The 57524-nt window shown below is 52.0% G+C and carries 56 protein-coding genes, 2 tRNA genes and 2 pseudogenes (2 of these 60 running past the window's edge); 24 read left to right on the forward strand and 36 right to left on the reverse strand.

Annotation, left to right across the window (positions count from 1 at the left end; all coding sequences use genetic code 11):
* Window positions 1–250: pseudogene (locus tag OGW44_RS03225) on the reverse strand (IS3 family transposase) (it extends 862 nt beyond the left edge of the window).
* A 38-nt stretch (window positions 251–288) separates the two neighbouring features.
* Here OGW44_RS03225 and OGW44_RS03230 point away from each other — a divergent pair.
* From OGW44_RS03230 to OGW44_RS03240, 3 genes and pseudogenes are all read left to right on the forward strand, one after another.
* Window positions 289–747: a branched-chain amino acid transport system II carrier protein gene (locus OGW44_RS03230; protein WP_286454030.1), complete on the forward strand. Its 459-nt coding sequence runs from the start codon at window positions 289–291 to the stop codon at window positions 745–747.
* Window positions 748–1005: 258 nt separating this feature from the next.
* Complete coding sequence (locus OGW44_RS03235) at window positions 1006–1518, forward strand: GNAT family N-acetyltransferase (RefSeq protein ID WP_075849154.1); 513 nt, start codon at window positions 1006–1008, stop codon at window positions 1516–1518.
* Window positions 1519–1598: 80 nt separating this feature from the next.
* Window positions 1599–2035, forward strand: a pseudogene (locus OGW44_RS03240) (site-specific integrase).
* A 99-nt stretch (window positions 2036–2134) separates the two neighbouring features.
* Here OGW44_RS03240 and OGW44_RS03245 read toward each other — a convergent pair.
* Together OGW44_RS03245 and OGW44_RS03250 are read right to left on the reverse strand one after the other, a co-directional pair.
* The gene (locus OGW44_RS03245; protein ID WP_153646506.1) at window positions 2135–2446 is read right to left on the reverse strand and encodes a hypothetical protein; all 312 of its coding nucleotides are present in this window, start codon (window positions 2444–2446) and stop codon (window positions 2135–2137) included.
* 554 nt (window positions 2447–3000) lie between these two features.
* Window positions 3001–3471 carry a GNAT family N-acetyltransferase gene (locus OGW44_RS03250; RefSeq protein ID WP_046274913.1) on the reverse strand — a complete coding sequence of 157 codons (471 nt, stop codon included), beginning with the start codon at window positions 3469–3471 and terminating at the stop codon, window positions 3001–3003.
* Between the two features lie 248 nt (window positions 3472–3719).
* Here OGW44_RS03250 and OGW44_RS03255 point away from each other — a divergent pair, with 248 nt between their 5' ends.
* The 6 genes from OGW44_RS03255 to OGW44_RS03280 all read left to right on the forward strand — a co-directional run bounded on the left by OGW44_RS03255 (window position 3720) and on the right by OGW44_RS03280 (window position 7838).
* Window positions 3720–4700, forward strand: coding sequence for a GlxA family transcriptional regulator (locus tag OGW44_RS03255; protein ID WP_185654582.1), 981 nt, complete (start codon window positions 3720–3722; stop codon window positions 4698–4700).
* 78 nt (window positions 4701–4778) lie between these two features.
* Window positions 4779–5789: a type I glyceraldehyde-3-phosphate dehydrogenase gene (gene gap / locus OGW44_RS03260; RefSeq protein ID WP_185654581.1), complete on the forward strand. Its 1011-nt coding sequence runs from the start codon at window positions 4779–4781 to the stop codon at window positions 5787–5789.
* Between the two features lie 267 nt (window positions 5790–6056).
* The gene (locus OGW44_RS03265) at window positions 6057–6539 is read left to right on the forward strand and encodes a glutathione peroxidase (RefSeq protein ID WP_016152944.1); all 483 of its coding nucleotides are present in this window, start codon (window positions 6057–6059) and stop codon (window positions 6537–6539) included.
* A gap of 199 nt (window positions 6540–6738) precedes the next feature.
* Window positions 6739–6815 (forward strand) — tRNA-Val (locus OGW44_RS03270).
* Window positions 6816–6819: 4 nt separating this feature from the next.
* Window positions 6820–6896, forward strand: a tRNA-Val gene (locus tag OGW44_RS03275).
* Window positions 6897–7097: 201 nt separating this feature from the next.
* A complete protein-coding gene (locus OGW44_RS03280) occupies window positions 7098–7838 on the forward strand; it encodes a substrate-binding domain-containing protein (RefSeq protein ID WP_181635474.1) in 741 nt (246 codons plus the stop codon).
* On the opposite strand, the gene OGW44_RS03285 is transcribed toward OGW44_RS03280, so the two are convergent.
* The 4 genes from OGW44_RS03285 to puuE all read right to left on the reverse strand — a co-directional run bounded on the left by OGW44_RS03285 (window position 7807) and on the right by puuE (window position 12039).
* On the reverse strand, window positions 7807–8559 hold the full coding sequence (locus tag OGW44_RS03285) for an ABC transporter ATP-binding protein (RefSeq protein ID WP_185654580.1): 753 nt from the start codon (window positions 8557–8559) through the stop codon (window positions 7807–7809). The two genes, OGW44_RS03280 and OGW44_RS03285, sit on opposite strands and share 32 nt — an antisense overlap.
* On the reverse strand, window positions 8556–9560 hold the full coding sequence (locus OGW44_RS03290) for a FecCD family ABC transporter permease (protein WP_185654579.1): 1005 nt from the start codon (window positions 9558–9560) through the stop codon (window positions 8556–8558). The genes OGW44_RS03285 and OGW44_RS03290 overlap by 4 nt, the downstream gene beginning before the upstream one ends.
* Complete coding sequence (locus tag OGW44_RS03295) at window positions 9547–10602, reverse strand: ABC transporter substrate-binding protein (RefSeq protein ID WP_141895101.1); 1056 nt, start codon at window positions 10600–10602, stop codon at window positions 9547–9549. Before OGW44_RS03295 ends, OGW44_RS03290 begins: the two co-directional genes overlap by 14 nt.
* A 174-nt stretch (window positions 10603–10776) precedes the next feature.
* Window positions 10777–12039 carry a 4-aminobutyrate transaminase gene (gene puuE, locus OGW44_RS03300; protein WP_185654578.1) on the reverse strand — a complete coding sequence of 421 codons (1263 nt, stop codon included), beginning with the start codon at window positions 12037–12039 and terminating at the stop codon, window positions 10777–10779.
* Between the two features lie 106 nt (window positions 12040–12145).
* Between puuE and pdxR the strand changes: the two genes are divergently transcribed.
* Window positions 12146–13621, forward strand: a complete 1476-nt coding sequence (gene pdxR, locus OGW44_RS03305; protein WP_185654577.1) for a MocR-like pyridoxine biosynthesis transcription factor PdxR — start codon at window positions 12146–12148, stop codon at window positions 13619–13621.
* 47 nt (window positions 13622–13668) lie between these two features.
* Here pdxR and OGW44_RS03310 read toward each other — a convergent pair whose 3' ends face one another.
* The 4 genes from OGW44_RS03310 to OGW44_RS03325 all read right to left on the reverse strand — a co-directional run bounded on the left by OGW44_RS03310 (window position 13669) and on the right by OGW44_RS03325 (window position 18774).
* Window positions 13669–14877, reverse strand: coding sequence for a cytochrome c (locus tag OGW44_RS03310; RefSeq protein ID WP_019076697.1), 1209 nt, complete (start codon window positions 14875–14877; stop codon window positions 13669–13671).
* 3 nt (window positions 14878–14880) lie between these two features.
* Window positions 14881–16773 (reverse strand): flavin monoamine oxidase family protein, encoded by a 1893-nt coding sequence (locus tag OGW44_RS03315; protein ID WP_185654576.1) that lies wholly within the window; start codon window positions 16771–16773, stop codon window positions 14881–14883.
* An 88-nt stretch (window positions 16774–16861) separates the two neighbouring features.
* Window positions 16862–17335, reverse strand: a complete 474-nt coding sequence (locus OGW44_RS03320; RefSeq protein WP_052733163.1) for an ester cyclase — start codon at window positions 17333–17335, stop codon at window positions 16862–16864.
* An 11-nt stretch (window positions 17336–17346) separates the two neighbouring features.
* Window positions 17347–18774, reverse strand: coding sequence for a gamma-aminobutyraldehyde dehydrogenase (locus OGW44_RS03325; protein WP_185654575.1), 1428 nt, complete (start codon window positions 18772–18774; stop codon window positions 17347–17349).
* Window positions 18775–19088: 314 nt separating this feature from the next.
* Here OGW44_RS03325 and OGW44_RS03330 point away from each other — a divergent pair, with 314 nt between their 5' ends.
* Window positions 19089–19814: a FadR/GntR family transcriptional regulator gene (locus OGW44_RS03330; RefSeq protein WP_016152933.1), complete on the forward strand. Its 726-nt coding sequence runs from the start codon at window positions 19089–19091 to the stop codon at window positions 19812–19814.
* A 24-nt stretch (window positions 19815–19838) separates the two neighbouring features.
* Window positions 19839–20537, forward strand: coding sequence for a cache domain-containing protein (locus OGW44_RS03335; protein WP_016152932.1), 699 nt, complete (start codon window positions 19839–19841; stop codon window positions 20535–20537).
* Between the two features lie 21 nt (window positions 20538–20558).
* Here the strand turns inward: OGW44_RS03335 and OGW44_RS03340 are convergent, their stop codons facing one another.
* A complete protein-coding gene (locus tag OGW44_RS03340; RefSeq protein ID WP_103928160.1) occupies window positions 20559–22040 on the reverse strand; it encodes an APC family permease in 1482 nt (493 codons plus the stop codon).
* Window positions 22041–22371: 331 nt separating this feature from the next.
* On the opposite strand from OGW44_RS03340, the gene OGW44_RS03345 reads away from it, so the two are divergent.
* From OGW44_RS03345 to OGW44_RS03365, 5 genes are all read left to right on the forward strand, one after another.
* Window positions 22372–22512, forward strand: coding sequence for a hypothetical protein (locus OGW44_RS03345; protein ID WP_016152930.1), 141 nt, complete (start codon window positions 22372–22374; stop codon window positions 22510–22512).
* A gap of 204 nt (window positions 22513–22716) precedes the next feature.
* Window positions 22717–23550: an ABC transporter substrate-binding protein gene (locus OGW44_RS03350; protein WP_047417771.1), complete on the forward strand. Its 834-nt coding sequence runs from the start codon at window positions 22717–22719 to the stop codon at window positions 23548–23550.
* A 1-nt stretch (window position 23551) separates the two neighbouring features.
* Window positions 23552–24370: an amino acid ABC transporter ATP-binding protein gene (locus tag OGW44_RS03355; protein WP_016156382.1), complete on the forward strand. Its 819-nt coding sequence runs from the start codon at window positions 23552–23554 to the stop codon at window positions 24368–24370.
* Window positions 24370–25155, forward strand: a complete 786-nt coding sequence (locus OGW44_RS03360) for an amino acid ABC transporter permease (protein WP_016152927.1) — start codon at window positions 24370–24372, stop codon at window positions 25153–25155. The genes OGW44_RS03355 and OGW44_RS03360 overlap by 1 nt, the downstream gene beginning before the upstream one ends.
* The gene (locus OGW44_RS03365; protein ID WP_016156380.1) at window positions 25145–25822 is read left to right on the forward strand and encodes an amino acid ABC transporter permease; all 678 of its coding nucleotides are present in this window, start codon (window positions 25145–25147) and stop codon (window positions 25820–25822) included. The genes OGW44_RS03360 and OGW44_RS03365 overlap by 11 nt, the downstream gene beginning before the upstream one ends.
* A gap of 9 nt (window positions 25823–25831) precedes the next feature.
* Here the strand turns inward: OGW44_RS03365 and ydhT are convergent, their stop codons facing one another.
* From ydhT to ttrS, 9 genes are all read right to left on the reverse strand, one after another.
* Window positions 25832–26644 carry a protein YdhT gene (gene ydhT / locus OGW44_RS03370; RefSeq protein WP_016152925.1) on the reverse strand — a complete coding sequence of 271 codons (813 nt, stop codon included), beginning with the start codon at window positions 26642–26644 and terminating at the stop codon, window positions 25832–25834.
* 3 nt (window positions 26645–26647) lie between these two features.
* A complete protein-coding gene (gene phsC / locus OGW44_RS03375) occupies window positions 26648–27433 on the reverse strand; it encodes a thiosulfate reductase cytochrome B subunit (protein ID WP_094761235.1) in 786 nt (261 codons plus the stop codon).
* Window positions 27430–28098: a 4Fe-4S dicluster domain-containing protein gene (locus OGW44_RS03380; protein WP_016152923.1), complete on the reverse strand. Its 669-nt coding sequence runs from the start codon at window positions 28096–28098 to the stop codon at window positions 27430–27432. Before OGW44_RS03380 ends, phsC begins: the two co-directional genes overlap by 4 nt.
* A gap of 64 nt (window positions 28099–28162) precedes the next feature.
* Window positions 28163–28828, reverse strand: coding sequence for a YdhW family putative oxidoreductase system protein (locus OGW44_RS03385; RefSeq protein WP_046274687.1), 666 nt, complete (start codon window positions 28826–28828; stop codon window positions 28163–28165).
* Window positions 28829–28838: 10 nt separating this feature from the next.
* Complete coding sequence (locus tag OGW44_RS03390; RefSeq protein ID WP_016156377.1) at window positions 28839–30941, reverse strand: aldehyde ferredoxin oxidoreductase; 2103 nt, start codon at window positions 30939–30941, stop codon at window positions 28839–28841.
* A gap of 118 nt (window positions 30942–31059) precedes the next feature.
* The gene (locus OGW44_RS03395) at window positions 31060–31686 is read right to left on the reverse strand and encodes a ferredoxin-like protein (RefSeq protein WP_016152920.1); all 627 of its coding nucleotides are present in this window, start codon (window positions 31684–31686) and stop codon (window positions 31060–31062) included.
* Window positions 31687–32167: 481 nt separating this feature from the next.
* The gene (gene fumD, locus OGW44_RS03400) at window positions 32168–32377 is read right to left on the reverse strand and encodes a fumarate hydratase FumD (protein ID WP_003029345.1); all 210 of its coding nucleotides are present in this window, start codon (window positions 32375–32377) and stop codon (window positions 32168–32170) included.
* Between the two features lie 92 nt (window positions 32378–32469).
* Window positions 32470–33054 carry a tetrathionate respiration response regulator TtrR gene (gene ttrR / locus OGW44_RS03405; protein WP_016156376.1) on the reverse strand — a complete coding sequence of 195 codons (585 nt, stop codon included), beginning with the start codon at window positions 33052–33054 and terminating at the stop codon, window positions 32470–32472.
* Window positions 33029–34762, reverse strand: a complete 1734-nt coding sequence (ttrS, locus tag OGW44_RS03410) for a tetrathionate respiration histidine kinase TtrS (protein WP_221774848.1) — start codon at window positions 34760–34762, stop codon at window positions 33029–33031. Before ttrS ends, ttrR begins: the two co-directional genes overlap by 26 nt.
* A 227-nt stretch (window positions 34763–34989) precedes the next feature.
* Between ttrS and ttrB the strand changes: the two genes are divergently transcribed.
* From ttrB to ttrA, 3 genes are read left to right on the forward strand one after another with little or no spacing between them, the layout of a single operon-like run.
* Complete coding sequence (gene ttrB, locus OGW44_RS03415; protein WP_019076686.1) at window positions 34990–35724, forward strand: tetrathionate reductase subunit TtrB; 735 nt, start codon at window positions 34990–34992, stop codon at window positions 35722–35724.
* Window positions 35725–36747 (forward strand): tetrathionate reductase subunit TtrC, encoded by a 1023-nt coding sequence (gene ttrC, locus OGW44_RS03420; RefSeq protein ID WP_153690415.1) that lies wholly within the window; start codon window positions 35725–35727, stop codon window positions 36745–36747. It abuts the gene before it with no gap.
* Window positions 36740–39811: a tetrathionate reductase subunit TtrA gene (gene ttrA, locus OGW44_RS03425; RefSeq protein ID WP_185654573.1), complete on the forward strand. Its 3072-nt coding sequence runs from the start codon at window positions 36740–36742 to the stop codon at window positions 39809–39811. Before ttrC ends, ttrA begins: the two co-directional genes overlap by 8 nt.
* Window positions 39812–39885: 74 nt before the next feature.
* Here ttrA and OGW44_RS03430 read toward each other — a convergent pair whose 3' ends face one another.
* The 3 genes from OGW44_RS03430 to OGW44_RS03440 are packed head-to-tail and all read right to left on the reverse strand — an operon-like array spanning window position 39886 to window position 42403.
* Window positions 39886–40698 carry a MetQ/NlpA family ABC transporter substrate-binding protein gene (locus tag OGW44_RS03430; RefSeq protein WP_003029358.1) on the reverse strand — a complete coding sequence of 271 codons (813 nt, stop codon included), beginning with the start codon at window positions 40696–40698 and terminating at the stop codon, window positions 39886–39888.
* A 21-nt stretch (window positions 40699–40719) separates the two neighbouring features.
* Window positions 40720–41388, reverse strand: coding sequence for a methionine ABC transporter permease (locus OGW44_RS03435; RefSeq protein ID WP_185654572.1), 669 nt, complete (start codon window positions 41386–41388; stop codon window positions 40720–40722).
* Window positions 41381–42403, reverse strand: coding sequence for a methionine ABC transporter ATP-binding protein (locus OGW44_RS03440; protein ID WP_016156371.1), 1023 nt, complete (start codon window positions 42401–42403; stop codon window positions 41381–41383). The genes OGW44_RS03435 and OGW44_RS03440 overlap by 8 nt, the downstream gene beginning before the upstream one ends.
* A 374-nt stretch (window positions 42404–42777) precedes the next feature.
* Between OGW44_RS03440 and ynhH the strand changes: the two genes are divergently transcribed.
* The 3 genes from ynhH to lpp all read left to right on the forward strand — a co-directional run bounded on the left by ynhH (window position 42778) and on the right by lpp (window position 44938).
* On the forward strand, window positions 42778–42972 hold the full coding sequence (ynhH, locus tag OGW44_RS03445) for a protein YnhH (RefSeq protein WP_242637968.1): 195 nt from the start codon (window positions 42778–42780) through the stop codon (window positions 42970–42972).
* Window positions 42973–42979: 7 nt separating this feature from the next.
* Complete coding sequence (gene pykF, locus OGW44_RS03450; protein ID WP_016152912.1) at window positions 42980–44392, forward strand: pyruvate kinase PykF; 1413 nt, start codon at window positions 42980–42982, stop codon at window positions 44390–44392.
* Window positions 44393–44701: 309 nt separating this feature from the next.
* The gene (lpp, locus tag OGW44_RS03455) at window positions 44702–44938 is read left to right on the forward strand and encodes a murein lipoprotein Lpp (RefSeq protein ID WP_003029373.1); all 237 of its coding nucleotides are present in this window, start codon (window positions 44702–44704) and stop codon (window positions 44936–44938) included.
* A 68-nt stretch (window positions 44939–45006) separates the two neighbouring features.
* Here the strand turns inward: lpp and ldtE are convergent, their stop codons facing one another.
* The 9 genes from ldtE to OGW44_RS03500 all read right to left on the reverse strand — a co-directional run bounded on the left by ldtE (window position 45007) and on the right by OGW44_RS03500 (window position 54031).
* A complete protein-coding gene (gene ldtE / locus OGW44_RS03460) occupies window positions 45007–46011 on the reverse strand; it encodes a L,D-transpeptidase LdtE (RefSeq protein WP_016152911.1) in 1005 nt (334 codons plus the stop codon).
* Between the two features lie 117 nt (window positions 46012–46128).
* Entirely contained in the window at window positions 46129–46545 is a 417-nt protein-coding gene (gene sufE, locus OGW44_RS03465; protein WP_016152910.1) for a cysteine desulfuration protein SufE, read from the reverse strand.
* A 12-nt stretch (window positions 46546–46557) separates the two neighbouring features.
* Entirely contained in the window at window positions 46558–47778 is a 1221-nt protein-coding gene (gene sufS, locus OGW44_RS03470) for a cysteine desulfurase SufS (protein ID WP_016156370.1), read from the reverse strand.
* The gene (sufD, locus tag OGW44_RS03475) at window positions 47775–49046 is read right to left on the reverse strand and encodes a Fe-S cluster assembly protein SufD (RefSeq protein ID WP_095715562.1); all 1272 of its coding nucleotides are present in this window, start codon (window positions 49044–49046) and stop codon (window positions 47775–47777) included. The genes sufS and sufD overlap by 4 nt, the downstream gene beginning before the upstream one ends.
* On the reverse strand, window positions 49021–49767 hold the full coding sequence (gene sufC, locus OGW44_RS03480; RefSeq protein ID WP_016152907.1) for a Fe-S cluster assembly ATPase SufC: 747 nt from the start codon (window positions 49765–49767) through the stop codon (window positions 49021–49023). Before sufC ends, sufD begins: the two co-directional genes overlap by 26 nt.
* A 16-nt stretch (window positions 49768–49783) precedes the next feature.
* On the reverse strand, window positions 49784–51271 hold the full coding sequence (sufB, locus tag OGW44_RS03485) for a Fe-S cluster assembly protein SufB (protein ID WP_016152906.1): 1488 nt from the start codon (window positions 51269–51271) through the stop codon (window positions 49784–49786).
* Between the two features lie 8 nt (window positions 51272–51279).
* A complete protein-coding gene (gene sufA / locus OGW44_RS03490) occupies window positions 51280–51648 on the reverse strand; it encodes a Fe-S cluster assembly scaffold SufA (protein WP_016152905.1) in 369 nt (122 codons plus the stop codon).
* Window positions 51649–51990: 342 nt separating this feature from the next.
* Entirely contained in the window at window positions 51991–52767 is a 777-nt protein-coding gene (locus OGW44_RS03495) for a hypothetical protein (RefSeq protein ID WP_185654571.1), read from the reverse strand.
* Window positions 52768–53143: 376 nt separating this feature from the next.
* Window positions 53144–54031, reverse strand: coding sequence for a LysR family transcriptional regulator (locus OGW44_RS03500; protein ID WP_103283867.1), 888 nt, complete (start codon window positions 54029–54031; stop codon window positions 53144–53146).
* Window positions 54032–54153: 122 nt separating this feature from the next.
* Between OGW44_RS03500 and OGW44_RS03505 the strand changes: the two genes are divergently transcribed.
* Window positions 54154–55005 carry a Vmh family MBL fold metallo-hydrolase gene (locus OGW44_RS03505; protein ID WP_049268703.1) on the forward strand — a complete coding sequence of 284 codons (852 nt, stop codon included), beginning with the start codon at window positions 54154–54156 and terminating at the stop codon, window positions 55003–55005.
* A 67-nt stretch (window positions 55006–55072) separates the two neighbouring features.
* Here OGW44_RS03505 and OGW44_RS03510 read toward each other — a convergent pair whose 3' ends face one another.
* From OGW44_RS03510 to ydiJ, 3 genes are all read right to left on the reverse strand, one after another.
* Complete coding sequence (locus OGW44_RS03510) at window positions 55073–55261, reverse strand: YdiH family protein (protein WP_029139522.1); 189 nt, start codon at window positions 55259–55261, stop codon at window positions 55073–55075.
* Between the two features lie 77 nt (window positions 55262–55338).
* Window positions 55339–55749 carry a 1,4-dihydroxy-2-naphthoyl-CoA hydrolase gene (menI, locus tag OGW44_RS03515; protein ID WP_016152900.1) on the reverse strand — a complete coding sequence of 137 codons (411 nt, stop codon included), beginning with the start codon at window positions 55747–55749 and terminating at the stop codon, window positions 55339–55341.
* Window positions 55746–57524: the 3' portion of a D-2-hydroxyglutarate dehydrogenase YdiJ gene (gene ydiJ, locus OGW44_RS03520; protein WP_047358869.1), read on the reverse strand. Its footprint extends 1278 nt past the window's final position; 1779 of the gene's 3057 nt are visible here — the last part of the coding sequence; the start codon falls outside the window, past its right edge — the gene reads right to left on this strand; it ends in the stop codon at window positions 55746–55748. Before ydiJ ends, menI begins: the two co-directional genes overlap by 4 nt.

Below are 57524 nucleotides of genomic sequence, written 5' to 3' on the forward strand. Positions count from 1 at the left end.
TAACGTCTTTCAGCGCCCGGTTCTCAAGGCTCAGGTCGGCAAACATCTGTTTGAGACGTCGGTTCTCGTCCTCAAGATCCTTGATCTTTTTAATATCAGAAGCCTCCATGCCGCCGTATCTGGACTTCCAGTTGTAGTAGGTGGCTTCAGAGATACCGGCCTCCCGGCAGACATCTTTAACAGTTCGTCCGGCTTCAACCGACTTAATCACAGCGATGATCTGATGCTCAGTAAAACGGGCTTTACGCATAGCGATCTCCTTCGTTGGCAGATTGATTATGCCGGATAATCTCTAAATGTGAATGGCACGATTATGCGGGATGTTTACAGTCCCACAGCCCGGTGCGGGGCGCAACGAACGGTATGCAGGTGATGAGCGCCTATGTCGAGACTGTTTTTGGCGTTTATGGCCGGGTGTTGTTGGCGGCGATCATTACCCTCGCCTGTCTGGTCACGGCCATTGGTCTGACGACCGGAACGGCGCGCTATTTCAACCAGACGACCGGTGCCTCTTATGGGCTGCTGGTGACGCTCTCCCTGATGGTGTCAGCAGCACTTGCCGTGCTGGGACTGAATTCCCTCACCGCAATGGCGGTTCCCGTGCTGTGCGCCATTTACCCGGCTGCGCTGATCGTGGTCGCGCTGGGCATCGTTAGAAAATGGACAGACGTGCCGACGAATCTATATCAGTTGCTTTTCTATAGCGCCCTGGCAGTGGGAATAATGAGCTTGTTTGTAAAATCCTAAATGAACAGCCGCAAGTTCGGAAGATGTCTTTTCATTTTCGCTCAAAGCAGACCAGGCAATCAGTTGGCCTGTCTGCTTCGAGCCAGAAGCTAACATCGATAAAAAATAACTTAATGGTCGAGCTCCACCAACTTCAGACCTTAGATTGCGTATTCAACGTTTGAGGGTAAGACTGTCACAACGGACATGTAGACTTAACAGGCCGTATATATTACAAATTTAATATCACTTTTCTCTCATAAAGTAAGGGCCTATCCCATGTCTTTAATCATACGACAAGCAACATTAGCCGATTCGGCATTACTAAATGAGCTTGGCTACCGCTTCTATACTGCGCACTTTAAGCATATGTGGAAGTCAGAATCAGAATTTGATAATTATTTGGAGGGTGAATATTCACTTCCTGTTATTGAGCAGAGTATTAATGATAAAAACATTAGCTGGTATATAGTTGAAATCGAGCAGCCGATTGGTTTTGTGAAGCTGACATGGCAAGCAACTATCCCGAATACAGACATCAGCGGTGTTTTACTTAATAAACTCTACCTTGCCCCAACCAAAACGAATCAGCATTACGGTCAACTAATGTTTAATAAAGTCATAGATCTTGCCCGAAGTCAGGGGAAAAAATATTTATGGCTGGAGGTTCTTGAACAAAATGAACGTGCTCAAAAATTCTATAAAAAGCAGGGAATGAAACACATCAGCGACATCATTTTCGAAACAAATTCACAGAGGAGCATACTCAAGTTAATGGGGATGTGTATATAAGTACTGCCCTCGCTCATAAGGCGCAACCATACTCAAATCTCCCACATTGCAGGCGATTTGAGTATGAAAAGTCACCGTGGATCAAAGACAGTATCATCGGCCAAAAAAGACCACTTCAGATATCTCATATCTGGGGATATCCGAATCTGGCTTGAACTGGAAGGTAAAACACGTGATTTAGCTCTGTTCAATATGGCCTTTGACAGTAAACTACGAGGCTGTGATCTGGTCAAACTCAAAATATCTGATGTTGCATATGGTAGGATCTTGCCAACATATCTCAACCCGACAATACAGCCATATTTTTCATGGATGGATAGTGAAGCTTGGCCTCAACGATTCGCTGTACAGCACACATTCCATGAGAAGAACAAAACCTTACCTTATCTACAAGAAAACCAAGAATATCCGGGTGCTCCAACTTCTGTTGGGCTATAAGAAACTGGAAAGCTCAGTCCGTTATCTGGGAATTGAAGTCGATGATGCGTTAGATATCACTGAATCGATTGAAGTCTAGGGTTGTCAGGGCTGCAACAGCAGCCCTGTGCCAGGAGCGGACATATTATCACTACTGTAAATCAACTAATCGGAGGCAGAAGACCTGGCTTTACTATTCTTACAAAGCGCTATGAATAGCTTTAACAAGCTCCTCAACAGAAACATTTTGCAAGCTTAGTGATACTGTATTTTTACTCTGCAAAATTAATGAATTATCTAGAGGAATTGATGTGCCAAAAATTTCCACAAGGTCTGTTGCGAGTATATCACTCATCTGTATTGAGTAGTTTTGGGTTGAATCAAGGTCAAGGGTTGCACCGTTGGCGCACATGGTGCGGCAAGGACCATTCGGTTCATAATAGACAGCAATACACCCGTTTGGACAAGATATAGAGCAAGATGGATGACCAGGAGCAGTACAAGTCGTCATTGTTGTTTCCTCATCAAGTGATAGCTCTTCTTTCAAGGTTAAGTTGAGAGAGCCGGAAGCTCAGCCAAAATAACTAGCTGAATAGTCATGATTCAAGAATGGAAAGCTTTTTCATCAAAATAGGGGTAATAAAATGTAATTATCACCCATTACTCAATAAGATTCAGAGAAATCCTATGAATCAATTACGCAAGACGAAAAGCAAACTTAAAAATGAATAATTCTTCATTTAAATAACCTATAGAAATTGATAATCTTCATACAGCACTTGCGACCAACTCATATATTTTAATATAACTCTCCGCGATGTTTTTTCATCACACCTAATAATGAATAATTATTTTCACGATAATACTATAAGACGATTGAACGTGGCGGCAAATAACGATCTGCCTTATTATTTATTTCGGCACCTGTCTGAGCGTTACTCTTTAACATGGTTGAATTTACACAAATTTATTAATGGTGCATCCAGGATTGTGGCTTAAAAGCACAGCCAATTTAGAAGTCAATGTCCGCCCTCGCTGATCGCGGGCTTTTAACCCAATTATCTTCTATTTTTTCACCAAATATTTCCGCATCAGTGCATTTTGTAATGTCACTCCGCGACAGGCAGGAAACCCACGTTCCACAACATGAAAGCCGTGTCGTAGAAAGAACGCCTCCGCAGCCTTACTGACATTTGAAGTCAGTTCGCCAATTCCACGTTGTCTGGCTTCTTCATGAATGCGATTCATCAGTAGTGTCCCTACTCCCTGTCTCGGGTAGGTTCCCGAGACAAAGAAATGGTCAATGTACCCATTTGGCTGAAGATCTGCATATCCAGCTATTTCACCATCCACTTCAACAACAAAGGGGCGTAATTCTTTCATATGATTGGCCCATTGTTCCGGGTCGATATCCGTTGGGGCCCACGCATCTATTTGTTCCTGTGTGTAGTAATGTGATGCGAGGGTATGTACAGAAGATAAAAAGACGCTGAATAACGAAATTTCATCTCCATTACTAAACCTTCTGATTTTCATAAGACCTCGTCAGGAGAGTGACTTGTAGAACAATACCATTTTTGGTACAGCGGAGCGTCAGCTCCTCGCGGTGAGTTTAATGGGTCAATGCAACGCCATTCTTAATCAAGGGAGATGCTCAGGCAACGCCGTTGAGTCAACATCAAACCATCGGCCTGTGGCGGTAATGTCGCTGCGCCACGGGTAAGACTTTTTCCAGTTGAGTATGTAATATTGACTTATTGTGTAAAAAGATTACTTTTCAGGACATGAAGAAGATACTCATTATTGTTCCCGATGGCGGTATGCTGTTTGAGTCCGCCGGTATTGCCGACATTCTGATGCAGGCCAATCGCCTGCATCCCAAAGGCGCTACGGAGACGTGTTACCAGATTCAGTTAGCGACAACGCAACCGCATCAGGTGATCCATGGTCAGTCCGGCCTAAATTTACTGGCAGATCACCGCCTGCATGAGATAGATCCTCGCGAACCTCTCGATACCGTCATCATCACTGGCAGAGGTCAAAACCCGCAGGAAGGGATTGCGGTGGTTGACTGGCTAAGCCTTGCCGCTCCCCATGCCCGCCGCATTGCATCCATTTGCGGCGGCGCGATGCTGCTGGCAGAAACCGGGCTGCTGGACGACAGACGAGCCACCACCCACTGGAAGCTACTGGAAACTATGCAGGCAGAATTCCCTAAGGTGCGCGTCGAAAGCGGTCCGCTCTATATCCAGGACGAACACATCTGGACATCAGGTGGCGTCAGTTCCGGCTTTGACCTGACGTTAGCGTTAGTTGAAGAGGATTACGGCTTCAGTCTGGCGCGCGACGTCGCTCAGGATTTCGTCATGTACCTGCGCCGTCCCGGGGGACAACTCCAGTTTAGCCGCTACAACCTTCAGCAGACCAGCACCCTGGGCCCGATTAACGATCTGCTCGCCTGGCTGCTTGAGAACCTCACCGCCGATCTCAGTGTGGATAAACTGGCGGAAAAAGTCGCCATGAGCCCACGTAATTTCACCCGCGTGTTTACCCGAGAAACGGGCGTATCACCGGCACGCTATGTGGCCGAAGCCCGTCTGGCCGCTGCACGACAGCGTCTGGAGCAGACCAACGAGACGCTGGAGCGTATCGCCGAACAAACAGGATTTGGCAGCAGCATTAACCTGCGACGGCTGTTTGAAAAACAGCTTCACCTGACGCCTGGTGAATATCGTCAGCGCTTTCACTGTCGTAAAATGGCGTAAAATGATCCTTTTTTGTCATTTACGCCAACCCGTGACCGGCCTAAATTTACTCCAGAGACAACAGATAAGGAGTTCATCATGGTAAAGGTCGGTATTAACGGTTTTGGCCGTATCGGACGTAACGTATTGCGTGCTGCACTGGGTAACCCGGAGATTCAGATCGTGGCAATCAACGATCTGACAGACAGTAAAACGCTGGCGCATCTGCTGAAATACGACTCGCTGCTCGGTAAACTCGACGCCGACGTCACCGCCGGTGAGGGGCAGTTGGTGGTTAACGGTAAATCAATCACCGTGTTCAGCGAACGCGACCCAGCCAACATCCCATGGCGTCAGCGTGAAGTCGATATTGTCATTGAAGCAACCGGCTTCTTCACTGAACGTGACAAGGCGGCGGTGCATATCCACAGCGGTGGCGCAAAACGAGTGATTATCTCCGCCCCTGGTAAGAACGATGATTTAACCATCGTGATGGGCGTTAACGATCAACTCTACTCCGCGGATAAACACTTTGTCGTTAGCAACGGTAGCTGCACCACTAACGGTCTGGCACCTGCCGCACAGGTTTTGCACCAACATTTCGGCATTAGGCATGGTTTGATGAACACTACCCACGCCTATACCAACAGCCAGGCGCTGCACGACCAGCCGGAAAAAGATCTTCGTGGTGCCCGCGCCGCTGCATTGTCGATTGTCCCCTACTCCAGCGGTGCCGCGAAGGCGCTTGGCAAAGTCATCCCGGAGCTGGATGGTCGCTTAACCGGTTACTCGCTGCGCGTACCGGTTCCGGTGGTGTCCATTGTTGACCTGACCGTAACGCTTGAGCGGGATGTTACAGCAGAGGAGGTCAATAATGCGTTTCGTGACGCCGCCGCGGCAGGGCCACTGAAAGGGATCCTCGGCTATAGCGATGAACCGCTTGTCTCAAGCGATTACCAGGGTGACCCGCGCTCATCCATCATCGACGGCCTGTCAACGCTGGTGATTGGCGGGAATATGGTCAAAATTCTGGCGTGGTACGACAACGAATGGGGATTCTCTAATCGCCTCGTCGACCTGGCACTGCTAATGGCAAGGCACGAACGTTAATCCCCTGCTCTCACACTCTCTCTAAATCCACGCCAGGCGTGGATTTTTTTATATCTGTTACCTGTTTGTCGCAGTGACAATCGCCCACAACGTCACGTCCCCCATTTTTAGTCGTCACCTAACGATGCTGCTGGGGTGACGCGTTTAAAAAAATTAGCGATAACCCGACAAAATAATAAATCGGCATCACTTTAACGGTCAGTTTATTAATCAGACAGTTGCGACCATAATAAAATGAGTAATGCGATCTTATTTGAGGATTCCGGCATGATCACCTTTTATCAACTTACAGCCACCCGTCTGCATGGTGAGCCCGTCTCTATGGCCGACTACGCTGGCAAACTGGTTCTGGTGGTCAATACTGCCAGCCATTGTGGCTTCACGCCGCAATATGCAGGCCTCGAAGCGCTTTACAAGAAGTACGCCGCGCAGGGTCTGGTGGTGCTTGGTTTCCCCTGCAACCAGTTCGGTAATCAGGAGCCCGGCGGGGCCGACGAAATCTCGCAAACCTGTCACATCAACTACGGTGTGAGCTTCCCGATATTTGAGAAAGTGGAAGTCAACGGTGCAGCTACACATCCGGTGTTTCGTTACCTGAAAAACGAATTACCCGGCGTGCTGGGTGGGCGTATCAAGTGGAATTTCACTAAGTTCCTGATCGGGCGTGACGGCAAACCGCTCAAGCGTTTTGCGCCGTTCACTACCCCTGAGAAAATAGAAACCGCGATCCTTGCTGCGCTTAAAGTCTGAGCGCACCTGTCATTCAAACCGTCCCCATTATGCCCCAGCTCACTGCCTGAATAAAAAACACGCTGCAAAATCAACAAAATATAATCAACTTGCTTAATTACTCTGCAATCGCGTGAGTTCAGGAAGAAAAATGCTATTTCCCTCTTGCCTCATTCGGTCTGTGCCGCTAATATTCGTCCCCGTTGTCACCTACAACGTTGCGTTCATAGCTCAGTTGGTTAGAGCACCACCTTGACATGGTGGGGGTCGTTGGTTCGAGTCCAATTGAACGCACCATCTTGCGTCCGTAGCTCAGTTGGTTAGAGCACCACCTTGACATGGTGGGGGTCGGTGGTTCGAGTCCACTCGGACGCACCAAATTATTTCTATGATTTGGTGCTATTTCCCTTCGTTACACCTCATAATTTCTTTTTATTGCCTCCTGTTCGTAACCTTAAGTTTAATCATTACTCCGTATGATGCTGGCACAAAGCGATGCGCCAAAGCCTTCTAAACTCTATGCTCAGCGCGTATCATTTATCCTCTTCGCAAACCCTTTTTCGCCAGAGATCGGATACCATGCCCTCTTCCATTATTCTGTTTGCCGCGGGCAGTTTACGCCTGGCATTTGCCCCTTTAATAAGCCAGTTCTCGCGCCATAGTGGAATAGACGTGAAAGTGGAATATGGTCCGGCCGGTTTATTACGCGAGCGTATTGAAGCCGGTGAACCGTGTGCGCTCTTTGCCTCAGCCAATCGGGAGCACCCGCAACGCCTGCTGGCTTTGCAAAAAGCTGTCCTCACGCAAACCTTTAGCTGGAATCAACTGAGTCTGGTCAGCAACCGAAACGGCGCCTGGCTGGATTTGCTCCGCGACCCAACGCTACGAATAGGTACATCCACGCCCGGCTGCGACCCTTCCGGAGACTATACCTGGGCATTTTTCGACAATATGGATGTACTGGAGCCAGGACTCGGACAACAGCTTAGGGCGCGCGCCATCCCGCTGGTTGGTGGGCGTGATACGGTGAAAATCCCGTCTGGTGAACTGGCGAGCGCTTGGATCCTTCGCCAGGGACTGGCCGATCTGTTTATCGGCTACGCGCATTACGCGAAAACGCTGCGCGCCCAACCCGACGTGCATTATGTAGCTATCCCTGATGAGCACAATATTCGCTGCGAATACCAACTGGCGGTGCTCGAGGCATCCAACGAGGTGATGGCGCTGGTTAAATTCATGCTCTCCAACGGCGGTCAGGCGTTTCTTACCGCCGCCGGGTTTTTACCTCTTAACGACGAACAGAAAACAGCGGTGCGATAAACGGCGTCGGGTGGTTCTCCACACGGAGTTTTCGCAGCGGTAAGCCATAGGCCAGGAACAGATTCTCTTCCGTCACAATGCTATCCGTTGGCCCTGCCCGCCATTTTCCTTCGGGGAGCAGCAGCAAAGTATGGGTGGCTATTTGTAACGCATGCAGCGGATCGTGGGTCGAAAAAAGAATGCTGCATCCCTGTAGATGGGCCAGATCGCTGATGAGCTGAAGCACCACCTGCTGATTGGCGAGATCCAGCGCGGAGCACGGTTCATCAAGCAGCAGCGTTTGACACTCCGTCACCAGCGCCCGGGCTATCATCACCAGTTGCTGTTGCCCCCCGGAAAGTGAGCTAAACGAGTGGGAAGCAAGCTGGGCAATATTTAACTGCTCCAGCGCCTGGGTCGCTCTTAGTTGATCCTGCTGGCTGGGTTGCGCAAAAAGCTTCACGTGCTGTGCCCGCCCCATCAGCACCACGTCGCTCACCGTATAAGGAAATGGCAGGTGGCAATGCTGCGCCACAATTCCTATCCCGCCGTCATTTTCAATGCTGCCGTCCAAAGCTGGCAGCGTGCCGGTTAGCGTATCGAGCAGCGTACTTTTCCCCAGGCCGTTACGTCCCAGCACAGCCCAGATCTCACCTTTCTGACAACTGAATGTAAGCGGCTCAAATAGCGGCACGCGATACCCATAAGTAAGCGTATTTACACGCAATGCGGCAGGTTTCATGATGTCCCCCGGCGGCTGGAGCGGATGAGTAAAAAAGCAAACAGCGGCGCGCCGAATATTGCGGTGATGATCCCAAGCGGTATCTCCGCGTGCATCAGGGTACGCGCAATATCATCCACCACAATCATAAAACCGCCTCCCATCCAGAAGGCGCACGGCAGTAGACGACGATGATCAACCCCCACCAGCAAACGCGCCAAATGCGGAATAACCAGCCCAACCCAGGCGATACTGCCGCTGACCGCTACCTGAGCGGCGACTAAAAAAGCGCAGCACAGCAAAACGCTGCGTCGCAGAGGAACTACCGCGACGCCTAGCGAACGGGCATCTTTATCATTGAGCGATAACAGGTTTATCCGCCAGCGTAGCTGGTACAAAACTGTCGCAGCGATACCGACTGGAATCGCCAACAGCAGAACTTTATGCCAGTTAGCCGTTGCAAAGCTGCCGAGCAGCCAGAACACGATATTGGGTAACGTTTCTTCGGTATCAGCCTGATACTGAATCAGGCTCACCAGCGCGGCAAAAAAACCACTCAAAATGATACCCGACAGGATCAGCACCAGCGTATTCTCCAGCCCCTGCAGCGCAGCAATGGCATACACCAGGATCAGCGCCGTCAGACCGAAGAAAAACGTTGAACCCATCATCAACCACGGCGACAGGCCGAGCAGAATAGCCAGCGTTCCGCCAAAAGCAGCCCCGGACGTCACGCCAATAATATGCGGGTCGACCAGCGGATTATGAAATACCCCTTGCAGCGTCGCGCCACATAACCCCAACGCCCCACCCGCCAGCAGCGCCATCAGAATTCGCGGTAGCCTGACCGTCCAGATAACCTGACCGGCAATCCCTTCAGCGTCGCTATAGTGCATCAGGTGATAAAAGACTTCGCTTAACGACAGCGGATATTGTCCGAGGCACAACGAACCAAGGCCCAGCAACAGGACCGTTGCGATTAAGAGTGGTTGCTGGAGTAAAATGCGCTTACTTAACTGCATCAGGCTGCCAGTTCACACCATAAAAACGCTGATAGTAGTCTTGCGCCTGCGCATCAACATCCACGTCTTTATAGGCGTCCGGGTACAGTTTTTTGGCCATCCACAGCTCACCAATCGCTAACGCTTCAGGCATCGGATAGCCCCAGGCTTTGGCGTACTCAGGCATCAACCAGACGCGATGATTTTTTACCGCATCAATCCCCTGCCAGTTAGGATCGTTTTGGATCTCCGTTACCACCTGCGGGTAGCGATCCTGAACAAAAATTACCTGCGGGTTCCACGCCAATACCTGTTCCAGCGCAACCTGACGGGCGCCTTTTACACTGGCAGCCGCCACGTTTAGCCCACCCGCGTGCTGCATCATGAGTCCCGTGTACTTCCCGGAGCCGTAAGTCATCAGGTCGGGGTTAGCCATATAAATACGGACTTTTTGCGCATCCGGGATTTTTGCGACCGGCGCATTGAATTTTGCCCGCGCCGCAAAAACGTAGTCGATTAACGTCTCAGCTTGCGGTTTGCGCCCCACGACGTCCGCAATCAGGCGAATCCCCTGCTTTAACCCTTCGTTGTAGACCTGCTCTTCATCGGCCATGGTCGGGTTCATTTTATTCTGTTGCCCGGCTGCATCCTTGCGCAATGAGATTGCCACGACCGGAATACCGGCGTTCTGAATCTGCTGGATCATCTCCGCAGGCGCATAGTTGGCGACAAAAACCACCTGTGGATGAATCGCCAGTAGGCTTTCGATATTCACGCTGGTGAGATCGCCCGGCGTCGGCAATGTGGCAATTGCCGGCATAAAGCGCGCAAACTCAGGCCCGAGCTGTTTTTTCCAGCTCGACATCACGCCAATAATGTCCTGCTGAGCATTAAGCTGGACCAGAATATTCAGCGTCTGGTGTTGCAGCACGACCACTTTGTCGACGTGGTCCGGAATCGTGACCTGACGACCAAGCTGGTCGGTGATCGTACGGTCGGCCTGGGCAGAAAACGCAAACAACATGCTGGCGCATACCAGCACAAAAGAGCGGAAAGTTAACATGGGATACCATCTGGTAGCGGAGTAAAAACGATGTGTATTTAATTATATAACGATATGACAGGCAACCCATTCGCGATAAATACCGCACGACACACGAGGAAGATCAATTTATGCCGACAAAAAAGCCGACGGTGATGACCACCGTCGGCTGTGGGTAACACTAGGACTAACGGATTATTTGGTTGCCGCTTTAATGATATCGAGCGCTTTGACGAACTGATCCTGCGGGATCGTCAGCGGATAAAGGAAACGAATAACGTTGCCATACTGACCACAGGTCAGCAGCAGTAATCCTTGCTCAAGGGCTTTCTTCTGCACGCGTTGTGCGGCGGCTGCGTTGGGTTCTCCCGTCGCTGCATCACAGAATTCAGCGGCGATCATAGAGCCTAAGCCGCGCACTTCGGTCAGTTCAGGACACCCGGTTTGCGCGTCAGTCAGAGTGGCGCGCAGTTGTTCGCCAAGAGCTGCCGCACGCTGGCACAGCTGTTCATCACGAATGATATCCAGCACCGCATGAGCTGCCGCAATTGATAGCGGGTTTCCGGCGTAGGTTCCGCCCAGACCACCCGGCGCAGGCGCATCCATAATTTCAGCTTTGCCCACGACGCCAGACAGCGGCATGCCGCCTGCAAGGCTTTTTGCCATAGTCATCAGGTCAGCTTTGTCAGCATAGTGGTCCATCGCAAATAACTGGCCCGTACGGGCAAACCCGCTTTGCACCTCATCGGCGATCATCACGATGCCATGCTCGTCGCAAATACGGCGGATGGCAGCCACAAACTCCGGCGGCGCCACCACGAAGCCCCCTTCACCCTGGACGGGTTCGAAAATGATCGCCGCGACCTGAGTGGGATCGATATCGGCTTTAAACAGGCGCTCAATCGCTTTGATGGAGTCCGCCGTAGAAATCCCCTGCAACTCGCAAGGATACGGTGCGTGGTAAACCGAGCCAGGGAACGGGCCGAACCCTTTTTTATACGGTGCCACCTTGCCGGTTAACGCCATCGTCATGTAGGTACGCCCATGAAAACCGCCGCCAAAAGCAATAACGCCAGGACGGCCGGTATGTGCGCGCGCAATTTTCACCGCATTTTCGACCGCTTCAGCCCCGGTGGTGAAGAATGTGGTTTTGCGCTTGCCGTCGATTGGCGCAACGGCGTTGATTTTCTCCGCCAAAGACACATAGCTTTCGTACGGGACAATCTGATAAGCCGTATGGGTAAAAGCCTGCAGTTGCGCTTCGACTGCCTGCACCAGGCGAGGATGACGGTGTCCGGTGTTCAGCACGGCAATCCCGGCGGCAAAATCAATGTACTGATTGCCCTCGATATCGGTAATTGTGCTGTTTTCTGCTGACTGGGCATAAAAATCACACATTACACCTACGCCACGCGGGGTGGCATCCAGACGACGTTGTTGCAGGTTTTTATTGTTCATTCTCTACACCTTGTCCATTAATACATTTAGGTTGAATTACCCTTTAAATTTAGACGCCATCTGGTACTTTAATCGAGAGCCAAATCGTTTTATTTTAAGGATCCAAATGCGTTCACTTGCCGGAGATGTGATCAAGCAGGCATTTAGCCAGCAGACCGATGAAAAGCTGCATCGTCGCCTGTATGCCGCCATCTGCAGTTGCATCCTCGAAGGTAGCCTGAAACCGGCTACCCGAATGCCTCCGTCCCGTGACCTGGCAGGCGAACTGACGCTATCGCGCAATACCGTCCTACGGGTTTACGAGCAATTGCAGGCCGAAGGTTATATTTCCGCGCGCACCAGCAGCGGCACATTTGTCACCGACAGCGTGCTGGATAATCTCGACCTACGTCCCCACAAAGAGCCCGTTGCCGCCACACTGGAGGATCACACCCGCTTATCTGCCCGCTGCCTTGAGCTGCTGGGCCATGCCAGCGCCAGCCCTCGTCAATGGGGCGCATTTATTCCAGGCGTACCTGATGTGGAGCATTTCCCTCACCGGGTGCTCAAAAAAATTCAGGATCGGCTGGCGAGACGGTTACGCCCGGAGTTTCTCACATACGATGCCGCAGGCGGCGTGACTGAGCTGAAAGAAGCGCTGGCAGACTATCTGCGCACCGCACGCGGGGTGCGGTGTTCACCGGCGCAAATTCTGATTACTGAAGGTATTCACCAGGCGCTGGATCTGGTGACCCGGACGCTATGCAACCCGGGGGATAACGTCTGGATTGAGGAGCCGGGCTACTGGGGAATCAAAAATATTCTGCGCATCAATGCGGTTAACTTTTCGGCGATCCCGGTTGATGAACAAGGCATGGTGCCGCCAGAGGCTGGCGAATCCGCGCCAAAGCTGATTTTTGTGACACCGTCACATCAATATCCGCTCGGTTCGGTAATGAGCCTCAACCGCCGTCGGGCACTTCTCTTTCGCGCACGTGAAACGCGAAGCTGGATAGTGGAAGATGACTACGACAGCGAGTTTCGCTTTTCCGGCCAGCCAATTCCATCATTGCAGGGACTGGAAGAAGAGACGCCGGTCATCTATATCGGGACATTCAGTAAAACACTCTATCCCGCACTGCGGCTCGGGTATGTGGTACTGCCCAAACCGCTCGCCGCGCCGCTGAAGAAGGTTCATAACGACCTCTATCGTGGTGGACATTTGCTGATTCAGGCAGCGCTGGCGGAGTTTATCCGCGAGGGTTACTACGCGGCGCACATTCGTAAAATGCGCCAGTTGTACAGTCGTCGCCGCCAGACGTTGGTGGAGCTTATCAGTCGCCAGTTGGGCGAGCAGTATCTTGGCTCCTTCAGCAGCAACGCCGGGCTGCACATGATTCTACAGTTGCCCGTCGGGAGCGATGACGTTGTCATTGCCCAACAGGCGAATGCGCAAGGGCTGCTGGTGCGCCCGCTGTCTCGCTATTACGTGAATGAAGAGAAACGCAGCGGTCTGCTGCTGGGATTTGCCAGTATCGAAGAGAATGAAATGGCGTCGGCGTTTACCCGACTGGTGGGTATTATCAGAGTAAACGCCGTTTAAGCACTGCCGGATGGCGCTGCAAGCACCTTGTCCATCCGACATGCTGTTTAATGTGACGCTTTTTTAATTCCTGCCAGGTCCTCCTGGCTTACTTCGCCATTCCCTTCTCCCCAACTTTTACGCACGTAATTAATCACGTCGCGCATTTCGTTGTCGCTTAACATGCCACCGTAAGCCGGCATCTTAAAGGAGACGCTGCCACGCGTTGTCGGTGTTTCTGCGCCGTGGGCAATCACTCTGAATAGCGGCGTCGGGTCATCAACCATCACCAACGGATTGTTGATCAAAGAAGGTGCGTTATCATCCGTACCTTTCCCCTCCAGACCGTGACAGGTGGAGCAGTAGCGGTTATAGGTCACTTTGCCCGCCTCGGGTGAATTCGACCAGGACACCGTAGTTGCCGCTGCGCGCACCGTTTCAGGCTTCTCGCTTTTCAGGCTCAGCAGATATTGCGCGATCGCCGTGGCATCGTCATCGGTCAGGTACTGTGTACTTTGCGTAACGACTTCAGCCATCGAACCTGAAACCGCGGCATGCTTGCTTTTACCGGTCAGCAACAGCGATTTTAATTCCTGCTCAGACATTCCCGTACCGCGCAGCGAGGGCGCATACCAGCCGTCGATCATCGCGCCGCTCAGGTACTCGGCATCAGCATTGGTATACGCTTTTTCGTTCATCGCCATGCCTCTCGGGGTATGGCAAGAACCGCAGTGTCCGGGACCTTCCACCAGATAAGCGCCCCGTTTTACCAACGCAGCGTTGTCATCCGTTTTTGCACGTTCTACAGCCGTCGCTGGCGCGTCGGTAAATAGCCAGTTCCAGATATGCAGCGGCCAGCGGGCGGAGAGTAGCCACGGAATGGCATTCTCTTTATTGGGCTGCGCAGAGGGGGTGACATCATGCATAAAATAGCGATACAACGCCTGTACATCGTCATCAGAAAGTTTCGCGTAAGAGGGATAAGGCATGGCCGGATAGAGCGGATGACCATCTTTGGCAATTCCCTGACGTACGGCCTTGTCAAAATCCTCGTATGAGTAATTACCAATACCCTGGGTTTTGTCTGGGGTAATGTTGGTCGAATAAATATCCCCTACCGGAGTAGGAAACTTTTTGCCTCCCGCCATCGCCGCCCCCCCTTCGGTGGTATGACAGGCCACACAGTCAGAGATACGGGCGATATATTCGCCATTAGATTCCGCTGCACTCACAGAGGCGGTAAACAAACAGGCGGCAAGAACGGTTACGTTACGCATAGATCACCCCATATCCTTGAGTTCATTAACCGCACGCCATGCCTGGTCGATGGCCGTATGGGCATAAGCGCCCCAGTCAGAATCGGAATTAGCGATGGCAATGCGACCAACTGGCTGACGCGCCCGCTCGATAATTTCTGGCATTTTATCCATATCATCGAACAACGCGTTGGCGTAATACGCATAGCCATGCGCCCAGCGGTTAACCGTAATGGCGGAGATATCGCGTTGATTATCAAAGCCCGTTGAGCCAAACATTTCCTGCAACTGGGAGCGAATCATCTCCTCATGCGTCGCAAATGTGGTCCCCAGTAAATACGCTCGCCCCAGACGGAATTGCTCTCTGGCCGACAGATTACTGCCCGGATAAGTAGGCACATAGACCATGTGAATGACCATCGGATCGTCCGGTGAGGCCGGGTGTTGATACCCGCCGATGCTGACCGGATAGTCGAGCTTAATCCGGCTGTAAGGTGCCGCCGGAGAGTAAAATTCATGCACGCCAAGCTGTTTGAACGCCTGCCAGTTTTTGACCTCCACGTTGGTGTACACCAGCGGTGCCTTCACGTTCAGTTTGAGATCCGCCTGCTGCTGTTCCGGCATCTCAGGCACCAGATACGGGATCATCATGTTATAGCCCGCCATGATGGTGTTTTTACCGCGCACGCGATGCATTTTGCCGTCACGCAGATAGGTCACCACCACGCCATCCTTTGTGTTGGCCGCATTAATCACCGTGCTGTTCAGACGCAGGCGCGTGGTGTTTTCCGGCAGATCCAGCTTTTCGTAATGCAGTCTGGCAAGGACAGAGTCTTCCATCGTGTTACCCGGTAGCGCATCCGGCAGCATATACCTGACTAACAGTCGGGCCAGCCCGGCGTTACCGTCAGGGAAATGGTAAACATACGGCTCTTCGAGGTCGGCCAGCGACTCACCGTCCAACGGCGGTATTCCCAGCGCCTCCATGCCGGGTAATGCGCACGCCCTGGCATCGCTACAGGAAATGCCTTCAATGCCGATGGCAAAGAAGTCATTAGAACGCTGCTGAAAATAGAGCAGCGCCATTTTGCTCAAACCAACTTTTGTGGCCAAAAATTCACTGTAGCTGTGGGTATCCAGCCATTCCATTTTCTCATCGACCGTCATGCCAGGAAGATAGTCGCCAGGATGGACGTGCAGGTCGATCAACGCCTTTCGGTCGTGCTCACTTAGCGGAAAATCATTGATAAAGTCTTCAATTTTACGGCCATTGAGCCTGTTCGGCGGGATATCATCAGATACCGCACGCCCCGGATCGCCGCTGACGATTTTTGTTTCGCCAAAATTCTTTTTGTCGAAGAAAACACCACGACTGAGCTGCCAGTCGGGGTAGAAGTTTACGTCAAAACTCTCTTTTAACCGCGTGACGCTGACGCCCACGGTTTCCATCAGTTTTTGCACCTCAGGGCTGAAATTGTGCGCGGGCGACTGGAATGCTTCGCTACCGCCATAGCCGAGTAATTTCTTACCTGAGCTCGTAAATTCGTTACGTTTGGCGTGCCCGCCAAAATCGTCATGGTTATCGAGGATCAGGATCCGGCTATTTTGCCCGGCAAGCTGGCGCCAGAAACAACCGGCAGCCAGCCCGCTAATACCGCCGCCCACAATCACCAGATCGTACTCTTCCTCAACGGGCAGAGCGTTTAAATCAAAATGTTTATGCTCGCGGCCTACTGCATGCGCCATTTCAAACGATCCAGGATGATTACCCCGCAGCCCCGTCAGCCCTGGCGGATAATAATTTCCATCTATAAATGCGTTTCCCTTTCCTGCCGCCCTGACCCATTCCAGCGGGGTAAGCCCCGCCGCAATAGTCACCGCGACGCCGTTGAGAAAATCACGTCTGGTAATTGCCATTAACTTTTTTCCTTATTGCTACACACTGCCCTAAATACGACACAAATAAGAGATGTCCCCCTTCATAGTAATAAAGGGGTACAGCCGACTATTTCCCTGGCTTTAACTCTTCATCCAGTTTTTTAGAATCATAATAATCACCCTGCCAGGTGATTTTACCTGCTTTAACATGAATATAGCTGACACCTTCAAATTTTATCGGATTATTTGTCGGCGGACTCCCTGCCCATTCACCACTATTTTTGCCAGAAAATTCCCAACGAAACGCCACGGTATCTTCGTCGTAAACGGGTTTGCCGACCATTTTCCAGCTCAGGTCTGGCACCGCCTTAATAAAGGCACCGATAACGTCTTTTTCAGCTTTTTCTCTGCCATTTATCGGTTCGCCAGCAGCGGCATCATAATAGACTGCGTCATCAGCAAGATATTGCGCGGCTCGCGAAGCATCGTGTGCATTCCAGGCCGCCATGTACTCTTTAACGGTATTCAGCGATGTGCTTTCTGCCAGGCTATAGCCCGAGAACATCACGAATGAAAGCACCGCTATGTTTAATGTTTTCATCGACATCCTCTCTATTCAGAAATGTCACACATGATATGTTTCACCCGGGTATATTCTTCGAGCGAATAGGATGAGAGATCTTTGCCATAACCCGATTTTTTGAACCCGCCGTGCGGCATTTCGGCGCACAGAGGAATGTGATTGTTAATCCACACGGTGCCAAAATCGAGGTCAATGCTGAAGCGCTGTGCGCGACCATGGTTACTGGTCCAGACGCTGGCGGCCAGACCATATTCCACATCATTCGCTTTGTGTAGACCCTCTTCATCAGTCGAAAACGGCTGAATAGTCATTACCGGTCCAAATACTTCATGCTGAATAGCTTCGTCATGTTGATGCAATCCGGAGACGATCGTCGGCTCAAAATAGAAGCCCGGACCTGGCCCGGCACGCCCACCAGTTTCAATTTTTGCATGTGCCGGTAAACGCGCAATAAAGCCTTTCACCTGCTCCAGTTGGTTTTTACTGTTCAATGCGCCATATAGCGCAGCCTGATCCGCTGGCGATCCAAATTTAATACTCTTCGTTTTCTGAACCAGCTTTTCCAGGAATTCAGCGTAGATGGATTGTTCGACCAGAATACGCGTAGCCGCCGTGCAATCCTGGCCGGCATTGAAGAAGCCTGCCGTGGTGATCGTCGCGATCGCCTTGTCCATATCTGCATCAGCAAACACCACCGCAGGCGCTTTCCCGCCCAATTCCAGATGCGCCTTGGTCAGGTTCGCCGCTGCCGAAGCCGCAACCTGTAGACCCGCGCGGACCGAACCGGTAATCGAAACCAGTGAGGCCTTTGGGTTTGAAACCACCAGCGAACCGGTGCTGGCTTTACCTAATACGACGTTAAACGCCCCTCTTGGGAACAACGGCGCGGCCAGTTCAGCTAACAGCAGCGTGCTGACCGGCGTGGTGTCGCTGGGTTTTAATACGACCGTATTGCCTGCCGCCAGCGCTGGCGCAATCTTCCATACCGCCATCATGAACGGGTAGTTCCATGGCGTGACTTGTCCAACGATACCCAGCGGTTCACGGCGGATAGTCGAGGTAAACCCAGCGGAATATTCCCCTGCCGCTTTCCCTTCAAGACAGCGCGCCGCACCGGCAAAAAAACGGATGGCATCGCAGGATGCCGCGATCTCTTCCTTCTCAATAAAATGGCGGAGCTGACCGGTCTCCTGACTCTGCGCGTTCACCAGCCGCTCAACGTTTCGTTCAATCTCATCTGCCAGTTGCAATAACGCCTTTTGCCGCTGTGCCGGCGTCGATTTTCGCCAGATGATAAACGCCGCCTCCGCCGCCGAGTAGGCCTGCTCCACCTCTTCCGCATTGGCGTTGGGTGATAATGCGTACGTTTCGCCGTCGACCGGACTCACCAGTTCGAAGGTATCTTCGCTACGACCTGCTACATATTGCCCATTGATAAAATGCTTCAGGGTTTTCATGTCTGTCTCCTGTCCGTTAATACATAAAGAATCTTATGTAATATATATATTGTAAAAGATTTTCAAATGCGCAACATTGACACTATGATAAGCCTCGCATTTTTAACTTAATTTTTACATTTTCGAGATAAGGCTTTTCATCGTGAGCCAACGCGTTTGCTCAGCTCATCATGAGGTTATCGGGACACACATCCGCTTGTGCAGTGACGTTGCGCATAGGCATGTAAAATAACTCGGCCATTCTTACCTTCCTTGCCCGACGGGCATGTGTTAAAAATGGTCGTTGTTTCAGGGAATTGAGTGCAGAAAAGATTATGATTACTCACGCGGTCATATTTGCGCCTATCGGGCAGGTCAGTCGTTCAGACCAGATAGTGCAGCGCCTGTCAAACGCCATTATCACGGGGTTGCTGGAGCCAAAAGAACAGCTCCCCAACGAAACTGATTTGGCAAAGATGATGGGTGTCTCACATATCACTATCAGAGAAGCGCTAAACACGCTTCGGGCTAATAATCTTATCCATACGGTTCGTGGTCGTAATGGCGGGAGCTTCGTTTGCGAAAATATTGATGGCAAAAACAGCGCCCTGCATCCGTTCAAAGCGATCAGTACGGATTATCTTTCTGACCTGGGCGAAATGCATTGCGCCATTATCAGCCATAGCGCAAGGCTGGCTTCCAGACGGATGACCGGCGCGGATATCGCCAAATTTCGCGAGTTTGTTGAGGTGCTCAGCAAGGCAAACTCACCAGAGCTTATGACCCAGGCCGATATGCGCTGTCTACTGGCGATAGCTGCCAGTTCACATTCGGCGCGACTGGCCAATCAGGAGCTGCAGGTCCAGGCTGAATGGGCATCGCTGGTGGCGATACTTTATCGCGCAGACAACATTCATGCCGAAATTATTGCGCTTTACTCGGCACTGGCCGATGCGCTGGCTGCTCACAACGAGGCAGAATCCGTGCAGCTTGCCACACGGATCATCGACTCGTTTACCTATTACCTTATTGAAAAAAAGCTGAAATATAACTCGAACTGACAATCAGTGAAGGCAGGACAGACAATGAGCTCTTCGACATCCTTAAGCGCATTAATTCGTAAGATTGATGATATTACCGCCTCTACCGTAGATTCTACCGTTGCGCTGGCGAGGAGCATCCATGAGGCGATTTCCGGGGTGCAAAAGGCCTCAGCAGAAGTTGTCCTCGATCCATCGGTGAGATCTACCGTTCAGCAACACATCAAGCGCACCCTCAGTAACAATCATTACTGTTCAGGGGCCGGGTTCGCCAGCCATATTGAGAGCACTGCAACCACAAAAGAGTATTGGCTGCTGGAATGGTGGTATAAGAAAGATAATGGTTTGAGTCAGGCGCACCTCGATTTAGATCAGGCCACCCAGCAACGCCTGGATTTCAGAACCTTCGAGTGGTTTAAGCACTCACCTCCGGCAGGAAAAGCCTATATCCACGGTCCCTACGTCGACTATATCTGCAATATTTCCTACACCCTGACCTCGGCAGTGCCGATCTACTACAACGATCAGTTTCTTGGCGTTGCCGCCGTCGATCTGCTGGTCAGTCAGATAGAGGCCGAACTGCTCTCCTGCGCTCATCCTGACTATGTCATTCTGACCAATCTGGAAAACAGAATTATCTTTTCCAGCTGGCCACGTTTTCGCGTGGGTGAATTACTCTCTCCCGCAAACAGTACCGTTGTTTATCAGAGCGACTACTTTATCCTTTATCACTATCAAAACTAAGGGCCCGAAGGCCCTTAGTGTTTAGTTATCCTGCCCCATATTCAGCTTGTTAGCGTAGGCAATGGCGTCGTTTTCCGGTGCCGCAGAGCGACCAAACGGTCGGGTCAGGAACATATAGATAAGCCCGGAGCCAACGACAATCGCCAGGCCGAACAGTACCGTCCAACGGTCGATGAAATCGCTGCTGTCTGCCGGTTGCGCCAACAACCAGATCCCACACAATCCATAGGCTAGCGCCAGCACGTTCACAATCACGCCCCAACCGCCAATGGTCCACTCCCCGGCCGGTTTCCAGCCTTTCAGGCGCTGGCGCAGTGCGGCAAGCACAACCATCTGGAACGAGATATAAATACCGATGACGGCAAACGCGGTAATACGCGACAGGTTGTCTGGCTGGAAATAGACCCAAATACAGATGATGACTGGCAGCAGACAGCTAACAACCATGGCATTATCCGGAACGCCATTTTTAGAGATCTTTGACATCCACTCACTTCCCGGCAGCATTCTGTCGCGGGAGAAAGAAAAGATAAGACGGCTTAACGCAGCCTGCAGAGACAAAATGCACGACAGCATCGCCACAATCGCGACGATGATAAAGATAGTTGCACCAGTTTCACCAAGAGCTTCATTAAGGATGGCCGGAATCGGGTCAGACGTTTTGCCATTCACGATACTGACCAGATTTGGTGAAGCCAGGAGGTATCCCATGACGGAAATAATCGCCGAAATCGCGCCAAATACGATGCTTAAAATCATCGCAACCGGGATCTTTTTACTCGGATTCTGTACCTCTTCCGCAACGTTACCGCAGGCCTCAAAGCCAAAGAACATAAACAGCCCCATCAGCGCGGCAGACATAAATGCGGTGGAATAACTGCCGTCATGCGCCAGCACGCCCATCGAATCAAAAATTACGGAGAATGGCTGCGAACGGTGGAATATCAGCAGATAAATTCCCAGCGCAATCACGCTAACGATTTCACACCAGAAGCCAATTTTTGCGACCCGAGCCAGATTTTTAGTCCCGGACATATTAACAGCCATCATCAAAAGCAGCAGCAGGACGGAAGTCGCCAACATAGTGGCTGGCGTCTGACCATAGTGGAAGAGCGACTCAACAAATGTTGAAGTATATTCCGCGATTGACGTAATGGTGACCACCAATGCCCACAGGTAAATCCAGGCAGCGATCCACGCATATTTCTTGCCCCATAACCTTCTGGCCCAGGGATAAAGCCCGCCGGTTATCGGATACTGGGAAGCGACCTCACCAAACACCAACGCCACCAAAAGTTGTCCACATGCGACGATTAAAATCCACCAGACTGCGGGCGGCCCCGCCAGCGTTACTGCCAGTGCAAACAGCGAATAGACGGCGGTAAGCGGCGAAAGGTAGGTAAAACCCAACGCAAAGTTTGAAATAAGACCGATCGAGCGATTGAACTGTTCTTTGCCATCTTTTTGAAAATTATCGTTTTTCTTATCAGGTGTCTGTTCCATATAGCTTTCTCTTTTGTGGAATAGTCGCAGGGTTGAACAATTAATGTATAAAAGATATTAAGTTATATGTATAGTAATTTTGTCGCTAATTTGTTAAAAATGATCGCGCATCACGTTAATGAAAAAGTGGAAGTAGAACAGTCGAGGGCACAAGTATTTTTCGGTATTTCCGCTTCACGGTTCTTTAGCAATTGCGAATTGTTGGTCAACTGGCGGGTAAACAGGCATCCCGAATTGAGTTCAACGCTAAGTAGCAAGAATCGCTGCTGTTAAGCAACATTTTTGCAATATAATAATGTGATGTTAAACGCTGAACCTGAGCAGGTGAATGATGGAAATTGATCTCGATAATCTGGTCTTTGATGGACTGGAAGAAGCGCAAGAGCGTAATGCTGAACGTCTGGAAGATGCAGACAAGAAAGCGCAGGACATTATTGCTGATAATGACTGCGGCGACGCCTGTAAAATCTGATTTCCAAACCGGCGCAATGCCGGTTTTTTTACCGCCAGACTATGCCCCTCCTCTTATCTACATTTCCCATTGCGTTTACCCATTGTTAACACCGCTTTCACTAATAACATTTTGTAAATAGATAAGAATTTTTTCTTATTTTGTCCTGAACGTAAGTTATGGGAGCGTAAAAAGCACAAACCAAAAACGACAGGGATTTACATCATGATGGCAACGAAAACTTACCGCGCTAAAAAAACACTGTTGGCACTCGGCGTGCTGCTGGCCACCGGCATTGCCGCCTCGCAGGCTCAGGCTGACCAACTGGCCGATATCAAAGCCGCAGGCGTAGTAAAAGTTGCGACATTCGACGCGAATCCGCCGTTTGGTTCCGTCGATGCCAAAACGCATAAGATTGTCGGCTATGACGTTGATTTTGCTGAAGCGCTGGCAAAATCCCTCGGCGTAAAACTGGAACTGGTAGCGACTAATCCGGCCAACCGCATTCCGTTATTACAATCCGGTAAAGCCGATTTAATCGTGGCGGATATCACGATTACGCCTGAGCGGGCGCAGGTCATTGACTTCTCCGTCCCCTATTTTGTTACCGGGCAGCAGTTCCTGGTACCGGCCAAATCCCCGGACCAGCTCGATGCATACAGCAAAGCGCGAATCGGTGCGGTGAAAGGCACTACCGGTGAGCAGGCGCTCCATCAGCGCTTCCCGCAGTCGCGTGTGCTGGCCTACGACGATATTCCACTGGCGTTAACCGCGCTACGCAATGGCAATGTTCAGGCCATCACCCAGGACAGTACGATTCTGGCCGGTCTATTAAGCGGTGCGCCGGATAAAGCAGATTTCAAAATTCTGCCAGACCTGCTGAGCAAAGAAGAGATTGGCGTGGGAGTGAAAAAAGGTGAGCCAGCGCTGTTAAAAGCCGTCAATGATGAGCTTTTGAGGCTGGAATCTACCGGGCAGGCGGCAAAAATATATGATGTCTGGTTTGGCCCTGAAACCAAAAATCCGCAACCCCGCGCCTTTAAAATAGAAGCGAAGTAATATGCTCTCAGCCCTGTTTCATCGTTGTGCAGTTTCCGCGGCGGATTTTAACCATTTGCGCCAGGCAAGCGTCGAACTGCGCAATGTCATCAAACAGTTTGACACTCACACCGTACTTAACGGCGTCAGCCTGTCAGTTGAACCCGGTGAAGTGGTGACTATTCTGGGCCCTTCTGGCTCGGGAAAATCCACGCTTATACGCCTTATCAATCAGCTTGAGTCGCTCAGCGGTGGCGAGATTTTCATTGATGACAAACCAATTAGTCAGTTGCGCGGGGCAGCATTACGCCAGTTACGCAGCCGTATCGGTTTCGTTTTTCAGCAATTCAATCTCTATTCGCATCTGACAGCGCATCAGAACATCTCACTGGCGCTGGAATATGTTCACGGCTGGAACAAGGCGGCAGCGGCGCGTCGGGCACTCGAATTGCTGGATCAGGTGGGACTGGCAGAAAAAGCGAGCGCTTATGCCGCACAGTTGTCCGGTGGGCAGCAACAGCGCGTGGCCATCGCCCGCGCGCTGGCCTCATCGCCGCAAATCCTTCTGTTTGATGAGCCCACCTCCGCGCTGGATCCAGAAATGATCGGCGAGGTATTACAGGTGATGAAAAACCTGGCCCACAGCGGTATCACCATGATCGTCGTGACCCATGAAATGCATTTTGCCCGTGAGATTGCCGATCGCGTGGTATTCATCGATGGCGGAGAAATTCTTGAAGTGGCCGCGCCGGAGGATTTTTTCACCCGGCCACAGCACCCGAGAACCCAGCGTTTCCTGAAAAAAGTGCTCGACCCGTTACACCAGGAGTCATCGCTATAATGCTTGCAATGGACTGGCAGGGAGTGCTGAGCGGGCAACCTCTGCAATGGATAATTTCCGGTTTTCTCACCACGCTCTGGGTGACACTGGCAGGTGTCGTACTCGCCACGCTCATTGCCATCTTCCTACTCGGCCTGCGTCTGACGGGCCATCGCTTCAACAAAGCGGTGGTCAGTGTATGGGTTTCGGTGTTTCGCAACACGCCTTTACTGGTGCAACTGATGTTCTGGTATTTTGCCGCATGGAACTGGCTGCCCCGCAACGTCATTACCTTCATCAATGCAGAGCATCCCTGGTCTATTCTGCCAGGCGATGTCTGGTGGTTAACACCAGAGTTTATCTGTTCAGCATGGGGGCTGGGCGTATTTACCTCGGCATTTTTGGTCGAGGAGATCGCCTCTGGTTTACAGGCGGTTTCTGCCGGACAACGTGAGGCTGCCGTGGCGCAGGGTTTTTCATCCTGGGCGACGTTTCGTCACATTCTGCTTCCTCAGGGACTGGCGAACGCCTGGCAACCCATTGTTGGGCAATACCTTAACCTGATGAAACTTTCCTCGCTTGCCAGTGGTATTGGATTTGCTGAGCTCACCTACCAGGTGCGGCAAATTGAGAGCTACAACGCGCACGCGCTGGAAGCCTTTGCTGTTGGCACTGCGCTCTATCTTTTCACAGGCATCGTTCTGGGTATGCTGCTTACGCGTCTTGGCCCACGGCCGGCATCGGGTAAATCGTCAAAGGTTAAAACGCGTATCTTCAGCGTCAGGAGCATACTGCATGATCGCTAACATTTCGGTCATTACCGACAATCTTGATTATCTCCTGTGGGGACGGGTGGCCCAGGGACAACCCGGCGGCGTTCTGCTCACGTTGTTGATGGCTCTCGGCGCGGCGCTGCTGGCCTTGCCTGGTGGGATAGTTCTTGCCTGCTGCGCCTGGCGTTTTCCGGGCACGGTTCGCAACGGGTTGTTTATCTGGGCGGAGTTTATTCGCGGCATTCCGCTAATCTTTGTGATTTTCTGGATGTGGTATTTGCTACCCATGCTGACCGGAAGCGATCTCCCCGGAGCCGTTACCGTGACGCTGGCGCTGGCATGGTTCACCGCTGCCTCGGTCATGCACTCAGTGTATGCAGGAATTAGCGCGCTGCCTGGCGGGCAATATGATGCTGCCGTGGTTCAGGGTTTTCGCCCGTATCAGGCCCTGTGGCTTATCTTATTGCCGCAGGTGCTGCGTAACGTACTGCCATCGCTGACGGGGATTTTTATTGGATTACTGAAGGACACGTCGTTGGCGTTTATCGTTAACGTGCCGGAACTCACAACGGTTGCGGGTCAGGTTAACAGCCGGGTACAAATCTATCCGGCAGCCATTTTTATTTTTACGGGACTGGTCTATTACCTGCTGTGCCTGAGCCTGGAGAAAATCACCCAACGCCGCTTCGCGTTAAAATGAGATCACGGCTCAACATTCCACAAACTGGTGGTCTTCGTTGAGCCGATATTTCACGCCCGCCCGAATGTTATTTTCCCCCTCAACGGCAAGCGCAAAACGCATTCTCTCGCCATCGTGATAGGCCAGCGCCGCGCAGCCGCCGGGACCGAGTATTATCGAATCGACAACACCGGTACTGGCAACAACGGCGTTCTCTCCGCTGGCAATAATGTGGATGTTGTCGGCGCAGTTGGCGATTTTAGACTCTGCGCCAAAACAGGCCAACTGAGTTAAATCACCACCGCAGGCAATCCGGTTTCTGTCGCCGAGCGAACTGATGCGTACGCGCATGCCGGTACTGGCGATACGCGTCCCGTCACCCACGCTACTGATACGTGCCGAATTTCCCGCAACCGCAATTCGCCCGCGATCGCCTGAACTGCCGATATGCGCGTTATAGCCTACGCTACCAATACGTGCGCTGTAACCTGCGCTGGCGATCTGTGCGGCATACCCGGCGCTGGTGATTTTAACGTTATCGCCTGCACAACTGAATCGGGCATTATCTTCTGCACTCGCCAGCGGACGGCTGATTTCCCCCGCCGTTTGCACACGGGAAATATTCCCCATCGCGCGAATATCCTGCTGGGCAAAACTCGCCTCTTCCCGCCATTTTGACCAGCCGTATTCCACCAGACTATTTGCCCAGTCTGTATACCCTTCCCGCTGGAGCGCACGATGGACATCAGCATAGCTTCCGCCAGTTGGAAACGCGCGTAGAAACCAGCGATACATTACGGGCCCAACGCGCCAGGCCCGTAAGTCACTTCGCGTAATCATCATCGCTTAATGCCGGTGATAGCCATCCACCATACACTTGAAAGTTTCGCCCGGCGTACGACCTGTCGTGCAGAGATAAAGATGCCCAAAAATGAAAAACAGACTGATTATTGCCAGCGCGAAGTGCGCCTGGAGCAACCAGTAACGCACGCCGGGGAACAGGTCACCGACAACCGTCGGATATAGCGATAACAACCCCGAGATCAGCAGCAGTGGCAGTAAGCCATACATCACGCCAACATAGGCCGCCTGCTGTAGCGGGTTGAATTTAGAACGCTTTGATGCCGGGAATGGGTGTGACTCGCCCTGCATAATGCCAAACAGGTAAAAACGCGTTTGTCTTTGCGCTCGTCCGATCCAGCCCTGACGTTGAATAATATAGTGATGCCCGTTGCCGCCAATCAGATTGATCAGGACAAATCCAATCCAGCAGGCGAGCAGCAAAAAGCCGCAGATCTCATGCACGGTAAGCAGGCTTTTCATCACCGACGCACTGACGACGGAGAAGTGATTGACCAGGCCACTGACCAGAAGTAGCAGAAATAGCAGCGCATTCGACCAGTGCCACAAACGAACGGCCTTCGAGTATAAATAGACTTTCTCACCGTGCCCTGCCGACGCTTTATGCGCGGCCCGAAAGCGCAGCATGGCGTGTAGCGCCAGCACCAGCCACATCCCCACCAGCATTAACCCGGCGATGACCAACCACACAGGCCAGTAGTCCGGTGAAAACAGGGGAACAAACTGCGCAAGCTGGGCGTGAAACTGTTCGGCATTCTGCGACGCGTTCATACATTTTCCTTTTTAATCAAATGTTGACCGAACCGACGATACAGATGGGGTTTCCCGGCGCCTGCAAGTTGATGCTCGTAATACTTATTTTCTCTCAACCAGGTCTGAATTTCCGGGCTATCTTCGCGACCAAAAATCAGCGCATGTTCCGGGCAGGCGTTAACACAGATCGGTGGGAAACCTTTCGCCAGACGAGATTCAGCGCAGAAGTCGCATTTATCCGCCACTTTGGTCTGCGGGTTGAGATAACGCACCTGATAAGGACACGCGCCAATACAGTAACTGCAGCCGATACAGGAAGACGTGTCTACCCGCACAATGCCGTTGTCATCTCGCCATGAGGCGCCGGTCGGACACACCTCAATACAGGGGGCATCATCACAGTGCTGGCAGGACTGACGGAAGTAGTGATACAGCGTTTCGTTGTCGTTGTCCGAAACCGGAATATGAGCTATCGACAAACGGCTACCCTGCGCAGGAACATGGTTGGTTTTCCTGCATGCGCGGGCGCAGATATTACATCCGTTACACAGTGATTCATCGTGAATCATGACGTAATGTACGTCTTTAGAACTCCTGGTACTCGCTAACAGATTTTGACCTGGGCCAGTGAAAAAAATCACCGTCCCCATGCCAATGACAAATTTTCGTCGGGTGAAGGACATCGGGTTATCCTCTAATACTGTGACAGTGGTCGTCCACACGTTCCATGACATCAACCTGAATAATTCAGGGGTTCTGATACTGCTCAACCTCAAGCCATTCGCACAGGCCGTACGCTTTGCCATAACTCATAAAACGTTCGCTGAACAAATAAGGCTCCGCATTTGACGATTCCACAGTCCGTATATCTGCATAATCAGGATGCGTTTCCATGGCCGTGAGCGCAGCGGCAATCTGTTGAGACTCAAAGCGATACGGCGGTTGCGTCAACATGGCGACCTTATAAGGGCGAGGATACGTTCGACAGTCGAAGCGTACCGCCTCGGCAATCGCACGGCAGATGTCGTTTTCCACCACCTGCACACACATGTCGGCGTAATTTGCCGTCATGGTTTGCGTCGAATAGAAATATGCTTCTTCCGCACCCTGCACACAGGTGATATCCGCACCATTCGCGTCCTGGCCCAGCACATCCAGCAGCGCGGAAAGATCGGTTTCAGGAACCGAATAAGGCGGCAGCAAAAAGACACTGCGCGCCACCAGTTGCCCCGATGCTGAATGCTGACGGATAAAATCTGCCACAATCGACTCCGGGCTGGCTGGTTCCTGAACCTGGGGCGCATTCATCTGTTCTACAGGCGGGTGAAACGCCTGCAGCCACTGTCTCTTTCGGCTATCCACTTCGTCAGGAAACGCCTCAACGGGGGTCAGCACGTCGCTCACGTTAGTCATCTCGCATTCCTTACGCCGGCAACAGATCTTGTGCAGCCAAATCAGCGGCTACATCTTCAAGTCCGAGTCGGTTCAGGGTTTCACGCGTTGGGCAACCCAGTTCTGGATCCCAGCCCATTTCCTGATAGAACATCGTCAGCGACTGACGCATATCTTCCCGGTCCATCTTGTCGGTCCCTTCAGTGAAGACCGGGATCTTCGGATCTTTATCAAACACCCAGGAGCAGATGAGATCGTGCTCATTGCGCATATCTTTGGTTTGCATCAATTTGACCGTATAGGCACGGTGCAGGGTAAAGATGCGTTCAGCGGCCAAGTCCAGACTCGCCTGCGTGGTTTCATCGCCGGTGACCGCCTGGAAGAATTTTGCTTCCAGATCCAAATCTCCGCGATAGTTACGGCTCTTGAGTGGTGAAACCGTCATCGGCCACACCCAGTTGCACAGCGTAACCGCGTTATGCAGACAGACTTTCAGCAGCGTCCATTTGGCATATTTGATCTTGGCGGCATTGATTGGGGTGTAGTTTTTGGTTTCGTCGTATGCATCCTGCGAACCAAATAGCTCGCCCGCCACTTCGCGCTGTAATTTCAGCGGTAAACCGGAACCGATGAAGTTGATATGGGTGTGCGCCATACAGTCACGGTTAAACATACAGTTGGTGATCGCCCCCACCTGTGCAGAGGCCTCGTTTGCATGGTGGACAGGAAAACCAAACGGCGACCACAGTTTATTTTTGGCATAACCCCAGTACTCTTCGCCCAAATCCCAGCGTTCAGCAATGGCATACGATCCGTCCGCAAGATGGCTGAGTTCCCCCACGCGATGCGCCAACCGGTAGTAAAAATCCTTAATAAAATGAGGATCGCCCGCTTCCAGCTGATCCCAGCGGATCTCCGCATACTCTTCAGCTGGCAGTACGCGCTTAAAGACGCCTTTCGAATAGCAGTAAGTAAAATCACGGTGCAACTGCCCGTAGTTACACCAGATGCCATAATCGTCAAACAGGTTCAGGCCAATCAGATTTCCCACCACGCGCCCATCGTCTTTATCGTCGAAATCTTTCGGGCCATTGGGGAAAATGGTGGTGTGGACAAAGTTCGCCACGCAGGTGTTACCGCCGGTACTTGGCACGCCAAAATCTTTCACCCGCGGGACATTGAGCTGCGACATACAGCGAATGGGGCATGAATGGCAGCCGCTCATTTTGACCGTGTATTTCTCAGCGGCTGGCCCCAAATCGAACACGGATTTATAGGTACGGAAACCCACGGTATTCTGGTTACCCGGCGGGATTTCCCCGGTTTCGATTGGTCCCCCTTCTGCAGCGCCCCAGAACAGTCCCTTACGGGCCGTCCAGCGCGAGTTTGGCGAAGAGTATTCTGCCCAGGCCTGCGGGGTGCTTGGCACAACGTGGTTGTTGTTGGCACCGATGAGCTCGGTCATCATGTAATCATTGAGCCGCTTCATCTCTTTACGATCGGCAATATTGACCCCTTTGGTCCCTTCTACCGCAATAGCCTTCAGGTTTTTCGACCCCATTACCGCGCCAGTACCGGCGCCTCCGCTGTGGTTGCGACTGTTGATCATGCAGGAGAGCGGCACCAGATTTTCACCCGCCTGACCAATAGCGGCGACGCAGGTTTCCGGGCTGGTAATGCGGCAAATCTCTTCGGTTGTGGCGCGCGTTCCCTTACCCCACAGGAAATCGGCTTTTTCGATGCTGACCTTTTCGTCTTTAATGTTGATCCAGACAGGCGTCGCGGACTTGCCTTCGATAATAATGGCGTCGTAACCGGCGAATTTCATTTGCGCAGCAAAGAAGCCGCCCATATGAGCATCCACCACTAAATTGCCTTTGGTAAAAGTCGATAAGGAGGTGATATTGACGCGGGAGCTACAAGGGGCACCAGAGCCCGTTAATGGCCCGGTGGCGAAAACCAGTTTATTCCCTTCATCGAAAGGCATGGTGCCTGGCGGGACTTCGTCGTACATAATTTTATAACCAAAGCCCATCCCGCCGACAAATTTTTTAAATTTACTGGAATCTTCAAGGGTGATATTCCCCGTGGTGAGATTGACCCGTAAAATATTACCTGTCCAACCATTAGCCATCATGTTTTCCTTTGCAAGAAGGTTTAATAGATATACCCGCCATCCTTCAGGCAGTTTTTTTGCAAAACTGCGATATTTTTGGCAATTAATGACGCGTATCAGGTATGCCTGCTATCTATCAAACAGTAATATCTTTCCACTCGATAATTTTTAATGCCCCAGTCGGACAAGCATTGGCGCACTCCCCACATAACACACATTTTGAGGATTTTTTTGTTTCGGTATTCACGGTCGCCATCATCCACGGGCAGGCGGTGGTACAAGCGCTGCAGCCAATACAACGTTTATGATCCACCGCAATACAGCCGTCTTCCTGTTTCCAGGTAATAGCGCCAATGGGGCAGACCTTCATGCATTGCGGATCTTTGCACTGACGGCAGGTATCAGCGGTATAGTTTAAATCGCCATAAAGTCCGCCACCGGACCCGACGCCATCATCGCCAAAGAAGAAGTTGCGATGGATTTTTATACGGGAAAAGAAAGTCCCCACGGCACCATCGTTATAATTGGTACAGGAAATTTCACAGCGGTGGCAGCCAGTACAGCGCGCTCGCTGGGTCACCAGCACCCCTTTCGGCGTATTGATAAGCCCCACGGTACCGCTGTCGATATCTTCCTGCTTACAGCCAAAAAGTGATAACAGTGCAGGGGCGATGGTTAATCCTGCCAAACCTTTTCCTGATATCCGCAGAAATTCAAGCCGCGTTAAACCACAATCTAAAAATGGACGATCAACCTGATTCATTTATTTCGCATCCTCTTCGCAAACGCTGTGTTAGCAACACCTCCAGCTAAATTAAACCCGTGCAGCTCAAGCCATTTCGGGCGGTTAATGTTGCCAACAACACGTAAATTTTTGCCCTAACCTGATCGCGTAAAATGACGGTGGTTAAACTGAATGAATCTAATCCTTTAGGGTTAGGCGTAAAGATAATGTGGTTATTCAGCGCTCATAGTTTTGATCGTCATCAATTAAAAAACGGAAGTGAAATAATAAATGCGGAGTGAGATTTATTATCATTAAGATAAGTTGAAATAATATTTCACATGCTTTGCAAATATTTGTGACTCTACTCGCATATATATTTTAATATATCACTCGGGATATAACTTAATATACAGCGAAGATTACTCCTCTAATTGCAGCACTAAATTATATATATTGATAAATTAACGTGACGAGAATAAAAGGACGGCGAACGAGACCACCATCCTCTTTTTGTGGATTAACCGGCTAATGCTTTAATTACGGTCTCAATAGCCTGTTTTTCTAACTCGCTGCGCTTCACACGCTGGTTGGCGAGGGTGGTTCTCAGTACTCCCGCAATGACGATATGCTTAGGCTCTTGTCCCAGATCGCGCATTTCCAGCACTACTTTACCGACTACTCTGCACATTTCACGGTACAACTCATCGTCTTTGGTCTGATTTCCCATTTTTTCCCGCTCGTCATTAACTCAAACCAACAGCATATATCAGTCTGACGGATTAGACAAAATTCAATGAAAATCAAATAAATGTCATAAATTTACTGAATCCTCTGCAGTCGATTAACCAGTTCAGCAAGACTCCCCGCCTGCATTTTTTCCATCACCCGCGCCCGATGAACCTCAACCGTGCGCACGGCAATATTCATGGCATCAGCAATTTCCCGATTCATTAACCCTTTTGCTACCAGTTGCGCCAGCTCTCGCTCCTTTGGCGTAAGCTGCTGATAGCAAACCACGATCTCTTGTCGCGAAAAGGCGGCGTGAGAAATCTGCACTGCATGCTCTAACGCCGCTTGCAGAGGCGCGGCGGAAACCGGCTTTTGCAAAAAATCGACCGCACCGCGTTTCATTTGCTCAACCGCCATCGGCACATCGCCATGCCCGGTGAGAAATACCACCGCCAGCGTACTCTCACGCTGACGCATGGCTTCATGCACAGCATGCCCATCCAGTACAGGCATACGCATATCCAGCAAAAGTACGCCCACCTGGTGCAGATTTGCCTCGGTGAGGAATGTTTCGCCTTGCTCCCAGCAACACACCTCATATCCCAGACTTTCCAGTAAAAACGCGCAAGCCTGGGTGACGGCAATATCGTCATCCAGCAGATGAATGATTGCCACGACGGCCTCCCTCCGGGTTTTGCTTAAAATGTAATGTCACCACCACGCCCGCTTTTTCATCTGGAGCCAGATGATTTTTGATCTCAATGTCTCCGTTTGCGTAGCGCACCAGCCGCTGACAAATGGCTAACCCCAGCCCCATGCCCTCTTTACGGGTGGTCATAAACGGCTGAAAAGCCTGGTACAGCTGCACCTCATCAATACCTCCGGCGTTATCCTGCACCTGAATACTCACATCACCATCCTCACGCTGAGCGCTAAACCACACGGTGGTTGCCCCCGCCTGGGCGGCGTTGAGAACCACATTGGCCAGTACCTGTTCGAGGAGAACACTTGGCAACGTTAATGTTAACGCCTTACCGATCTGCGTTTGCAGCGCTACCGCCGGGAATTGCTGTGGCATGCGTAATAATTGCCAGACGTGATGGATAGCATCATGAACGTTGACGACCTGCCAGTCATCGGTCATCACCGGATTGCCCTGTGCCTGGCTGACCCACTGGCGAAGATTGTGCAGCGTATCAGCCCCCCGCTGCGCCTGGGTATCAATGTGCTCCAGCGCGGGCAGCAGTGGATGCTGTTGATCCTGACTACGCAGGCGGATCAGACAGCCCTGCGCATAATGACGGATAGCCGATAGCGGCTGATTGAGCTCGTGGGCAAAACCCGACGTCATCTCGCCAAGCACGCTCATTTGGCGAGCGGTTTCCAGCTCCTGTTCCTGTTTGCGCAACAATACGTTGTTTCGCTCCAATTGCCTGCCGCGTCGGCGGACCAGCAACATCACCCAGATGTAATTGAGCGTCAGCAACAACAGTACGAGAGCCGCGGCCCCCATCGCCAGCCGATGTTGAATAAACCAGCTTTTGACATCCAGCCACAGCTGGCGCTGCTGCGGATGCTGGCGGACATCGCGCAGTAACGCTTCCACCTCGCGGGTCGAGGCGGGCGCCCCCCAGCGAAACGTCGCGTTTTGCGGCGCATTGAACAGGGCCCGCGTGACGCGATCGGCCAGCTCGTCGCTTACCGCAGGCAGTGCCGCAAATGACCAGTCAGGATAGAGCGGCGTACTGGTTATACAGGGAATCGACGTTGGATGGTTAAGCACGGCCGTAAAATCTGTTTTACGAATAAGCCCTTCTTCGTCCATTTTTTCCAGCAGGCACACCGGCACAATCACCGCCTGTACGGCTTTTTCGCGTAATAAATAGAGTAAGGCATCGGCGGGAAATCCGGTAAACGTCAGGCGCAAATCGCGCTCCGGGCGCAGGCCGGCATCGCTGAGCGCTTTATATCCCAGCAAATAGCCGCCAAATGCCTGAGCGTCAATGGCACCCACCGTTTTGCCGATCAGATCGTGTGCGGAGGTTATCCCGCTATCGCGCCTGACGAGGATCGCGCTGCCAATCACATTACTGGTGGCTTTCCCCCCGCGAGTAGAACGGAGTGACGCCAGCCAGCGTAGCGCAGCGCGGCTGTTTAGTTGAACAAATTGCGCCGGATTCGTGACCACAAATTGTACCGTTCCACGATTCACCGCCTCCTGCATTTGCCGTAGGTCCAGTGGTTGAATGTGAAACTGTTCGCCGGGAATTTGCTGATTCAACAGGGTTTCCAGCGGCTGCCAGTGATTACGTGTGGAGACCTCCCCACGCATCGCCAAAACGCCAATGTTCCATGTCTGAGCCCTGACCACACCGCTTAGCATCCATAGCGACACCAGCACCGTCAGACATTTTGCTACGTTGCGTCCCACTCAATTATCCCTGTCAATTATGTTGTTTTAGATCAACAACAAGCCGGGTATGTGGTTAACCACAATAGAGTCCCCCCCGTCACGATTTTTACACTGTAAATCATCAAGATTCTTTATTCATCACACGCAAACCAACGGCGTGACCAATGTTTCGTTGTTGCATCGTGACGGGAGAAAATATGGACAGCAGTAAAAGGCAGTTTCTCCAGCAACTGGGCGTCCTGACCGCTGGCGCATCACTGGTACCCTTGGCTCAGGCGCAATTTCCCTTCTCGCCTGAACGCCATGAAGGCTCACTTCAGCATCGCTACGCCATGCTGGTTGACCTGCGACGCTGTATCGGCTGCCAGGCCTGTACTGTCAGTTGCGCCATTGAAAACCAGACGCCGCAGGGTGAATTTCGCACCCTCGTTAACCAGTACCAGGTGCAGATTGAAGGTCAGCAGAGCGTCACCAACGTCCTGCTGCCGCGGCTGTGCAACCATTGTGATAATCCTCCCTGCGTGCCCGTTTGCCCGGTACAGGCTACCTTCCAACGCGAAGACGGCATTGTGGTGGTCGACAACACGCGCTGCGTGGGCTGCGCCTACTGCGTGCAGGCCTGCCCTTATGATGCGCGGTTCATCAACCATGAAACACAAACCGCCGATAAATGTACCTTTTGCGTTCATCGCCTCGAAGCTGGCCTGCTCCCGGCCTGCGTGGAATCCTGCGTCGGCGGCGCGCGCATCATAGGCGATATCAAAGATCCGCACAGCCGAATTTCTCAAATGCTGCGTGAACACCATGACGCCATCAAAGTCCTGAAACCGGAAAACGGGACATCACCGCACGTGTTCTATCTGGGTCTGGACGAAGCGTTTGTAACCCCGTTGATGGGACGTGCTCAACCCGCTCTCTGGCAGGAGGTTTAAATGAACCATTCACTGGTTATTGAAGAGGTTCTGGCCCATCCCCAGGACGTAAGCTGGTTACCCTGGGCCGTACAATATTTCTTTTTCATCGGCATTGCCGCCTGCGCCGCGCTGTTCGCCTGCGTGCTTCACTGGCGTAAACAAGAGATGCCGGAACTGGAAAACCTGACGCTGTTAATCGCCCTGACCTGCGCGATTACCGCGCCGCTGGCGCTGACCGCTGACTTACACCAAACCGCCCGCGTCTGGCATTTCTACGCCTGGCCGACGCCGTGGTCCTGGATGCCCTGGGGCGCGCTGTTTTTACCGCTCTTTACCGGCTTCTTAGGTCTGTGGTTTCTGGCGCAGCATGTTAAACGGTTAACGCTTAAAAGTTACAGTGTCACTAAGTGGCTGGCGATAGGTAGCGCCTTGTCAGCCATCGGGTTGCTGGTATACACCGGCCGCGAAGTGTCGGTAGTGCAGGCGCGTCCTGTCTGGTTCAGCTACGCCTTTCCGGTTGCGATGTTCCTCAGCGCGCTGCAAACGTTTCTCGCCCTGCTCATCGCCGCGACAAAAAGCGAGGGAACATTGGCCCGCAAACTGGCGTGGGGGCAGACAGTCACCCTGATGGTACTGGCTTTAGTCGTGGTGATATGGGTGAGCGGCAACACGCTTTCCGGTTCGGCTATTCGCCAATGGCTGAACGTTGCCCCGTTAGCACGACACTACGCTATCGGTTGGGTTGCGCTATGGCTTGTTTCGCTTGTCCTGTGCGGGCTGGTGCTACGTAACCCCTTATCGCTGCCGCTGCGCATATTACTTGCATTTAGCGCGATGGCGCTGTGCTGGCTGATGCGCTGGACGTTACTTATCCAGGTGCAGACCGTACCGAAATTTAACGCGCTGTTTAATCCTTACACCCTGCCCGGTGGTACCGATGGCTGGCTGGCCATTGTGGGCACCTTCGGCCTGTGGATAGCACTGATCATTATTGTTCGTGAAGCCCTGAACGCGATCGCAAGGAGAATGCAACATGGCTAATTTAACCCGTCGTCAGTGGCTTAAAGTAGGCCTTGCCGTAGGTGGTATGGTGACTTTTGGCCTGAGTTATCGGGATGTGGCAAAGCGCGCGATAGACGGTTTGCTGGACGGCTCCTCGGGCAAAATAACCCGAGACCGCATCTTTGGTAACGCCCTCATCCCCGAAGCCAATGCCCAGCCGCGCTGGCAGCAGAACCCGCAGCAGGTTATCTCCATGACACAGTGCTTCGGCTGCTGGACGCAGTGTGGCGTGCGGGTGCGCGTTGACAGCGAACAAGGCAAGGTGTTGCGCATTGCGGGCAACCCCTATCACCCATTGTCTCACGAGCACCATATTGACGCCTCCGTCCCCTTTGCCACCGCAATGGAACAACTGGCGGGCGAAACGGGTCTTGACGCTCGTTCCACGGCCTGCGCCCGTGGCGCAACCTTACTTGAAGGTTTATACAGCCCGTTACGCATTCTCCAGCCCATGAAACGTGTCGGCAAACGCGGTGAGGGAAAATGGCAGAGCATCAGCTTTGAACAGCTGATCAAAGAGGTGGTGGAAGGCGGCGACTTGTTTGGTGAAGGCCACGTTGACGGCTTGCGGGCAATCCATGACACCAACACGCCACTTGATGCCAGGCATCCCAGCTTTGGCCCTAAATCCAATCAACTGCTGGTCACCAATACCAGCGATGAAGGACGTGATTCATTTTTGCGCCGCTTTGCATTAAATAGTTTTGGCAGTAAAAACTTCGGCGCTCATGGCGCTTACTGTGGTCTGGCATACCGTGCCGGTTCCGGTGCGTTAATGGGCGATCTGGATAAAAATACCCACGTGAAGCCCGACTGGGACAACGTCAAATTCGCGCTATTTATGGGAACGTCTCCGGCGCAATCCGGTAACCCGTTTAAGCGCCAGGCTCGCCAACTGGCCAGCGCCCGTTTACGCGACGACTTCCGTTATGTGGTGGTGGCACCGGCCCTGCCATTGACCACGGTGCAGGCTGACAATCGCGGCCACTGGCAGCCTGTACGACCGGGAAGTGACTCCGCGCTGGCGATGGGGATGATCCGTTGGATTATCGAAAAACAGCGTTATAACGCCGATTATCTCACCATTCCCGGCGTACAGGCCATGCAGCAGGCCGGGGAAAAAAGCTGGACTAACGCCACGCATCTGGTGATTACCGATGAGCTTCCAACCCTTGCCGGACAGCATTTAACCCTCGCGCACCTGAGTGCAAATGCCGCCCAGGAGCCGGTGGTCATTAACGAGGCCGGCGAAATTGTCGCCGCCAGCAGTTGCCCACGCGCGCAGCTGTTCGTCACCCGCCAGGTCACGCTGGCAGACGGTCAGACGGTGACGGTAAAAAGCAGCTTCCAGTGTCTGAAAGAGTCCGCCGGGAAACTAACGCTGACGCAGTACAGCCAGCAATGCGGTGTGTCTGAAGCTGACATTGGCGCCCTGGCCGACGCGTTTACCCGCCATGGCCGCCAGGCAGCGGTGATTACGCACGGTGGAATGATGGCAGGCAATGGATTTTATAACGCCTGGTCGGTGATGATGCTCAATGCGCTGATTGGCAATCTCAGTCTTGAAGGCGGCGTATTTGTCGGCGGCGGCAAGTTCAATGGCGCCACCGACGGTCCGCGCTACAACATGGACAGCTTCGCCGGGAAGGTAAAACCAAAAGGATTAAGCATCGCGCGCAGTAAAACTGCTTATGAGTCTTCCGAAGAGTATCGCAATAAGGTGGCGGCCGGACAACCGCCCTTCCCGGCCAAAGCCCCGTGGTATCCGTTTGTCGCAGGCCAGCTTACCGAACTCCTCGTCTCGGCGTTGGAAGGCTACCCTTATCCGCTGAAAGCCTGGATCTCCAACATGACCAACCCGTTCTACGGCATCGCAGGGTTGCGCGGCGTGGCGGAAGAAAAGCTCAAGGATCCTGCGCGTCTGCCGCTGTTTATCGCTATTGACGCCTTTATGAACGAAACCACGGCGCTGGCCGATTACATCGTGCCGGATACGCACAACTTCGAAAGTTGGGGATTCAGCGCCCCGTGGGCCGGCGTTGCCAGTAAAGCCACCACCGCGCGTTGGCCGGTAGTGACAGCGGCAACCAGCAGTACCGCTGATGGTCAACCCGCCTCGATGGAATCTTTCTGTATCGCAGTGGCAAAACGCATCGGGCTACCCGGATTTGGTGACAATGCGATTACCGATCCGCAGGGCAATCACTATCCGTTGAATCGTGCGGAAGATTACTACCTGCGACTCGCCGCCAATATTGCGTTTATGGGCAAAGCGCCGGTCGCTGAAGCGCAACCGGAAGACATAGCGCTGACTGGGGTACAGCGGATCGTGCCAGTGATGACCCAAACGCTGAAAGCCGATGAAATCAGCCGGGTGGCGTTTATCTACTCCCGCGGCGGGCGTTTTGCGCCAGACAACAGCGGGCGGGTTGAGAATCGGATAGGCAATGCGTGGGAAAAACCGCTACAAATCTGGAATGCGGACGTCGCCGCGCACCGCCATGCAATTACCGGCGAGCGCTACAGCGGCTGCCCGGCCTGGTATCCTTCACGCCTGTCAGATGGGCGTGCGGTCGAGGAGTTGTTCCCGGAACAAGAGTGGCCGCTGAAACTGATTTCTTTTAAATCCAATACCATGTCCAGCGCCACGGCGGTGATCCCACGTCTGCATCATCTGAAGCCGGTTAATCTGGTGGCGCTTAATCCGCAGGATGGTCAACGATATGGTTTAGCGCACGGCGATATGGTGCGTATCACCACGCCTGGCGGTCAGGCGCAGGCGCAGATAAGCCTGCTTAATGGCGTGATGCCGGGCGTGATCGCCATTGAACACGGTTATGGGCATAAAGAAATGGGCGCGGCGCAGCATACGCTCGACGGCAAGCCGATGGCGTTTGACGCACAAATAAGGTCGGGGATTAATCTCAACGATTTGGGCTTTGCGGATCCTACCCGGCAGGTAGCCAATACCTGGCTTGACTGGGTGTCAGGTGCAGCGGTGCGCCAGGGTTTACCAGCGAGGATTGAGCGAGTGAAACTCTAGCGCCGGATGGCCACACCAACGCGTTTTATCCGGCCTACAGAACGTCGTAGGCCGGATAAGGCAATGCCAGCGGATCAGTTATTTACCGGGATCACCGCACCTTTATATTTGGTGCGGATCCAGTCCTGGATCTCTTTTGAGTGCAGGACATCAACCAGCGCCACGATATCTTTTTTCTTCTCGTCGCCGCGATGCACGGTAATGATGTTGGCATACGGGTTGTTTTCACCGCTTTCGACAGCGATAGGATCTTTCACCGGATCCAGCCCGGCGTCGATGGCGTAGTTGGCGTTAATCACCACCGCATCGCCTTCGTCGTTGTTATACATCTGCGGTAACAGCGCGGCTTCCACGTTAGGCAGGAACTTCAGTTTTTTCGGGTTCTCGACGATATCGCTAATGCGCGCGGTGACTTTATCCACGCCCGGCTTCAGCTTGATTACGCCCTCTTTTTCGAAAATCGACAGAATACGGCCTTCCTCAGATACCGCATCGCGCATGATGACCTTGCCGCCTTCCGGCAGATCTTTAAGCGATTTCACTTTTTTCGAATAGATCCCAATTGGCTCGATGTGAATCGCTCCGGCACTGACGAAATCATAGGTTTTATCGCCCGCATGATCTTTAATCACGCTGTTCAGGTACGGAATATGCTGGAAGTAGTTAGCGTCAATCTCACGGCCAGCCAGCGCGGTGTTGGGCAGAATGTAATCCTGGAACGGTTTAATCTCTAAATCGATCCCTTGCTTCGCCAGAATAGGCTTAGCCTGCTCAAGGATCTCCGCGTGCGGCACGTTAGAGGCGCCAACGGTCAGAGTATCGGCCCAGGAGGCAAAGCTCAGGGCGCTTAAGGTTGCTGCGGCGAGTAACGTCAGTGATTTTTTCATGATAATGGTTTCCGTATTTTATTAGCGTTTATCTAACAGAGAGGTGATCACATCGCCGCAAAGCTGGATGATGAAGACAATGAGCAAAATCGTCACCGTCGCCACCAGCGTGACGTCGCTGTGGTTGCGCTGGAATCCTTCCAGATAGGCCAAATTCCCTAAACCACCGGCGCCAATCACCCCTGCCATCGCGCTGTAGCTGACCAGCGCAATCAGCGTCACGGTGATCCCGGACACCAGGGCAGGAGAGGATTCCGGCAGTAAAACCCGAAAAATAAGCGTGCTTAGCCGTGCGCCCATCGAACGCGTCGCCTCAATAACCCCTTTGTCGACTTCACGCAGGGCAATTTCGACCAGACGCGCATAAAACGGTGCGGCCCCTACAATCAGCGCAGGCAACGCGGCATTAGCGCCGAGAATGGTGCCAACCATCGCTTTGGTAAACGGAATCAGCAGCACAATTAGAATGATGAACGGGATGGAACGAAAGATATTCACCACCAGCGAAATAACGCTATAAACCGCGCGATTGTGAATCAGTCCGCCGCGTGCGGTCAGGAACAGCGCCAGACCAAGTGCAACGCCCAGGACAAAGGTCGCTGCGCCAGAAAGGACCGTCATGTAGAGCGTTTCCTGGGTTGCTGCCAGCAGTTGCTCCCACTTCAGATGAGGAAACAGTTCTTCAGCCATGGTTGATTACCTCGCCTTCAATGTCGCTCTGGCGCAGATCGGCCAAAATATTGTTCAATTGTTCCTCAGAGGCCACAACGTGCACCCAAAGCTGACCAAACACACCGTGCGCGGTTTGCGTCATCTTGCCGTGTAAAATGTTAAACGGCAGGCCATAGCGCAGGGTCAATTCGCCAACCACAGGCCTATGAGTACGTTGCCCGGTAAACGTTAGCTTGATCACCACACCGCCCAGCTCACGGGCCAACTGTGGGTTAAACTCATCTTCCTCGGTGTACTGACTCACCTGACGAACGAACTGTCGGGTGATCGGCTGTTGGGGATGGGTAAAGACGTTGAGCACGTCGCCTTCCTCAACGACCCTGCCGTTTTCCATTACCGCGACGCGATCGCAGATTTTTCGTACCACGTGCATTTCATGCGTGATCAGCACAATGGTTAATTTGAAGCGGCGATTAATATCGAGCAGCAAATCGAGGATCTGATCGGTAGTTTGCGGATCCAGTGCCGAAGTGGCTTCATCACACAGCAGAACGTCAGGATTGTTCGCCAGCGCACGGGCAATTCCTACCCGCTGTTTTTGCCCACCGCTAAGCTGGGACGGATACGCATTTTCACGACCGCTCAGCCCCACCAGCGAAATCAGTTCAGCAACTCGCGCTTTAATTGATGCTTTTGGCGCTCCAGCAATTTGCATAGAGAACGCAATATTTTCACTAACCGTTCGTGACCACAGCAAATTGAAGTGTTGAAACACCATGCTGATTTTCAGTCGCGCCTGACGTAAAGATTCCCCACGGGCGGCAGAGATATCGTGGCCGTTAATCGTTACGCTGCCTGAAGTCGGTTTTTCCAGACCATTAAGTAAGCGTATTAAGGTGCTTTTCCCCGCCCCGCTGTAACCAATAATTCCGTAAATCTGTCCCTGTTCAACCGTCAGGTTGACGTTATCGACAGCGGTAATGGCAAGCCTGCCTGGCGTAAACACTTTCGAAATATTTTTCAGGACAATCATGTCGTTTAGGTATCCGCTGCTGCTTATTGTTCTGCTGCTAGCGCTTTTGGCTGTTTAGCAGTATGGATGTCCAAACGAGTTTAATCAGTGAGATTGGCTTTTAAAATGAATTAAAACGCATTTGATATAACTTTTAGAAATATGTCGGTTTGGTCGGCGTTATACACAAAAAGTCAGGGATTGGGATGACTATTACACCTTGTTGCGCAACAAATGCTGCTGCGAACAACCTCTTTATCCATACCTGGAAACAAATTAATGAATATTTTCTGTAAAACTGCACAGAAGTGTTTTGAAACGCTGTTTCCATTTTCCTTTTTGATAATTTTCAGCGTATAATGCGCGCCAATTGTCTCTTGAATGGTTTCAGCACATTGACCTGTAAAACTCAACGACTACAAAACTCACCATCCCGTTGGGCTGAAACACAAGCACACATTCCTCTGCACGCTCTTTCGATGTCACCTATCCTTAGAGCGAGGCATCACAACTTTCGTAACTCAGGTTTAGCTTCCCGTCCGTGCGCGGCGGGAGCCAGATTTCCATATCCTTCTCAACTTAAAGACTAAGACTGTCATGAAAAAGACGAAAATTGTTTGCACCATCGGTCCGAAAACCGAATCCGAAGAGATGTTAACCAAAATGCTGGACGCGGGCATGAACGTCATGCGTCTGAACTTCTCCCACGGGGACTATGAAGAACACGGTCAGCGCATCAAGAATTTGCGCAACGTCATGAGCAAAACCGGCAAGAAAGCCGCAATCCTGCTCGACACCAAAGGTCCGGAAATCCGTACCATCAAACTGGAAGGCGGTAACGACGTTTCCCTGAAAGCGGGCCAGACCTTCACCTTCACCACCGACAAATCCGTTGTCGGCAACAACGAAATCGTTGCTGTTACTTATGAAGGCTTCACTAAAGATCTGTCCGTCGGCAATACCGTTCTGGTTGACGATGGTCTGATCGGCATGGAAGTTACCGCTATCGAAGGTAACAAAGTTATCTGTAAAGTGCTGAACAACGGCGACCTGGGCGAAAACAAAGGCGTTAACCTGCCGGGCGTTTCCATCGCGCTGCCAGCACTGGCTGAAAAAGACAAACAGGACCTGATCTTCGGTTGCGAGCAAGGCGTTGACTTCGTTGCAGCATCCTTTATCCGTAAACGTTCTGACGTCGTTGAAATCCGTGAGCACCTGAAAGCGCACGGCGGCGAAAACATCCAGATCATCTCCAAAATCGAAAACCAGGAAGGCCTGAACAACTTCGACGAAATCCTCGAAGCATCTGACGGCATCATGGTTGCTCGTGGCGACATGGGCGTTGAGATCCCGGTTGAAGAAGTTATCTTCGCGCAGAAGATGATCATCGAAAAATGTATCCGTGCACGTAAAGTCGTTATCACTGCGACCCAGATGCTGGACTCCATGATCAAAAACCCGCGTCCGACCCGCGCTGAAGCCGGTGACGTAGCGAACGCCATCCTCGACGGTACTGATGCAGTAATGCTGTCTGGCGAGTCTGCAAAAGGTAAATACCCGCTGGAAGCCGTCACCATCATGGCAACCATTTGTGAGCGTACCGACCGCGTGATGACCAGCCGTCTGGACTTCAACAACGACAGCCGCAAACTGCGCATCACCGAAGCCGTTTGCCGTGGCGCAGTTGAAACTGCAGAAAAACTGGATGCTCCGCTGATCGTTGTAGCAACCCAGGGCGGTAAATCTGCTCGCGCAGTACGTAAATATTTCCCGGATGCCACTATCCTGGCGCTGACCACCAACGAAACTACCGCGCGTCAGCTGGTGCTGAGCAAAGGCGTTGTTGCACAGGTAGTTAAAGAAATCAGCTCTACCGATGATTTCTATCGTCTGGGTAAAGAAGTCGCTCTGGAAAGCGGTCTGGCTCAGAAAGGTGACGTTGTGGTGATGGTTTCCGGTGCACTGGTTCCGAGCGGCACGACCAACACGGCATCCGTTCACGTGCTGTAATAATTCCAACGCGAATTAATTTGCTTAAAAAAGCGCCCTGGTGGCGCTTTTTTTATTTTATCGATAGCTACAATTAATAAAAAATCAAATCGGATTTCACTATCTAATCCGTGATTATCTAAGATGAATCCGATGGAAGCTTTCTGTTTTCACTCGGGTTTTTAGCCGTTTTTGCACAATTCGATGCTTCTTTGAGCGAACGATCAAAAATAAGTGCATTCCCATCAAAAAAATATTCTCAACATAAAAAACTTTGTGTAATACTTGTAACGCTACATGGAGATTAACTCAATCTAGAGGGTATTAATAATGAATCGTACTAAACTGGTACTGGGCGCGGTAATCCTGGGTTCTACTCTGCTGGCAGGTTGCTCCAGCAACGCTAAAATCGATCAGCTGTCTTCTGACGTTCAGACTCTGAACGCTAAAGTTGACCAGCTGAGCAACGACGTGAACGCAATGCGTTCCGACGTTCAGGCTGCTAAAGATGACGCAGCTCGCGCTAACCAGCGTCTGGACAACGCAGCTACTAAATACCGCAAGTAATAGTATCTGTGTAATAAAAATGGCGCACATTGTGCGCCATTTTTTTTGCTCTGAATTTCCCTTCCCTGTTATTGCGTAGCACGCACCTCTGCATCCTCTCCTGGCACGCCATTCTGTGCAGACTTCACTTCCGCGCCATTGCTTACGACCGACGCTTGCCCGGCCGTTACGGTGACCGGATAGCCGGCACGACGATACAAGGCTCTTTCCACCAAACTATTATCCACGGCTTTATTGTCTTTAAACTGGGTAAAACCGGCTGGCAGCACATACGGCATGGTCTGGACGTTTTGCTCCTCCTCCGGCGACAGCGGTCGATGCACCTCGACATAGCGCATTCCGTTCGGCTCTATCGAATATTTTATCGGCTCATTAATCACCCGAACCGGCGTTCCTGTCCGGACCTGAGCAAACAGTGCTTTGATGTCCGGCGCGTTCATGCGAATACACCCAGAACTTACGCGCAGTCCCACGCTGTCCGGTGCACTGGTGCCATGGATCAGATATTCACCATTTCCATGTGCCAGACGCAGTGCAAAGCGTCCTAACGGGTTATTTGGCCCGGCAGGTACTACTGGCGGTAATGTTATGCCGCGCTCCAAAGAGCGTTTACGGATGCCTGCTGTAGGGGTCCAGGTCGGATTCGGGATTTTCTGCCCAACCCGGGTTTCCATTACCGGCGTTTCCAGCCCCTGCAAACCGATACCAATTGGGAAAACCTGAACAATATTCTCTCCCGGCGGGAAGTAATACAGACGCAGTTCCGCCAGATTCACAATAATGCCTTCTCGTGGTGCATCCGGTAGCAGTAGTTGCGAGGGAATAGTAATCAGCGTTCCGGGTTTAGGTACGGGGGCAATCGTATTATTGGCTTCAAGGATCAGCATTGCGGCGGTATCAAACTTACGGGCAATCGCCTGTAGGTTTTTATCGCCTTCCTGCACGGTGTAGGTTTGATTTTGCCCGACAAGACGGCTGTTCGCCTGAGGCAAAGGATAATCGACCGCCCATGCGGCCTGAATAGCGCTGTAAGCGCCGATTAGCATTAACGTAATAACAGACGCGCGTTTCATACTCACCCCCCTGGCGTTCCTGCCGGACGGCGTCGAGCGCCCGATCCGGCCTACGAGTCACTGCGTTGCACTACCTCACTCTTTCACGTCGAGCTGAAATTGACGTGTTTTATCAGTTTAGCTAAGAGTTGCGGCTTTGGTGCGAATAGCCCGAATCATCGCCTCCAGCCCTTGTGAACGAGACGGTGTGAGATGCTGTGCGAGCGCCATTTTTTCAAACCACGGACGCACATCAAAATTCACAATATCCTGGGCCGTCATGCGGTCATATAAAATGAATACGACAGCGATAAGCCCTTTCACAATTGCCGCATCGCTGTCGCCCTGTAATTCAATAATTCCTTCAGCATTCTGACGCATGACAATCCATACCTGACTTTGACAGCCCTGGATGCTATTTTCCGTATTACGATCGTCGTCGTTTAATTCCGGCAAACGCTGACCCAGTTCAATAATGTACAGGTATTTCTCTTCCCAATTAGCGCAACGCAGAAAATTACGCAACAACTTTTCTTTATCCGGTAGCGCAGCCATAACGCCTCCCTGTTATCCCAGTAAGTGATGAATACGCTTGAGGCCCGTTACCAGGCGATCCACTTCTTCGTGGGTGTTGTACATGGCAATCGACGCCCGGCACATCGCAGGAACGTTATAGTAGGCCATCAGCGGCATAGCGCAGTGATGCCCTGTCCGCACGGCGATGCCATAGTTATCAAGAAAACTCCCGACATCATAGGCATGATGTTTGCCGAGGTTAAACGCAATCACCCCCAGACGATTATCCGGCCCGTAGAGCGTCAAATCAGGCACATCCGCCAGCTGTTCCAGCGCATAGCGCATCAGGAATTGTTCATATTCGCTGATTTCAGTAAGCCCCAGCGCGGATACATATTCAATAGCCGCGCCGAGTCCAATAATCCCCCCGGTGTTTGGCGTTCCGGCTTCAAACCGCCAGGGGGCTTTGGCCCACGTCGTTCCCTGGCTCAGGCTCACCGTCGCAATCATCGATCCACCGCCTTCCCACGGCGGCATCTCCTGCAGCAACGACTCTCTGGCATACAGAACGCCAATACCGGTTGGCCCGTAGAGCTTGTGCCCAGAGAAAACATAGAAGTCGCAATCCAGCGCCTGCACATCAACCTGATGATGCATAACTGCCTGTGCGCCATCCACCAGCACTTTCGCGCCGTATTGATGCGCCAGCTCAATCATCTCAACCAATGGGTTTTCCGTGCCCAGCACGTTAGACACATGGGTAATCGCCAGCAGTTTCGTGCGATCGTCAAACAGCGTCGGCAGCGTTTCCAGTTGCAACGTCCCCTCTGTATTGAGCGGAATAACGCGCAGTTCTGCACCTACGCGGGCGCACAACATCTGCCAGGGCACAATATTGGCGTGGTGCTCCATTTCGCTGATGATAATGTTATCGCCCGCCCGCACATTGCTGCCGCCCCAGCTGTTAGCCACCAGGTTGATACCTTCCGTTGTGCCGCGAACAAACACCAGTTCTTCAGCTGAACGGGCGTTGATAAACAGCGAGGCGAGCTTGCGCACATTCTCCATTTTTTCCGTGGCCTGCGCGCTCAGCGTATGGATCCCGCGGTGGACCGCGGCATAGCCATGACGGTAAAACTCGGCTTCGGCATCAATCACCTGGTTGGGCTTTTGCGCGCTGGCGGCGCTATCCAGATACGCCAACGGTAAACCGTTCACTTCACGCGTCAGGACCGGAAAATCAGCCCGCACTTTTTCAATGGGAAATGTCATGCTACGCCTCCCGGCAAGCGTTGGGCGATCCGTGCCAGGACCTGTTGTTTCAGCGTTTCCTCGCCCAGGGCTTCCGTCAGCTCAGCGGCAAACGCATAGAGAATCATTTGTTGGGCATCCTGCTGGCCGATCCCGCGCGAACGCAGATAGAACATCTGCTCGTCGTCGATCCGCCCTACCGTCGCCCCGTGGCTGCATTTCACGTCGTCGGCATAAATTTCAAGCTGCGGCTTGGTATCCACTTCCGCCAGTTTTCCGAGCAGCAAATTATTGTTGGTCATCTGACCGTCGGTTTTAATGGCGTGCTGAGCGACGTTGATCAGGCCATTGAATACCGCGCGCCCCTTATCGCTGACAATCGTTTTATGCAGTTGTCGACTGTTGCAATATCCCTTGTTGTGCGCAAGCCAGGTGCGGGTATCGCAGACTTCATTTTTCACCGGCATCGCCAGGCTGTTAAGCCGAAGCGTGGTGTTTTCGCCGTTAAGCTGGGTGCTGGTGTTATGGCGCAACACCGCATCACCGAGTAAAAAGCTGTGGCTGGCGGCCGTGGCATCAGCGCCCAACTGAATATCATTATGCGCGAAGTGGTGGCTGAGCGGATTCTCAAACGCCAGTTTGATGTGACGCAAGTGTGCGTTTGCCGCGACGTTCATCGTTAATCGTGCACCGGTAAAATGGCGATATTCGCTGAGGCTGACATAGTGTTCAATGACGGTGGCTTCTGCGCCTTCTGCCAGATCCAGATGGTGGCGATAGTGCGCCGTGTTCACCTCATCACCCGCCAGCCCCTGGGTAATGTGCAGCAGCAGCAACGGTTTTGCCGGTCGCTGGTTACGCTTCACCTGAATGTGCGTTACGCTGCGGGAGAGGCTTTCGGTCAGGTGCAGAAAGACTTCCGGTTGGATAGCCACCGGTAGCGACTGGCGCACATCATCAACGGTAATGTTAAACCCGCTACCTTCCGCGCTGTCGCTGAGCGTTGGACAGAATTGCCCGTCAACAAACACCAGGCGGACAGCATCAATAGCCGGCGCTAACGCTTCACACTGGGCGGACGTTATCTCAGTGACATGACTGACAAACTGGCTGTTGGTTAATCCTTCCAGCGGTGTGTATTTCCAGTCCTCATGCTTACGCGTTGGCAGTCCCAAACGCAGCATCTGCTGCAGGTGCTGATGGGCATGGTGCGAGCGCGTCTCCCCTTGCGTTTCAAACAGATGATGCCACTGTTGCAGCACGTTACTGCTGTTCGCTAAGCCAGCCATAACCTTGCTCCTCCAGTTGTTTGACCAGCGTGAAATCGCCGGATTTCACAATTCGCCCCTGGTAGAGAACGTGCACATAATCGGGTTTGATGTAATCCAGGATGCGCTGATAGTGGGTGACGATAATGAATGAACGTTGCCCGTCGCGCAGCGAGTTCACGCCATCCGCAACGACTTTCAGCGCGTCGATATCCAGCCCGGAATCCGACTCATCAAGAATGCACAGTTGAGGTTCCAGCACCGCCATTTGCAAAATGTCATTACGCTTTTTCTCGCCACCGGAGAAACCAACGTTGACCGAACGCGTTAGCAAATCTTCCGGCATCTTCAATAACGCGATTTTCTCTTCCATCAGATCCTGGAAGTCAAACCTGTCCAGCGACTCTTCGCCACGGTAACTGCGCACCGCATTCAGTGCCGTTTGCAGGAAAAACTGATTACTGACGCCGGGGATTTCTACCGGATACTGAAATGCCATAAAGATCCCTTCACCGGCCCGGTCTTCGGGTGACAGTTCCAGTAAATCCTTACCGTTAAATTCTACCGTCCCGCCGGTGACTTCGTAGTCATCGCGCCCGGCGAGCGTTGCGGAAAGCGTACTTTTCCCGGAACCGTTCGGCCCCATAATGGCGTGTACCTCTCCGGGGCCAATATCCAGGCTCAGCCCACGCAGGATCGCCTTATCTTCCACACTGACCTGTAAATTTTTAATGCTTAACATGTGCTTTCCTTAAATTTTAACCGACGCTGTGTTCAAGACTTATGGCGAGAAGTTTTTGCGCTTCAACGGCAAATTCCAGCGGCAGTTCAGAGAACACGTCTTTACAGAAACCATTGACGATCATCGAAATGGCATCTTCTTCGCTGATGCCGCGCTGCAAACAGTAAAACAGCTGGTCTTCACCAATGCGCGAGGTCGTGGCTTCATGCTCAAGCTGGGCGCTATTGTTACGACACTCCACATACGGGAAGGTGTGCGCTCCACAATCCGCGCCAATCAGCATCGAGTCGCATTGGGTATAGTTGCGGGCGTTGGTTGCGGTCGGCATGATCTTCACTAAGCCGCGATAGCTGTTTTGACTGTGTCCCGCAGAGATCCCTTTCGAGATAATGGTCGATTTGGTGTTCTTGCCGATGTGGATCATCTTGGTGCCGGTATCGGCCTGCTGATAACCACTGGTCAGCGCGACGGAGTAGAATTCGCCGATAGAGTTGTCGCCGCGCAGAATACAGCTTGGGTATTTCCAGGTAATGGCCGAGCCGGTTTCCGACTGCGTCCACGACATTTTGCTGTTTTCGCCTTCGCACAGAGCGCGCTTGGTGACGAAGTTCAAAATGCCGCCGGTGTTACCATCACCAGGGAACCAGTTTTGTACCGTCGAGTATTTCACTTCGGCATCTTTGTGGATAATGACTTCCACCACCGCGGCATGCAGTTGGTAGCTATCGCGTACCGGGGCTGAACAGCCTTCGATATAGCTGACGTAACTGCCCTCATCCGCAACCAGAATGGTGCGTTCAAACTGACCGGTTTTTTCCGCATTTATACGGAAATAGGTCGACAGTTCCATTGGGCAACGTACACCTTTCGGGACATAAATAAACGTGCCGTCGGAGGCCACCGCCGCATTCAGCGCCGCAAAAAAATTGTCATTACCCGGGACAACCGTACCCAGATATTGTTTTACCAGCTCGGGGTGATCGTGAATCGCTTCACCAAACGAACAGAAAATAATGCCCTGTTCCGCCAGTTTATCGCGATAAGTTGTCGCCACCGACACCGAGTCAAAAATGGCATCAACCGCCACCTCTTTGCCTTCGCGGACCGGCACGCCAAGCTGCTCAAATGCGTCCTCAACTTCTTTACTTAAAAACGCATTCGCCCCCGTTTGCTGCACCGCGCCCGGCTCAGACGCGCAGGTTTCATCGCAATTACCGCAGGACGGCGCGGAGTAATAACTGTACTCCTGGTAGTTCAGCTTATCGTAATGCGCTTTTAGCCAGTGCGGCTCTTCCATGGTCAGCCACGCTTTAAAGGCATTCAGGCGAAATTCCAGCATCCAGTCGGGTTCATTACGTTTTGCCGAAATCGCGCGCACGACATCTTCGTTGATCCCTTTCGCCAGCTCATCGGTTTGTAGATGGGTGAAGAAGCCCTCTTTGTAATTAAGGTGCCCGCCAGCCCAGGTGTTGACATCGTCAGTTGCTTCAGTATTACGAGACATAGTACCGCCTATACCCCAAAACTTTCGCCACAGCCGCATTCGTTCTGGGCTTTCGGGTTATGAAATTTAAATAGCTGATTTAATCCTTCGCGCACGAAATCGACTTCTGTGCCGTCGATGAACGGCATCGCCTGTAACGGCACATAAAGTCTGGCCCCCTCCGTTTCAAACAGCAGATCGTCTTTTTCCGCCTGGCGAACGGTGTCCAGCACGTAGCCAAATCCCGCGCATCCCGTTTGCTTCACGCCTAAACGCACGCCTAACATGTCGGGTTGCTTTGCCACCAGCTCGCGGATGTGCGCCGCAGCCGCTGGCGTTAACGTCAGACCTCGCCAGGCAAAATCGTCCGGGTTAAATGTTCCTGAATGCAATTCCATAGGGTTACCTCGAGTCACTAGCTTTCAAGCTATAACAACATGTTAGTGATAATGATTATCACTTCAACCCCTCAACAGCAGGGGCATTCGGGTTAATCGCCCTTTTTGACCCCTTTTACTAAGCATAGACCCTGCTGCGTGGGTTAACAGGGATGGATTTTTTTGTTCAATGCATTGATTAATAATGGATTAAGTAATTTCAATCGGCGAGACAGGTCGATAATCAAAAGATGTATAGAAAATGACTATTTCTGTGATAGAAGGGGTAACTTCCTCTGTCAGGCTATACCTAACCAGGGAGTTATCAGAGATGAGATTCGCAGAGCGGTGAACGGAAAAAAGTTAACGGCTGGCTAACCACCCATTGCCATTTTTCACTCGCCCGAAGGCAGGGGTTATATTATTTTCAAGCTGATAGATGATGGATAAAATAACATTTAAGTTATATCGTGTTATTTGATTATGTTCAGTTGCAAAGGATGAACTGGTTTCCACAAGATTGAAATGATTATATTCCTGCAACAGTGCTAAATTTGGCGCAATCTCAACAGGAAACTGCTTATCATTTGGTGAGGTGAAAAGATAGATATTCGCAGTTTTATGTTTATCTCTGTAGATAACATCCTGCAGCATATTATCCAGCTTAATAATATTCGCTGGCGAGATGGTGCCCATCATCTCTTGTCCGACGTGCGTCCAATATCCTTTTGCAACATAGCTACCGATGTAAAACTGGGGGACTGCTGTAATGATGTTCCGAATGTTGTGCTTAATGCCGTAATACATCGACATCGACCCGCCTTTGGAAGCACCAAGAATAGTCGTGTTAGAGGGTTTTACAAAATCAATCACCCCCTGCATGAGTAGACTAACCCCCTGCTCAATATCGAAATTCATTTTATTACACAAGTAATAAGCTGGCAGACCGCCAAAATCATCTTTAATCCATAGAATTGCAGAATGGCAATGGTCAAGCATGACAAAGTCATAGATGGTAGCATCCGGGATATTAAACCCAGACATGACAATCAACAAATGCCGACAATCTCTGGAGGCCGGTTTGAATCGATAGTGAATCGGTGTCTGATTTTTATAATTGAAAACAAGATTCTCTACCATTATTTAAACCCGGTTAACGTTTCACGGTGACCAGAACAGCGCACACAGTAATGATTTACCAAAGGGTCTGTTCTGCATTCTCTGTGCGATATAAAGCGGTTATGATTCTTTAAACTTAAATGTCACCACGGCTATTTTTTGACAACATCGGTCTGCAGACTCACGGCAAGTAGGTACAATCCCGTTCGGGCACTACGTGAAGACAACAAAAAACCCTTAAGGCTGCTTGCTGGCAGGCTTAAGGGTTCCGGCCCCATCCGGCGCTTATCTCCGGCACTCACGATGGCTTAGCTCTTGAAGGGGCGATAAGAATAATCTCACTTCCGGATATGTTTTGTTTAACACAAATTGCGATTTGACTATTTTATAAGCGTATTCAATCAATTATTAGGCGCTGTTTTTCACTGAGCGCGTCCAGCAACAGGCGCAGTCCTGCAGGCTGATGCTCCCGCGAAAGATATAAACCATAAATTGGCAGGCTTTTTGGTTGAAGCTCGGGCAAGAGTCTAACCAGCTTTCCCTGTGCCAGCCCTTCCCGCGCCTCCAGTTCCGGCACCAGCGCAATGCCCGTTCCCGCCAACGCCGACTCACAGAGCAACGAAGAGATCCCGGCGCTCAAATTGCCTTTAATCGCAACAGCGGCAGCCCGCGCCTGGGCATCCAGAAAGTGCCAGGATTTTCCGGCAAACCCGCTGTAGTACAGACAATTATGCCGCGTAAGGTCGTCGATAGTCTCAGGAGTGCCATGTTGATGCAGGTACTCTACAGACGCGCACAGTACCGATTTACAGTCGCCAAGGCGACGGGCGATAGTTCCAGGTTCAGGGTTTTCTGTTATACGGATCGCCACATCAATGCGTTCTCCAACGAGGCTTACCGGTTGATTATTGATCTCCACCTCGATACGCAGTTGTGGATACTTCGTCAGAAACGCGGGCAGTACCGGCGCTAAAATATGCATAGCTGTAAAATGCGCACAGGCCACACGTAGCGTGCCAGAGGGAGTTTGCGCGGCGCTGGCGGCACCAATATCCAGCGAAAGCTGCGCCAGAGAACGCGTTTTCACTAATGCCTCTTCACCCGCTGGCGTGATCGTCAGTCGGCGCGACGAGCGATGGATAAGCCTTGCACCCGCCCATTTTTCCATCTCGTCGAGGTAACGACTGACCATCGGACGGGAAAGCCCCAGCGCACGCGCGGCGGCGCTCAGACTGCCCAAATCACAGATATGGTTGAATACCGTTGCCGCCATCACTCTGTCCATTACATCCCATCCGATCGTTTTATGAAACTCAGCATGTCCTAATAAGGGAATTCTAACAGATCCGAATTTCCTTAAAATACAGGAACTATCAAAAGACAATTTCCTGCACAAGGATACCTGCCATGAAAGTTAAAACGCTGGCCCTGCTGTTACCTCTGTTCGCCTCTTCAGCCTTTGCCGCGACGCTACAGCTGGACGTCTACAATCCACAGGACAAGGCTATTTTCCCGGTCTCTTCAACGCTGGTTTCAGGACCGAAAGAGGCAATATTGTTTGACGCACAGTTCAGTACTAAAGATGGTGAACAGCTGGTGCAGATGATTCGCGCCAGCGGTAAAACGCTGAAGGCCATCGTGATCACCTCCGGCGATCCGGATTTCTATTTCGGACTGCAGCCTATCGTCAAAGCCTTCCCACAGGTAAAAGTCCTGGCAACACCGCACGTAGTAGACCATATCCGTGCCACCAAAGAGGCCAAACTGCAATTCTGGGGTCCGCAAATGAAGGACGGCGCACCAACATCGCTCACCGTTCCGCAAGCGACAACGCAAACGCATTTCACGGTTGATGGTGAAACGCTGGAACTGCGCCACCCTAATGATTATGCAGCCTACGTCTGGATCCCGGCGAACCGTGCCATTATTGGCGGTACCGGCGTGGCGTCTGGTATACACGTCTGGACGGCGGATACGCAATCTGCAGAACAGCGTAGCGCGTGGCGTAGCGTATTGGGCGAAATGCAGAAGTTACAACCCACCCAGGTGGTCCCGGGGCATTACATCGGCGAACGCCCTGCGGGCGATAAAGCGATTCGCTTCACACAGGACTATCTGCAATCGTTTGAGCAGGCGTTAGGGGCGAAGAAAGGTTCGGATTATGTGATTAAAACCATCACCGCGGCATGGCCAGGTCTTGCAGACGCAAGTTCTCTGGAGTTAAGTGCGAAGGTTAATACTGGTGAGATGAAGTGGTGATTGAGATTTAACGCAAAAAATAACCCCGAACGCGTGTCGGGGTTTCATTACGATAAGCATACCGGAATCAATGAACGCCCATGCGCCAGGCAAAATAGATCTCTTCTTTTAGTTCAGTCGAAGAAAGCGTCAATAAATCCGCGAACTCCAGCTCTAACTGTTTCAGTCTTTTCAGGTACTGAGCTGGTGAAAGATCGGTTTTATCACGACGTAAAAACTCTATTGCCAGTTGGGCCGGGTCTAATTGGGTAGACATATCATCCTCGCTTGTGTTCAAAACCTGCACAGTATAACACCATTCCCTGTGCAGATAATGACCAAAAGCAATATGCATCACAAAATTGCTGTCGTCAGACGCGACGTGCAGCACAATCGTCCCTGCTCATCGAAGATTTCGATTTGCCATACCTGATGACGGGAGCCGGTATGCACCGCGCGACATACCCCTCTGACGCGCCCTTCCCGCGCCGAGCGAATATGGTTGGCGTTGACCTCCAGGCCCACCACTTTCTGCTCACCCTGAGTACACAGGTAGCCAGCCACCGAACCAATGCTCTCAGCCAGCACTACGGACGCGCCGCCGTGCAGCAAACCAAAAGGTTGTTTAGTACGGTGGTCTACCGGCATTGTGGCTTCCAGCGTGTCATCGCCAATGTGCACAAAACGAATATCGAGCAGCCCAACCATATTTCCTTCACCCATGGCGTTGAGCGCTTCGAGTGTGACTTCACGTTTCCAGATCATCCTATAATCTCCAGCAGTGCCTGTAATGGATGGCGAACGCCCGTGCCTTCAACGCGTTTAACCTGACTGCGACAGGAGTATCCGGTAGCCAGACAACGGTTACGCGGCAATCGTTGCATTGCCTGGTGCCATGATAGCTCATAGATCCCCAGTGAGTTCTGATGATTCTTCACTTCGTGGCCATAGGTGCCCGCCATGCCACAGCACCCTACGCTGATGTTCTCCAGCTTTGCGCCAAAGCGGGCAAAAATAGCCGCCCACTGAGCAGGCGCGCCCGGCAGGGCCGTCACTTCGGTACAGTGTCCAAAGAAGTACCACGGTTCACCGCCCACAGCGACTGGCGGCTGTGACTCCACAACTGTCGATAACCATTCGTTGGCGAGTAACACATGGAAATCGCCCCGCTGTTCCCCGAGCGCCAGTTTGTATTCATCGCGATAGCAAAGCACCAGCGCCGGATCGACACCCACCATCGGAATATTCAGCTTCGCCACCCGATTGAGAAACTCAGATGTTTTCTTTGCGGTTTTTGCAAAACGGTTTAAAAAGCCCTTAATATGCTGGGCCTTGCCGTTTGGCGAGAACGGCAGCAGTACCGGCTGCAAACCCAGCTTTTCAACCAGACGTATAAAATCAGCCACCACCTGTGCATCGTAATAGCTGGTGAACGGATCCTGCACCACCAGCACCGTACGGGCTTTTTGCTCAAGGCTGAGTAATTCGAGTTGTTCCAGCGTCATATTAGCGGAACGATGGCCAACTAACTGACGTTGAAGCGACGGCGCAGACAGCAGCGGTAAGTCGACCATGCCGATGTGCTTTTTAGCCAGATTACGCACCAGCGGCTGGTTGATGAAGAAGTTAAACGTGTTGGGCGCCCGCGCCATTAACGGCGCATAACTCTCAACGGTCGCCACCATGTGATCGCGCAACGGCCGCAGATAACGCGTGTGATACAACTGCAGGAAGCGTGAGCGGAACTCCGGCACATCGATTTTAATCGGGCACTGTGTGGAACAGGCTTTACACGCCAGACAACCCGACATTGCCTCTTTCACTTCGTGCGAGAAATCGTATTCGCCTTTGCGCGCATGCCAGCTGTTGCGGGTACGGGCAATCAGCGTACGTAAACTGGCACGTTTTTCCGGTAGCTCTTTTTCCAGCTGTAGCGGGTCAATCCCGCGATCTGCCAACAGACGCAGCCATTCACGCACCAGCGTAGCTCGCCCTTTCGGTGAATGGATGCGGTTGAGGCTGATTTTCATCGACGGACACATCGGGCTTTTCGCATCAAAGTTAAAGCATAACCCGTTGCCGTTACACTCCATCGCCCCACGCCACTCCTGGCGGACGGCCAGCGGGATCTGACGGTCATACGTTCCGCGCTTCACCGCGTCCACTTTCATCATCGGCGCATCAACATCTTCCGGTGGACAGATTTTGCCAGGATTGAGCCGGTTTTGCGGATCAAACACCGATTTCACTTTACGCAGTTCTCGATACAGTTCCTCACCGAAGAACGCCGGGCTATATTCTGCACGAAAACCTTTCCCGTGCTCGCCCCACAGCAGACCGCCATATTTTGCCGTCAGCGCGACAACATCGTCAGAAATGCGTTTCATCAGCACTTCCTGCTGCGGGTCGCACATATCCAGCGCCGGTCTGACGTGCAGCACGCCTGCATCCACGTGACCAAACATGCCGTAACTCAGGCCGTGGCTATCGAGCAGCGCACGGAACTCGGCAATATAGTCAGCCAGATGTTCCGGCGGAAC

It is taken from the genome of Citrobacter sp. Cb023, from assembly GCF_030336805.1.
Taxonomy (GTDB): Bacteria; Pseudomonadota; Gammaproteobacteria; order Enterobacterales; family Enterobacteriaceae; genus Citrobacter; species Citrobacter braakii.

Coding starts and splice junctions, on each gene's coding strand:
- sufA (WP_016152905.1), bottom strand. CDS start 51,648: ATGGAATTGCATTCAGGAACATTTAACCCGGACGATTTTGCCTGGCGA.
- OGW44_RS03350 (WP_047417771.1), top strand. CDS start 22,717: ATGATGGCAACGAAAACTTACCGCGCTAAAAAAACACTGTTGGCACTC.
- OGW44_RS03365 (WP_016156380.1), top strand. CDS start 25,145: ATGATCGCTAACATTTCGGTCATTACCGACAATCTTGATTATCTCCTG.
- ttrC (WP_153690415.1), top strand. CDS start 35,725: ATGAACCATTCACTGGTTATTGAAGAGGTTCTGGCCCATCCCCAGGAC.
- sufB (WP_016152906.1), bottom strand. CDS start 51,271: ATGTCTCGTAATACTGAAGCAACTGACGATGTCAACACCTGGGCTGGC.
- ydhT (WP_016152925.1), bottom strand. CDS start 26,644: ATGATGATTACGCGAAGTGACTTACGGGCCTGGCGCGTTGGGCCCGTA.
- OGW44_RS03385 (WP_046274687.1), bottom strand. CDS start 28,828: ATGACTAACGTGAGCGACGTGCTGACCCCCGTTGAGGCGTTTCCTGAC.
- OGW44_RS03310 (WP_019076697.1), bottom strand. CDS start 14,877: ATGCGTAACGTAACCGTTCTTGCCGCCTGTTTGTTTACCGCCTCTGTG.
- gap (WP_185654581.1), top strand. CDS start 4,779: ATGGTAAAGGTCGGTATTAACGGTTTTGGCCGTATCGGACGTAACGTA.
- phsC (WP_094761235.1), bottom strand. CDS start 27,433: ATGAACGCGTCGCAGAATGCCGAACAGTTTCACGCCCAGCTTGCGCAG.
- ttrA (WP_185654573.1), top strand. CDS start 36,740: ATGGCTAATTTAACCCGTCGTCAGTGGCTTAAAGTAGGCCTTGCCGTA.
- OGW44_RS03245 (WP_153646506.1), bottom strand. CDS start 2,446: ATGACGACTTGTACTGCTCCTGGTCATCCATCTTGCTCTATATCTTGT.
- OGW44_RS03390 (WP_016156377.1), bottom strand. CDS start 30,941: ATGGCTAATGGTTGGACAGGTAATATTTTACGGGTCAATCTCACCACG.
- OGW44_RS03395 (WP_016152920.1), bottom strand. CDS start 31,686: ATGAATCAGGTTGATCGTCCATTTTTAGATTGTGGTTTAACGCGGCTT.
- ldtE (WP_016152911.1), bottom strand. CDS start 46,011: ATGAAACGCGCGTCTGTTATTACGTTAATGCTAATCGGCGCTTACAGC.
- pykF (WP_016152912.1), top strand. CDS start 42,980: ATGAAAAAGACGAAAATTGTTTGCACCATCGGTCCGAAAACCGAATCC.
- ttrB (WP_019076686.1), top strand. CDS start 34,990: ATGGACAGCAGTAAAAGGCAGTTTCTCCAGCAACTGGGCGTCCTGACC.
- OGW44_RS03495 (WP_185654571.1), bottom strand. CDS start 52,767: ATGGTAGAGAATCTTGTTTTCAATTATAAAAATCAGACACCGATTCAC.
- OGW44_RS03510 (WP_029139522.1), bottom strand. CDS start 55,261: ATGTCTACCCAATTAGACCCGGCCCAACTGGCAATAGAGTTTTTACGT.
- OGW44_RS03255 (WP_185654582.1), top strand. CDS start 3,720: ATGAAGAAGATACTCATTATTGTTCCCGATGGCGGTATGCTGTTTGAG.
- OGW44_RS03360 (WP_016152927.1), top strand. CDS start 24,370: ATGCTTGCAATGGACTGGCAGGGAGTGCTGAGCGGGCAACCTCTGCAA.
- OGW44_RS03355 (WP_016156382.1), top strand. CDS start 23,552: ATGCTCTCAGCCCTGTTTCATCGTTGTGCAGTTTCCGCGGCGGATTTT.
- sufD (WP_095715562.1), bottom strand. CDS start 49,046: ATGGCTGGCTTAGCGAACAGCAGTAACGTGCTGCAACAGTGGCATCAT.
- OGW44_RS03320 (WP_052733163.1), bottom strand. CDS start 17,335: ATGAAAACATTAAACATAGCGGTGCTTTCATTCGTGATGTTCTCGGGC.
- OGW44_RS03335 (WP_016152932.1), top strand. CDS start 19,839: ATGAGCTCTTCGACATCCTTAAGCGCATTAATTCGTAAGATTGATGAT.
- sufE (WP_016152910.1), bottom strand. CDS start 46,545: ATGGCTGCGCTACCGGATAAAGAAAAGTTGTTGCGTAATTTTCTGCGT.
- OGW44_RS03430 (WP_003029358.1), bottom strand. CDS start 40,698: ATGAAAAAATCACTGACGTTACTCGCCGCAGCAACCTTAAGCGCCCTG.
- OGW44_RS03500 (WP_103283867.1), bottom strand. CDS start 54,031: ATGGACAGAGTGATGGCGGCAACGGTATTCAACCATATCTGTGATTTG.
- lpp (WP_003029373.1), top strand. CDS start 44,702: ATGAATCGTACTAAACTGGTACTGGGCGCGGTAATCCTGGGTTCTACT.
- OGW44_RS03505 (WP_049268703.1), top strand. CDS start 54,154: ATGAAAGTTAAAACGCTGGCCCTGCTGTTACCTCTGTTCGCCTCTTCA.
- OGW44_RS03235 (WP_075849154.1), top strand. CDS start 1,006: ATGTCTTTAATCATACGACAAGCAACATTAGCCGATTCGGCATTACTA.
- OGW44_RS03290 (WP_185654579.1), bottom strand. CDS start 9,560: ATGCAGTTAAGTAAGCGCATTTTACTCCAGCAACCACTCTTAATCGCA.
- menI (WP_016152900.1), bottom strand. CDS start 55,749: ATGATCTGGAAACGTGAAGTCACACTCGAAGCGCTCAACGCCATGGGT.
- OGW44_RS03315 (WP_185654576.1), bottom strand. CDS start 16,773: ATGGCAATTACCAGACGTGATTTTCTCAACGGCGTCGCGGTGACTATT.
- OGW44_RS03280 (WP_181635474.1), top strand. CDS start 7,098: ATGCCCTCTTCCATTATTCTGTTTGCCGCGGGCAGTTTACGCCTGGCA.
- fumD (WP_003029345.1), bottom strand. CDS start 32,377: ATGGGAAATCAGACCAAAGACGATGAGTTGTACCGTGAAATGTGCAGA.
- OGW44_RS03435 (WP_185654572.1), bottom strand. CDS start 41,388: ATGGCTGAAGAACTGTTTCCTCATCTGAAGTGGGAGCAACTGCTGGCA.
- sufC (WP_016152907.1), bottom strand. CDS start 49,767: ATGTTAAGCATTAAAAATTTACAGGTCAGTGTGGAAGATAAGGCGATC.
- pdxR (WP_185654577.1), top strand. CDS start 12,146: ATGCGTTCACTTGCCGGAGATGTGATCAAGCAGGCATTTAGCCAGCAG.
- OGW44_RS03440 (WP_016156371.1), bottom strand. CDS start 42,403: ATGATTGTCCTGAAAAATATTTCGAAAGTGTTTACGCCAGGCAGGCTT.
- OGW44_RS03250 (WP_046274913.1), bottom strand. CDS start 3,471: ATGAAAATCAGAAGGTTTAGTAATGGAGATGAAATTTCGTTATTCAGC.
- puuE (WP_185654578.1), bottom strand. CDS start 12,039: ATGAACAATAAAAACCTGCAACAACGTCGTCTGGATGCCACCCCGCGT.
- OGW44_RS03330 (WP_016152933.1), top strand. CDS start 19,089: ATGATTACTCACGCGGTCATATTTGCGCCTATCGGGCAGGTCAGTCGT.
- OGW44_RS03380 (WP_016152923.1), bottom strand. CDS start 28,098: ATGTCCTTCACCCGACGAAAATTTGTCATTGGCATGGGGACGGTGATT.
- OGW44_RS03295 (WP_141895101.1), bottom strand. CDS start 10,602: ATGTTAACTTTCCGCTCTTTTGTGCTGGTATGCGCCAGCATGTTGTTT.
- sufS (WP_016156370.1), bottom strand. CDS start 47,778: ATGACATTTCCCATTGAAAAAGTGCGGGCTGATTTTCCGGTCCTGACG.
- OGW44_RS03345 (WP_016152930.1), top strand. CDS start 22,372: ATGGAAATTGATCTCGATAATCTGGTCTTTGATGGACTGGAAGAAGCG.
- ttrS (WP_221774848.1), bottom strand. CDS start 34,762: ATGCTAAGCGGTGTGGTCAGGGCTCAGACATGGAACATTGGCGTTTTG.
- OGW44_RS03285 (WP_185654580.1), bottom strand. CDS start 8,559: ATGAAACCTGCCGCATTGCGTGTAAATACGCTTACTTATGGGTATCGC.
- OGW44_RS03325 (WP_185654575.1), bottom strand. CDS start 18,774: ATGAAAACCCTGAAGCATTTTATCAATGGGCAATATGTAGCAGGTCGT.
- OGW44_RS03340 (WP_103928160.1), bottom strand. CDS start 22,040: ATGGAACAGACACCTGATAAGAAAAACGATAATTTTCAAAAAGATGGC.
- OGW44_RS03265 (WP_016152944.1), top strand. CDS start 6,057: ATGATCACCTTTTATCAACTTACAGCCACCCGTCTGCATGGTGAGCCC.